Origin of the sequence: Ponticaulis profundi (assembly GCF_042659465.1) — a bacterium.
GTDB lineage: Bacteria > Pseudomonadota > Alphaproteobacteria > Caulobacterales > Hyphomonadaceae > Ponticaulis > Ponticaulis profundi.
This window is the reverse complement of the sequence record NZ_JBHSSW010000005.1, coordinates 229466-287136: the sequence shown is the minus strand read 5'-3', so window position 1 is coordinate 287136 and position 57671 is coordinate 229466. Positions and strand designations below refer to the sequence as shown.

At 55.2% G+C, this 57671-nt stretch carries 44 protein-coding genes (2 of these 44 running past the window's edge); 22 read left to right on the top strand and 22 right to left on the bottom strand.

The annotated features are described in order from the left end of the window. On the top strand, positions 1-582 hold the 3' portion of the coding sequence (locus ACFQDM_RS06405) for an IclR family transcriptional regulator (protein WP_377376977.1). Its footprint begins 279 nt before the window's first position; only the last 582 of its 861 coding nucleotides appear in the window; the start codon falls outside the window, past its left edge; the stop codon is at positions 580-582. A gap of 51 nt (positions 583-633) precedes the next feature. On the opposite strand, the gene ACFQDM_RS06400 is transcribed toward ACFQDM_RS06405, so the two are convergent. From ACFQDM_RS06400 to leuC, 5 genes are all read right to left on the bottom strand, one after another. After that, a complete protein-coding gene (locus ACFQDM_RS06400) occupies positions 634-2040 on the bottom strand; it encodes a sodium/proline symporter (protein ID WP_377376975.1) in 1407 nt (468 codons plus the stop codon). Positions 2041-2061: 21 nt separating this feature from the next. After that, positions 2062-3015 (bottom strand): hydroxymethylglutaryl-CoA lyase, encoded by a 954-nt coding sequence (locus tag ACFQDM_RS06395; RefSeq protein ID WP_377376973.1) that lies wholly within the window; start codon positions 3013-3015, stop codon positions 2062-2064. Positions 3016-3240: 225 nt separating this feature from the next. Continuing rightward, positions 3241-4605: an FAD-dependent oxidoreductase gene (locus ACFQDM_RS06390; protein WP_377376971.1), complete on the bottom strand. Its 1365-nt coding sequence runs from the start codon at positions 4603-4605 to the stop codon at positions 3241-3243. A gap of 1 nt (position 4606) precedes the next feature. Next, positions 4607-5212, bottom strand: a complete 606-nt coding sequence (gene leuD, locus ACFQDM_RS06385) for a 3-isopropylmalate dehydratase small subunit (RefSeq protein WP_377376968.1) — start codon at positions 5210-5212, stop codon at positions 4607-4609. After that, the gene (leuC, locus tag ACFQDM_RS06380; protein ID WP_377376966.1) at positions 5209-6627 is read right to left on the bottom strand and encodes a 3-isopropylmalate dehydratase large subunit; all 1419 of its coding nucleotides are present in this window, start codon (positions 6625-6627) and stop codon (positions 5209-5211) included. Before leuC ends, leuD begins: the two co-directional genes overlap by 4 nt. Positions 6628-6929: 302 nt before the next feature. On the opposite strand from leuC, the gene ACFQDM_RS06375 reads away from it, so the two are divergent. Further along, complete coding sequence (locus ACFQDM_RS06375; RefSeq protein WP_377377125.1) at positions 6930-8066, top strand: CaiB/BaiF CoA transferase family protein; 1137 nt, start codon at positions 6930-6932, stop codon at positions 8064-8066. An 80-nt stretch (positions 8067-8146) separates the two neighbouring features. Here the strand turns inward: ACFQDM_RS06375 and ACFQDM_RS06370 are convergent, their stop codons facing one another. Next, entirely contained in the window at positions 8147-9655 is a 1509-nt protein-coding gene (locus tag ACFQDM_RS06370; protein ID WP_377376964.1) for an aldehyde dehydrogenase family protein, read from the bottom strand. A gap of 226 nt (positions 9656-9881) precedes the next feature. Here ACFQDM_RS06370 and ACFQDM_RS06365 point away from each other — a divergent pair, with 226 nt between their 5' ends. From ACFQDM_RS06365 to ACFQDM_RS06350, 4 genes are all read left to right on the top strand, one after another. After that, entirely contained in the window at positions 9882-10628 is a 747-nt protein-coding gene (locus ACFQDM_RS06365; protein ID WP_377376961.1) for a maleate cis-trans isomerase family protein, read from the top strand. Between the two features lie 2 nt (positions 10629-10630). Continuing rightward, complete coding sequence (locus tag ACFQDM_RS06360; RefSeq protein WP_377376959.1) at positions 10631-11548, top strand: polysaccharide deacetylase; 918 nt, start codon at positions 10631-10633, stop codon at positions 11546-11548. 60 nt (positions 11549-11608) lie between these two features. Beyond that, a complete protein-coding gene (locus ACFQDM_RS06355; protein WP_377376957.1) occupies positions 11609-12250 on the top strand; it encodes an isochorismatase family protein in 642 nt (213 codons plus the stop codon). 285 nt (positions 12251-12535) lie between these two features. Further along, complete coding sequence (locus ACFQDM_RS06350; RefSeq protein WP_377376955.1) at positions 12536-13933, top strand: MFS transporter; 1398 nt, start codon at positions 12536-12538, stop codon at positions 13931-13933. Between the two features lie 158 nt (positions 13934-14091). Here the strand turns inward: ACFQDM_RS06350 and ACFQDM_RS06345 are convergent, their stop codons facing one another. The 7 genes from ACFQDM_RS06345 to ACFQDM_RS06315 form a co-directional block, all read right to left on the bottom strand. After that, positions 14092-15288, bottom strand: coding sequence for an FAD-dependent oxidoreductase (locus ACFQDM_RS06345; protein ID WP_377376953.1), 1197 nt, complete (start codon positions 15286-15288; stop codon positions 14092-14094). A gap of 44 nt (positions 15289-15332) precedes the next feature. Then, positions 15333-15620: a DUF1330 domain-containing protein gene (locus tag ACFQDM_RS06340; RefSeq protein ID WP_377376951.1), complete on the bottom strand. Its 288-nt coding sequence runs from the start codon at positions 15618-15620 to the stop codon at positions 15333-15335. 103 nt (positions 15621-15723) lie between these two features. Next, positions 15724-16908 (bottom strand): MFS transporter, encoded by a 1185-nt coding sequence (locus ACFQDM_RS06335; protein WP_377376949.1) that lies wholly within the window; start codon positions 16906-16908, stop codon positions 15724-15726. A 97-nt stretch (positions 16909-17005) separates the two neighbouring features. Then, the gene (locus ACFQDM_RS06330; RefSeq protein ID WP_377376946.1) at positions 17006-17293 is read right to left on the bottom strand and encodes a hypothetical protein; all 288 of its coding nucleotides are present in this window, start codon (positions 17291-17293) and stop codon (positions 17006-17008) included. Beyond that, the gene (locus ACFQDM_RS06325) at positions 17290-18345 is read right to left on the bottom strand and encodes a class I SAM-dependent methyltransferase (RefSeq protein ID WP_377376943.1); all 1056 of its coding nucleotides are present in this window, start codon (positions 18343-18345) and stop codon (positions 17290-17292) included. Before ACFQDM_RS06325 ends, ACFQDM_RS06330 begins: the two co-directional genes overlap by 4 nt. Further along, a complete protein-coding gene (locus ACFQDM_RS06320; protein WP_377376940.1) occupies positions 18342-19712 on the bottom strand; it encodes an MFS transporter in 1371 nt (456 codons plus the stop codon). Before ACFQDM_RS06320 ends, ACFQDM_RS06325 begins: the two co-directional genes overlap by 4 nt. Further along, the gene (locus ACFQDM_RS06315) at positions 19709-20647 is read right to left on the bottom strand and encodes an alpha/beta hydrolase family protein (protein ID WP_377376937.1); all 939 of its coding nucleotides are present in this window, start codon (positions 20645-20647) and stop codon (positions 19709-19711) included. The genes ACFQDM_RS06320 and ACFQDM_RS06315 overlap by 4 nt, the downstream gene beginning before the upstream one ends. Positions 20648-20871: 224 nt before the next feature. On the opposite strand from ACFQDM_RS06315, the gene ACFQDM_RS06310 reads away from it, so the two are divergent. Next, positions 20872-22068 carry a serine hydrolase domain-containing protein gene (locus ACFQDM_RS06310; RefSeq protein WP_377376934.1) on the top strand — a complete coding sequence of 399 codons (1197 nt, stop codon included), beginning with the start codon at positions 20872-20874 and terminating at the stop codon, positions 22066-22068. Between the two features lie 134 nt (positions 22069-22202). Here ACFQDM_RS06310 and ACFQDM_RS06305 read toward each other — a convergent pair whose 3' ends face one another. The 3 genes from ACFQDM_RS06305 to ACFQDM_RS06295 all read right to left on the bottom strand — a co-directional run bounded on the left by ACFQDM_RS06305 (position 22203) and on the right by ACFQDM_RS06295 (position 28081). Further along, complete coding sequence (locus ACFQDM_RS06305; protein WP_377376931.1) at positions 22203-24518, bottom strand: TonB-dependent receptor; 2316 nt, start codon at positions 24516-24518, stop codon at positions 22203-22205. A gap of 261 nt (positions 24519-24779) precedes the next feature. Beyond that, positions 24780-27116 carry a protein kinase domain-containing protein gene (locus tag ACFQDM_RS06300; protein WP_377376928.1) on the bottom strand — a complete coding sequence of 779 codons (2337 nt, stop codon included), beginning with the start codon at positions 27114-27116 and terminating at the stop codon, positions 24780-24782. A gap of 101 nt (positions 27117-27217) precedes the next feature. After that, positions 27218-28081: a response regulator gene (locus ACFQDM_RS06295; RefSeq protein WP_377376926.1), complete on the bottom strand. Its 864-nt coding sequence runs from the start codon at positions 28079-28081 to the stop codon at positions 27218-27220. A 274-nt stretch (positions 28082-28355) separates the two neighbouring features. Between ACFQDM_RS06295 and ACFQDM_RS06290 the strand changes: the two genes are divergently transcribed. The 3 genes from ACFQDM_RS06290 to ACFQDM_RS06280 are packed head-to-tail and all read left to right on the top strand — an operon-like array spanning position 28356 to position 33088. Beyond that, entirely contained in the window at positions 28356-31802 is a 3447-nt protein-coding gene (locus tag ACFQDM_RS06290) for a PAS domain S-box protein (protein ID WP_377376924.1), read from the top strand. Between the two features lie 2 nt (positions 31803-31804). Beyond that, positions 31805-32224 carry a response regulator gene (locus tag ACFQDM_RS06285; RefSeq protein ID WP_377376922.1) on the top strand — a complete coding sequence of 140 codons (420 nt, stop codon included), beginning with the start codon at positions 31805-31807 and terminating at the stop codon, positions 32222-32224. 27 nt (positions 32225-32251) lie between these two features. Next, a complete protein-coding gene (locus ACFQDM_RS06280) occupies positions 32252-33088 on the top strand; it encodes a response regulator (protein WP_377376919.1) in 837 nt (278 codons plus the stop codon). Here ACFQDM_RS06280 and ACFQDM_RS06275 read toward each other — a convergent pair. Continuing rightward, positions 33076-34710: an FAD-dependent oxidoreductase gene (locus ACFQDM_RS06275; protein WP_377376916.1), complete on the bottom strand. Its 1635-nt coding sequence runs from the start codon at positions 34708-34710 to the stop codon at positions 33076-33078. The two genes, ACFQDM_RS06280 and ACFQDM_RS06275, sit on opposite strands and share 13 nt — an antisense overlap. Positions 34711-34806: 96 nt before the next feature. Between ACFQDM_RS06275 and ACFQDM_RS06270 the strand changes: the two genes are divergently transcribed. Both ACFQDM_RS06270 and ACFQDM_RS06265 read left to right on the top strand, forming a co-directional pair. Beyond that, on the top strand, positions 34807-36192 hold the full coding sequence (locus ACFQDM_RS06270; RefSeq protein WP_377376913.1) for an MFS transporter: 1386 nt from the start codon (positions 34807-34809) through the stop codon (positions 36190-36192). Positions 36193-36198: 6 nt separating this feature from the next. Further along, positions 36199-36582, top strand: a complete 384-nt coding sequence (locus tag ACFQDM_RS06265) for a Rid family hydrolase (RefSeq protein ID WP_377376911.1) — start codon at positions 36199-36201, stop codon at positions 36580-36582. Between the two features lie 2 nt (positions 36583-36584). Here ACFQDM_RS06265 and ACFQDM_RS06260 read toward each other — a convergent pair whose 3' ends face one another. Continuing rightward, positions 36585-37283: a TetR/AcrR family transcriptional regulator gene (locus tag ACFQDM_RS06260; protein ID WP_377376909.1), complete on the bottom strand. Its 699-nt coding sequence runs from the start codon at positions 37281-37283 to the stop codon at positions 36585-36587. 31 nt (positions 37284-37314) lie between these two features. Then, on the bottom strand, positions 37315-38862 hold the full coding sequence (locus ACFQDM_RS06255) for a N,N-dimethylformamidase beta subunit family domain-containing protein (protein WP_377376907.1): 1548 nt from the start codon (positions 38860-38862) through the stop codon (positions 37315-37317). Between the two features lie 179 nt (positions 38863-39041). Between ACFQDM_RS06255 and ACFQDM_RS06250 the strand changes: the two genes are divergently transcribed. Then, complete coding sequence (locus ACFQDM_RS06250; protein ID WP_377376904.1) at positions 39042-41315, top strand: TonB-dependent receptor; 2274 nt, start codon at positions 39042-39044, stop codon at positions 41313-41315. Between the two features lie 87 nt (positions 41316-41402). Here the strand turns inward: ACFQDM_RS06250 and ACFQDM_RS06245 are convergent, their stop codons facing one another. Together ACFQDM_RS06245 and ACFQDM_RS06240 are read right to left on the bottom strand one after the other, a co-directional pair. Then, positions 41403-42041 carry a class II aldolase/adducin family protein gene (locus ACFQDM_RS06245; protein WP_377376902.1) on the bottom strand — a complete coding sequence of 213 codons (639 nt, stop codon included), beginning with the start codon at positions 42039-42041 and terminating at the stop codon, positions 41403-41405. Next, positions 42038-42958: a carbohydrate kinase family protein gene (locus ACFQDM_RS06240; protein ID WP_377376900.1), complete on the bottom strand. Its 921-nt coding sequence runs from the start codon at positions 42956-42958 to the stop codon at positions 42038-42040. Before ACFQDM_RS06240 ends, ACFQDM_RS06245 begins: the two co-directional genes overlap by 4 nt. Before the next feature lie 77 nt (positions 42959-43035). Here ACFQDM_RS06240 and ACFQDM_RS06235 point away from each other — a divergent pair, with 77 nt between their 5' ends. Together ACFQDM_RS06235 and ald are read left to right on the top strand one after the other, a co-directional pair. Further along, positions 43036-44268 (top strand): aminotransferase class III-fold pyridoxal phosphate-dependent enzyme, encoded by a 1233-nt coding sequence (locus ACFQDM_RS06235; RefSeq protein ID WP_377376898.1) that lies wholly within the window; start codon positions 43036-43038, stop codon positions 44266-44268. Positions 44269-44288: 20 nt separating this feature from the next. Beyond that, complete coding sequence (gene ald / locus ACFQDM_RS06230; RefSeq protein ID WP_377376895.1) at positions 44289-45407, top strand: alanine dehydrogenase; 1119 nt, start codon at positions 44289-44291, stop codon at positions 45405-45407. A gap of 124 nt (positions 45408-45531) precedes the next feature. On the opposite strand, the gene ACFQDM_RS06225 is transcribed toward ald, so the two are convergent. Next, positions 45532-47913: a protein kinase domain-containing protein gene (locus ACFQDM_RS06225; RefSeq protein ID WP_377376892.1), complete on the bottom strand. Its 2382-nt coding sequence runs from the start codon at positions 47911-47913 to the stop codon at positions 45532-45534. 117 nt (positions 47914-48030) lie between these two features. On the opposite strand from ACFQDM_RS06225, the gene ACFQDM_RS06220 reads away from it, so the two are divergent. The 7 genes from ACFQDM_RS06220 to ACFQDM_RS06190 form a co-directional block, all read left to right on the top strand. Next, on the top strand, positions 48031-48606 hold the full coding sequence (locus ACFQDM_RS06220) for an ECF-type sigma factor (protein ID WP_377376891.1): 576 nt from the start codon (positions 48031-48033) through the stop codon (positions 48604-48606). Between the two features lie 144 nt (positions 48607-48750). Next, positions 48751-52656, top strand: a complete 3906-nt coding sequence (locus tag ACFQDM_RS06215) for an autotransporter domain-containing protein (RefSeq protein WP_377376887.1) — start codon at positions 48751-48753, stop codon at positions 52654-52656. A gap of 157 nt (positions 52657-52813) precedes the next feature. Further along, positions 52814-53371, top strand: a complete 558-nt coding sequence (locus ACFQDM_RS06210) for a LemA family protein (protein ID WP_377377122.1) — start codon at positions 52814-52816, stop codon at positions 53369-53371. After that, positions 53368-55080: a DUF2207 domain-containing protein gene (locus ACFQDM_RS06205; protein ID WP_377376884.1), complete on the top strand. Its 1713-nt coding sequence runs from the start codon at positions 53368-53370 to the stop codon at positions 55078-55080. Before ACFQDM_RS06210 ends, ACFQDM_RS06205 begins: the two co-directional genes overlap by 4 nt. Before the next feature lie 132 nt (positions 55081-55212). Then, positions 55213-56127: an SMP-30/gluconolactonase/LRE family protein gene (locus ACFQDM_RS06200; RefSeq protein WP_377376881.1), complete on the top strand. Its 915-nt coding sequence runs from the start codon at positions 55213-55215 to the stop codon at positions 56125-56127. 8 nt (positions 56128-56135) lie between these two features. After that, a complete protein-coding gene (locus tag ACFQDM_RS06195) occupies positions 56136-56996 on the top strand; it encodes an enoyl-CoA hydratase-related protein (RefSeq protein WP_377376879.1) in 861 nt (286 codons plus the stop codon). Between the two features lie 218 nt (positions 56997-57214). Then, positions 57215-57671 carry the 5' end (the start) of an NAD-dependent succinate-semialdehyde dehydrogenase gene (locus ACFQDM_RS06190; protein ID WP_377376876.1) on the top strand. The gene runs 908 nt beyond the window's last position, so only the first 457 of its 1365 coding nucleotides appear in the window; the start codon lies at positions 57215-57217; its stop codon lies beyond the right edge, outside the window.

Genomic DNA, 57671 nt, shown 5'->3' with positions numbered 1-57671 from the left:
TATCAGGATGACAATGAACTGGTTCGCATTGCTCGTCCGCACATCGAAGCTCTGACGCGTGAAATCGGCTGGCCGGTTTCGATTGTGACCCGCGTTGGAAACCAGATGGTTCTGCAGGACAGCACCCACGCAATGACGACGCGGACATTTGCGCAGTACTATCCAGGTTACAGCCTGCCGATCGCCTATTGCGCAGATGGCAAAGCCTATCTGTCTGCACTCCCGAAAGATGAACTCGACTTCCTGAAGCAGCATCTTGGTCCGCGCATGCCAATTCCGGGTGATCCGAATTGTGTGCTGGACCCGCTGGATGATCTGGATTCGATCCGTGAGCAGGGCTATGCGATTGTTGAGCGTGTGCCGCACACCATCACGCCGGGCCGCACCTCCTGTATTTCCGTGCCGCTGACAAAGAATGGCCGAGTGGTCGCTGCTTTGACGATTGCCTTCTTCGCGACGACGATGAACCAGAACAAGGCACGTGAAGATCTGTTGTCTCCATTGCGTCGGACACAGGGCTTCATCAACAACGCTCTGTCCAATCATCATTCGAACGAGCGTCTTTACGAATTCGTTGCTTAAGTTCGGACCTGTTCGGACTGACCCATCTCAATCCTTCAAGCTGCTCGCCATTTATCTGGCGAGCAGTTTGTCTATGAGCAGCACGGCAAACGCGCCGACCCATGGTGCAATGGTTGACCAGATGCTTCCAGGACCGCCTGCGAGGAAAAAGGTCAGGCCCATGCAGAGGAAAAACCCTGTCAGCATGGTTGCCAGAATACCCCAGCCGGATGGCTTCCATCCAAGCGCGCGCACGACAACAACCGGGCCGAACGTGCCGCCCAGCGCAACCCAGGCAAACAGCACACGCTCAAAAATCGAAGATGGCATTAACAGCGTCACGCCAATGGCGGCGACGCAGACAAGGCCAATCGCCAGACGCGAGATAAGGAGCTTGTGCTTTGGAGCAAGCCGCACCAGTCCGAGATCGTGACTAAGCGCTGCGCCCGTCACCAGCAACTGGCTATCGACCGTGGACATGATGGCGGAAAGAGTCGTTGCTGCGATAACGCCTGCGAGAATACCGGGAAGCAAGCGTTCGGCTGAGCCAAAGAAAACGCCCTCGCTTATGCCTGTGTCACCGAAGATAACACGGGCGGAAAGACCGAGAACGCCCATTCCCAGATAGACAACAAAACCCCAGCCAACGGCGATCGCGCCGCCCTGAACGCGGGCTTTCTTGTCACGCGCGGCCATGATCCAGGCGAGGAGGTGTGGCTGTCCAAGCGCGCCAAAACCCGTTGCCGTCAGGCCCAGTACAAACCCTATGGCAACCATGCCGACGCGCCCGCCCATGATATCGCTGTAATCTGCAGGTGCTTCGGCCAGCATGTCTGACAGACCTGAAACCCCGCCAACATGCAGGAAAGCGACCAGTGGCAGAATGATTGCGACAACGCCGATCAATATGCCCTGCAGCGTGTCGACGAGCGATACGGCCACAAAGCCACCCAGAAAGGTATAAAGCAGGATCAGGGCAGCGCCGATAATGACGCCTATGGCGATACCACTGCCGAACAGATCGTCGAAGGCCTGGCCAGCGCCTTGCAGCTGAGCGGCAATATACCAGGAGAAGCTGAAAGCGATCATCAGCGATGCAACGATCCGGATGATCCGCGCGGCTTTCGGGCTCGCCTCCTGAACGATGAAGTCGGTCAGAGTGAGGTGATCATGCTTTTTGGATTCGGTCTGCAGGACATGCCCTGCCCAGAACCAGACAACGGCGTATCCGGCAAGAATGCCGGGCACCATCCAGAAGGCAGACAGGCCGACCGAATACACAAAGCCCGAAAAGCCGAGCAATACCCAGGCAGAAGAGGTCGAGGCCGCGTAAGCAAGGCCTGCGACGACTGACCCAAGGCCTCTATCTGCGAGAATGAAGTCGTCTTCGGACTTCATCTTTGCAGACGCCCAATACCCAATGCCGACCAGAATGGCCGAATAAATGATGAGGGTGATAAGTGCGTCTAGATTGGCCATGTCTTTTGCCTGGGTCTGAGGTTAGTTGACGAGTTCGTCTGGTTTCGGGACAGGCTGTCCCTTGAAGCCGAGCGGCAAGCCAGCATTCGCGGTAAACCCGTACAGCTCTTCACCGGGAAGGGCTTCGCTCAGAATGGCGCGGATTGCGAGCAGTTTTTCAAGATCGATATTGGTATCAATGCCCATCGACTCGAACATGAACACAATGTCCTCAGTGACGATGTTTCCGCTGGCACCAGGGGAGGTTGGGCAACCGCCCAGACCTGCCAGTGACGCGTCAAATGTTGTGATGCCTTCTTCGTAAGCCGCGAGCGCATTCGCGAGGCCCAGCCCGCGCGTATTGTGCAGGTGAACACCCGTGAGGTTCTCGTTACCAACGGTCGCGCGGACCGCCCTGATAAGCTGGCGAATGGATTTCGGGTCGCCATAGCCTGTCGTATCAGACAGACCGACTTCATCGCATCCGGCCGCCATCAGGCGTTCAGAGAGTTTGAGAATCTGAGCTTCCGGAATTGGCCCCTCAATCGTGCAGCCAAATGCCGTTGATAGAGATCCTTCAAAGTGTGGACGTTTGCCTTCTGGCAGCGTGGCGATCAGGTCCGCAATAGCCTTGGCTTCGTCAATCACCTGATCATGTGTGCGGCGAATGTTGCGGATAGAGTGTGTCTCGCTGACGGAGAGCGGAATGGTCAGCTTGTCGGCGCCAGCATCCAGCGCCATTTGAGCGCCTTTCAGATTCGGCACAAGCACGGCCACTTCAAGACCCGGAATGGTTTTGGCGAAACGCACCACGTCTCCGGTATCAGCCATTTGCGGCAGGAGTTTCGGTGAGACGAAACTCCCGACCTCGATTTCTTCCACGCCAGCGTCGACAGCGGCCTGAATCCAGCGCTTCTTGTCTTCCAGCGGCATGATCTGTTTGCAGTTCTGAAGTCCGTCGCGTGGGCCAACTTCGCTGATGAGAACTTTGCTCATATTATTATCTCCCGCAGCATATACTTTCGGGACGTACAGGCCGGAGCCTGAGCGTCATCCTTGCTCCATTGTAGCTGTAGTGGTGGCTGCCAAAGCTGTCGTGCAGAGGTCGCTGAATAACCGTTCTACGAAAATGCGGGCCAGCCTATCAAATATTCGAAAATGTAAAGCGCCGCGAAAAAACTATGCTTCGCGGCGCTCTGGAATGCGATTTGGGCGGCAGGTCTAGAGCTGTCCTGCGGCTGCGCGGCCTGCCAGTTTTCCGAGTGATGTTGCGGTCAGAAGTCCGTTGCCAGCCATGTAGCCATCTGCGCCATCACCTGAAATGCCGCGTGCTGCGCCGCCCGCTGCGAACAGGTTCGGGAATGGCGTGCCGTCCTGTGCCATCACGCGCGCATCGCCATCGACAGCGAGACCGCCTTGGGTATGGAACAGAGCGCCGACGACTTTGGCAACATAGAATGGTCCTTTCAGCGGCGGCTTGCCGGTGAAGTCGCGGCCAAATTCATCATGCCGGGTGCCAATGACCATCTCTTCAACATCTGCCAGGGTTTGCTTGAGCGCATCGGCTGGCAGGTTGGCCTTTTCTGCCAATTCCTCAATTGTGTCAGCCGATTGTACCGCACCTGCCTTGAGTGCGTCCTGATAATCGTCAAAGGCCAGCATCAGGTCGTGAAGACGCTGATCGAAGATGGACCAGGCGGCATGACCCGGTTGTGCATTCACCTTGGCGGCCTGCTCTGAATAGCCGGACGCCTCGTTGGAGAACCGCTCACCATTGCGGTTTACCTGAAAGCCGCCTTCCATGATCAGTGGCCAGAGGATTGGAATTCCGTGGCCGGCGGCAAGTCCGCCATGTCCCTGATAGGCGCTCATGTCTTCGAGTTTCGCCCCCAGCTCTTCGCCCCAGCGAATGGCATCGCCCTTATTGCCGGGATGACCGTGATAAGTTGCAGCAGCCATTTCCGGAATCCACTGCGCAACCATGTCCGCGTCGCCGCCAAAGCCGCAACACGCGAGAATGACCGCATCACAGGTGGCGGTTTCAACTGAGCCATCCGGGCGGGAGAATTCAACACCGGTAATCGTTTTGTCATCATGCAGAAGTCGGGTCACCGTCGCTTCCGTCAGGATAATGACGTCACTGGCTTCGCATGCTTCCTGAAGGGAGCCCATGAGCTCACCGCCTGTGCGGTGCGGTGTGCCATACATGCGCATGGCCGTGTGTCCCGGATAGAGGAACCCACCGATCAGAGAGAGCGGGATGTTGTGTTTATCGCGCAGCCAGGAAATCGTTTCTGCCGATTCCTGCCCGAGTTTGAGGGCGATGGATTCATCTGCCTTGCCTTTGGTCTTCGCCATGACATCGCTGGCGAAGCGTTCCGGGCTGTCATCAATCCCCTGTTCGGCCTGTTCAGGCGTTCCCGCTGCCGGGATGAGCCCTGTCGACATGGCCGTCGATCCCATCGGGACGGCGTCGCGTTCCAGAACAAGCACATCAGCGCCAAGGTCTCGCGCGGCTAGCGCTGCGCACAGCCCCGCGCCACCTGCACCAACAACAATCACCGGGAAATGGAATTCATCACTCATTTTACGACACACTCAGATTGTAGATCCAGGGCCGTGCCAGACGGTCCTTTTCACGAAAGTCAGCGATTTCACCCGCGCGCTTCAGGGTCAGATCAATCGGGTCCAGCCCTTCCAGGAGCATTGTGCGCGCTTCATCTTCAAGGTCAAAGGACCACGCCGTGCCATTCTTCGCCGTAACGGTCTTGGCTTCCAGATCAACCGTGATCGGCCCTTTGGCTTCAGCGATCGGTTGCGGGTCCAGTCGGATCGGCAAAATGCCGTTGCGGACGCAATTGCCATAGAAGATCGGATTGAAACTCGGAGCAATAATGACGCGAATACCATACTCAGCCAGCGCCCAGGCTGCGTGTTCGCGACTCGAACCGCACCCCATATTCTCGCCGGTCAGCAGGATTTCCGCGCCCTGGTATTTCTCTTTGTTCAGGACAAAGTCCGGGTTCGGATCGCGCCCGCCGATTTCCTGATAACGCCAGCCTGCAAAAAGGCCGCCCGAGAGACCTGTCTTTGAAACGGACTTCATCTCCCGGGAAGGAATGATGAGGTCAGTGTCGATATTGTTCACAATCAGCGGGATTGCGACGGAGGTGACTTGTCGGATCGGTGTCATGCCGGGTCTCCATTCGCAAAGAGGCGCGGGTCGGTAATGCGGCCCATAATGGCTGAGGCGGCGACGGTTTCAGGGGAGGCCAGATGCGAGCGGGTCTTTGGTCCCTGACGGCTTTCAAAATTGCGGTTGGTCGAGGTGACCACGCGCTCTTCTGCGCCGAAACTCTCACCGCCCGCAAAGAAGCACATGGAGCAACCGGATTCGCGCCATTCAAAGCCAGCATCGCGGAAGACCTGATCAAGGCCTTCAGCTTCAGCCTGTGCTTTCACCGTAGTCGATCCGGGGACACAAATCGCCTTCACATGATCGGCAACCTTGCGGCCCTTCAGGATTTTCGCTGCGCGTCGCAGGTCTGACAGACGACTATTGGTGCATGAGCCGATAAAGGCCGCATCAATCGTCAGCGTGTTCAGAGGCTTACCTGCTTTCAGGTCCATATAGCTCAGGGCGCGGCTATAGATTTCCTTGGAATCGCGATGCGATACGGCCTTGAATTGCGGAACAGGTGCATTGATTGGAGCCGTCTGTTGCGGACTGACGCCCCAGCTGATCATTGGTGTGATGTCTTCTGCCGCCAGCGCAATATCGATGTCATATTCAGCGTCTTCATCAGAGGCGAGCGTTTGCCAGGAAGCAATGGCCTTGTCCCAGTCCTCGCCCTTCGGCGCGTAAGGGCGGTCTTTCAGATATTCGAACACCTTTTCATCAGGTGCGATGATGGCGGAGAAGGCTGCGAGTTCGGTCGCCATATTGCAAAGCGTCAGTCGCCCTTCGACTTCAAGGTCACGGACGGCAGAACCGGCGTACTCGACAATATGTCCGCGTGCACCGGAAGAGCCGATTTCGGAAATAATATACAGCGCCAGGTCTTTTGCCGTGACGCCCGGTGCCAGTTCACCATCGACGCTGATGCGCATGGTTTTCGGTTTGCTGACACGTAAGGTGGAGGTCGCAACCGCATGTTCTGCTTCCGATGAACCAATGCCCCATGCGAGCCCACCCAGCGCGCCTTGCGAGCAGGTGTGACTATCCGGGCAGACCAGCGTTGCACCCGGCAAAATGATGCCAAGCTCGGGTGAAATGACGTGCACAATACCCTGACGGGCGTCATTCAGGTCGAAGAGTGTGATGCCAGCTGCTTTTGCAGCTTCACGCGTCGTGACGATGAAATCACGGCCTGTTGGCATCAGCGTGTTGTCATTTCGTCCCGGCAAGGTGTCCACGATATGGTCCATTGTTGCGAAGATCTGCGAAGGATCATTCGGAGCCCGTCCGCTCGCCTCGAGACTCTTCAGCGCAACGCCACCGGTGCGCTCGTGCAACAAGATGCGATCGATCAGGACGAGGTCTGTACCGCCGCCGATTTCAGCGACGCGGTGCATGTCCCAGATCTTCTCGAAAATGGTTTTGCCCATATTATTGTGTCTCTCTTTCAGGCAAATGTGAATTTGTTTGGCACGATCAGATGCTACAAATCCTGATTGCCATTGCGCGGGGCTTCTCGCCGGTATTCGGCCTACGATTATGAAAATGCGAGACATTTGCGAGTTTTGGTTCTCGCTAGTCGAACAGCCCAAATTACAGCCAAGCAAAACCAAAGGTGACGAGAGAACCTATCCTCAGCTGGCTTCAGCAGTGATGAGTATAGTTGAGGAGAGACGGGGACGTGCAGTCGAACGGGCCACTGACAGGTTTGAAAGTCGTTGAATTCGCACACATGGTCATGGGACCAACAGTTGGGCTTGTGCTCGCTGATCTGGGTGCTGACGTTATCAAGGTCGAGCCGATTGGCGGCGACAAAACGCGCCGACTGAAAGGATCCGGCTCTGGCTATTTTGCGATGTATAATCGCAACAAGAAAAGCATCTGTCTCGATCTCAAATCCGAGCGCGGCAAGGAAGTCGCGAAAAAGCTGATCGCTGACGCGGACGTCTTCGTCGAGAATTTTCGCCCGGGTGCTCTGGACAAGCTTGGCTTCGGTTATGCCGACCTCAGCGCTGACAATGAAAAGCTTATCTATTGTTCCGAAAAGGGCTTTCTTGCAGGCCCATATGAGAAGCGTACGGCGCTCGATGAAGTCGCTCAGATGATGGGTGGCCTCGCCTATATGACAGGTCCGCCAGGACGCCCTCTACGTGCTGGCGCGTCGGTGATTGATGTCACAGGCGGAATGTTTGGCGCGATTGCGGTGCTTGCGGCGTTGCGTGAACGCGACGTGACGGGCAAGGGTCAGCAGGTTCAGGCGTCGCTCTATGAGACCACCGCCTTTCTGGTGGGTCAGCACATGGCGCAGTATGGCGTGACCGGGACACCGGCCGCGCCAATGCCAGCACGTATTTCAGCCTGGGCGGTTTATGATGTTTTCGATGCCAAAGACGGAGAGAAAGTCTTTGTTGGCGTTGTGACAGACGGCCAGTGGACAAAGTTCTGCGAAGCGTTCGGTCTGGATGACTGGGCGAAGGATGAGAGCCTCGCCATCAACAATGAGCGGGTTGCACGCCGTGATGAGGTCATTCCACGCCTTCGCGAGCTTTTCCTGACTTATGACAAGTCGACCCTGATGGAGAAGCTGGAAACCATCGGTCTGCCATTTGCTCCGATCGCAAAGCCGGAGGATTTGTTCGAGGACCCTCACCTCAACGCCAAGGGTGGTTTGCTGGAAATGGAATTGCCGGAAGGCAATCGGATCAAACTGCCTGCGCTGCCTGTTCAAATGGGCTCGGGGCGTCCAGGTCTGCGCAATAGTCCGCCGAAACCGGGCGCAAACACAGCCGATATCATGCGTGAGCTCGGCTATAGCGAGCAGGATATCCAGGACGCGATGGCCACTGGCTATGCGGGCAGCGACGAGTAGTCAGCCAGCTTATTGATATCGAAAAGAAAAGGCGCTTCGGTTGGAAGCGCCTTTTTTGCTATGCGAAGAGGGGCGCGCGATCAGACGACCGCACAAATCGTCTTCCACTCCAGATAATTGTCGAGCGCCGTGACGCCGCTGTCGCGGCCATAACCGGACTGACGCACGCCGCCAATTGGCAGAGATGCATCGAACATGGAGTGCGCATTCAGCCAGACCGTGCCAGCCTGCAGAACGCGCGAAATGCGATGCGCGGAGGAAAAGTCCGTCGTCCAGACGCTGGCAGCCAGACCGAAGTCTGTATCGTTCGCCATATCAATTGCGTCTGCTGTATCCTCAAACGGTGTGGCCACGATCACCGGACCAAACACTTCGTCCCGATTGATCGGCGAAGACTGGCCGACATCCGTCACAACAGCCGGTTTGATGAATGTGCCGTTATCGCCGAACTGACCGCCACCAAGTGCGCTGCCGCCCGCTTTGCACGCGTCATCAATATAGGACTGGATCTTGTCAGCCTGAACGCGCGAAACCACCGGTCCCATGACCGTATCCGGGTTGAGGCCGTGTCCCATCTGCATTTTGGAGCCGTATTCGGCGATGCCTTCGATCACTTTGTCATAGATGTCTTTGTGGATGTAGGCGCGGGAATTGGCGACGCAGACCTGACCGGCGTTGAAGAAAATGCCATTGGCGAGCCCTGGGATCACAAGGTCCAGATCAGCATCCTTCAGAACAACGGCTGGCGACTTACCGCCCAGCTCGAGGGACACGCGTTTCAGGTTCGATTTGCTGGCATCCACAATGGCACGGCCGGTGGCTGTCGAGCCGGTAAAGGCGATCTTGTCGACATCCATATGGCTGGCAAGCGCAGAGCCGGCCTCATGGCCATAGCCGGTGACGACATTCAGAGCACCTGGTGGCAGGCCCGCTTCAAGCGCGAGCTCGCCGAGCCGCAAGGCTGTGAGTGACGTTGCTTCTGCCGGTTTCAGGACGACTGTGCATCCGGCGGCAAGCGCAGGTGCCACTTTCATGGCGGTCAGAACCAGCGGTGAGTTCCACGGTACGATAGCGCCAATAACGCCCATGGGTTCGCGCAAGGTCCAGGCGTGAACATCACGGCCTTCAGGCTGGTACTCGACAGATGGAGAGATCGTCTTGCCTTCAATGGCCTGACAAAGTCCGGCAAAGAAACGGAATTGCTTCGCGGCACTTGGGATCTCGGCCCAGCGCGACACGCTGTAAGGCTTGCCCTGATCCAGCGTTTCCAGTTCAGACAGCTCTTCGACGTTTTCGTCGATCAGGTCGCCCAGGCGGTGCAGGACAAGCGCACGCTTGCGCGGTGTGAGCTTGCCCCATCCAGGAAGGGCTTTGCGCGCAGCGGCCACAGCGGCATCGACCTCATAGGCCGCGCCGCGCCCGATTTGCGCAATTTCTTTTCCCGATGCCGGGTCCTGCACGGGAATGGTTTCGCCCGTCTGAGCGCTGACCCACTCGCCATTGATAAGCATAGGAAGCGCTTTGGCGCCTGCCAGCATGTCAGCGGCGCGCTTTGTTTTAGGCGGACTAAAAGGAAGGATATCAGTCATTCAGACCTCATTGGAGACGTTTCTGTTGCTGCAATCGCAGCCTTCAGTGAATTCTGGAATGATATGTTTTGGCACAGGAGTTCGCGTGTGCTTGCGCGAGGATTTGGCATATCCGGCTGGCGGATAATTTCAGCTTCGAGGGACACATCACTGCTCTGGGATTCGATATTCGACACGATGGCGATGGCTTTGCAACGCCCGATTGATCACAGCAGGACGACTCATAATGACAGATTCTCTCGGCTGGCGCATGAAGTTCGCGGTCATAGCACCGTCCACGAACACAAGCGTCCAACCAGAATATGACGATATGCGCCCCTGGGGTGTGACCAACCATTTCGAGCGCATCCATATTCCGGACACCAAGGTCGTCGACGACGACTCTTTCATGGTGATGCTGAACAATATCCGCAATGCGACACTGGACAGCGTCGACACAGCCATGACGATGGACCCGGGTTGCCTTGTAATGGGCATGTCCGCGGAAACCTTCTGGGATGGCGCAGACGGCGCTGAAAAGCTCCAGAAGAAAATGGAAGCCAAGACAAACGGTGTTCCGGTTGTCATGGGCTCGCACGCAGTTGATGCCGCGATCAAGGCTTATGGTGGCATCAAAAAGCTTGGCATTATCACGCCTTATGCGCCCGTAGGTGATGCCAATGTGAAGCGTTATTTTGAAGACATTGGCTATGAGGTGGTCAATCTCAAAGGCCTCGCCTCGCCATCGCCCATGCAGATTGCACATGAGCCGCCTCAAAAGCTGAAACATGCCGCGATTGAGGTCTCTGAAGGCGTGGATGCCATCATTCAGTGCGGCACCAACCTCGCGTTTGCGAAGGTGGCAGCCATGGCTGAATTCTGGCTCGAAAAACCGGTGATCGCCATCAACACGGCGACCTATTGGCACGCACTGCGCAGCATGGGCATCACTGATCGCGTTACCGGCTTCGGCCGACTATTGGAAGAGTACTGAAAATGATGGAATACGATTACGTTCCGCTACCGAAACGAGGCAAACTGGAATGGCCAGAGGGCAAGCGCGTTGCTCTGATCATGACGTTCAACCTCGAAACCTGGGACCTCATCAAAGATACCGATGAGCCATACTATGCGGGCGGTCCTCCAAACCTTCCAGCAGTTCTGCCGGGCAACAAGCCTGACTTCCCGAACTACACCTGGCGTGAATATGGCCAGCGTGTCGGTATCTGGCGTCTGTTCAAACTGTTCGACGAAATGGGCGTTCCGGCATCCTGCACGACCAACGCGGTCACGTTTGAGCGTCGCAAGGACATGGTGGATGCCTGCCTTGAACGCGGCTGGGAACTGCTGGCGCACAACTGGGAACAGGGCGAGCTGCTTACCGATTTTGCTCACGACGTCGAGAAAGAAAAAGACGTCATTGATCGTTCGATTGAGATGTATGAGAAGAATGTTGGCCGCAAGCCTGTTGGCTGGCTGTCGTCCTCACTGCGCGGTACGCTCAACACCTGCGCCATTCTCAAGAGCCACGGCTTCAAATTCTATTGCGACATCATGAATGACGATCAGCCATTCCTGATCCGCACGGAAAACGGCCCGATTGTGTCGATCCCTTACTCAAATGAGATCAATGACTTCACGCTGCTGACTCGCCGTAACTTCACGACGAATGAGTATCGTGATTGCCTCATCGAAGAACTGAACGCGCTTTATGCTGAGTCAGAAGAAACCGGTCTCATCATGAATCTGGGTCTGCACCCGCACGTCTCTGGCCGTGCGAACCGGATCCGTGCGCTGCGCGAGTTTATTGCTCATGCCAAGTCGCTGCCGGGTGTCTGGTTTGCAACGCGTGAGCAGCTCGCTGATCACTATATGACCGTGCATGAAACGCACATTCCAGGTCAGCTGAAATAACGACATGTATCAGGACCGGCGCAGCACACTGCGCCGGTTTTCGAATCTGCGGAGGATTGTGTGACCGAGATTAATGACGACTACAAGAAGGCCGGATTCAGTGGCCAGTTAGAGTTCGGCTCTAGTCCGGCCCTGGTGATTGTAGATGTCTGCCGCGCCTATGTTGATGAAGAATGTCCGCTTTATGCCGGGCCAACAGCGAAAACAGCGCTGGAGAACAACGTAAAGCTTCGGGACGCCGCTCATGAGCTCGGCATTCCGGTGATTTTCACAGCCGTTGAATACCATCCAAGCGGCGTGGATGGCGGCCTGTTCTTCAAGAAAGTTCCGGCATTGCGCCATTTCGTCAAAGGTCACCCAATGGCGGAGTTTCTGCCTGAGCTGACGCCTGTCGACAGCGATATCCTGGTCACCAAACAATATCCGTCAGCCTTCGCGGGAACGTCGCTTGCTGCCATGCTGACGGCACTTGGCGTCGATACGGTTATGATCACCGGTTATTCGACGTCCGGCTGTGTCCGGGCCAGTACGCTGGATGCGCTTCAGACCGGTTTTGTGCCGTTTGTCATTGAAGATGCCTGTGCGGACCGGGCCGAGGGGCCTCACAAGTCCAATATTTTCGATTTGCAGGCAAAGTATGCTGAGATTGTCGACACTGACGAGGCGATCTCGCTGATGAAGCGAGCAATTCAGGGAAAATAAGTCTCAAGCATGGGCGTTCGGCAATGGCTTTCTGCTGTTCGCCTGCCGACAACTTTTCTACCGGAGATTCCGGACTAAGAATACCTGAGCAATATAGTAGACATCCTTAGAGAGAGCTGCGTTGGAAAACCTCCGCCAACCTAGCAAGGATGAAGTTAAAAGACGGAAAGTGGTGTCCGAGTTACAGTCTCGCCCCCAACGAGATCTTCGCCCGCTTTCCGTCTGGATTTCCATCCGGCCACCGCAGGTCTGCGGCCACGGTAGAAACTAGAGTAACGAGTAGATATGTCCTCAATTGAACTGTCTGATGCACCCGCTAAGGCCTATAAGGATAAAGGTGAACACAGTCACCTTGTCCCAAAATCCGTAAAAGTTTCCTGGGGTGCTGGCGCACTTGGCGTGGCGCTCCTCATGAATGCGATCGGGTCTCTGGCCCTGTTCTACATGGTTGGCGTTCTCAAGATTGACCCGGTCCTGGCCGGCTCTCTGATCTTTGTCACCAAACTCTTTGATGTTGCGACCGACCCGATTGTTGGTAGCTGGTCGGACCGTGTGAAGTCTGAAACCAGTCGCCGCCGACCATTCCTGTTTGCGGGCGCAATTGTCTCGGCTTTGTCCTTTGCGATGATTTTCACCACGCCGGTTTTCGGAAATCAGCTGTTCACAGCGGCTTATGTGCTGGTCGCGATGATGATCTATGCGTTCGGTTATACGCTGTTCAACGTGCCGTACATGTCCATGCCGTCAGAGATGACGCCGGACTATCACGAGCGTTCGTCCATCCACTCCTATCGCATGGTGTTTGTCTCGCTCGGCGGCTTGCTCGCAGGCGCAGTTGCACCCTTCATGCTTGAAAAAATGGGTCGGACAGAATGGTCGTCTTACGCGACGATCGGCGTTCTGGGCGGCGGCACCATTCTCCTCTTCATGATGATTGCCTGGGCCGGTACGGCGAAAGCGCGTTTCACCGTTGCTCAGAAAGAAACGCCGAAAGTGCTTGCGGAAGTTGGACATGTGTTCACGAACCGCCACTTCATTCGTCTGATCTGCGTGAAGCTGACGCAGCTTCTCGGCGTGGCGTCGTCACAGGCGGCCATGATCTTCTTCATTCTGAATGCGCTACAGCGTGACCTCACTGTGATGACCTATTACGGCATCACCCTGTCCCTGACGGCGATTATTGCGTCTCCGATCTGTGTGCGTATTTCCCGCAAGATCGGTAAGAAGTTCGCTTACACGATTGGCTCTTCTTTCTTCATCCTGACCTGCCTCAGCTGGATGCTGGCTGGTCCGGGTGAGCCAACTTGGGCGATCATGCTGCGTGCTGCAGGCACGGCGATTGCCATGTCCTTCAACGTGATCATGGCGATGTCCATGCTGACGGACATCATCAATTATGACGCTGAGAAGAACGGGATCCGCCGGGAAGGTGTTTTCACGTCCTTCTATAGCTTCGCGGAGAAGTTCACTTACGCTTTCGGTCCGCTCATTGTGGGTGTTGCTCTGTCGATTGCTGGCTTCGATAAGGACCTTCCTGCGGAGGCCATGCAGAGCCCGGCCATTCGCCATGCTGTTCTGCTGGGCGTTTCCTATCTGCCGGGCTTTATGGGGCTCGTCTCTCTCATCATCCTTCTGGGCTATAAGCTCGACAAGGAAGTGCAGGCTGAAGCGCCGAAAAGTTAACCACGCAAAGGCAAGTCACGGACAGAAATCAGAAAAAGGGCAGGCGATCGTCTGCCCTTTTTTGTGATCTGAAAACCGGGTGCAAGTCTGAAACATGCCCATAAAAAAACCAGCCCCGAAGGGCTGGCTTTCATGGATCATATCGCTGAAGGGGCAGATCAGTCGATAGATGCCTGCAGCTCGAGGCTGTTGAACATAGCCTGACCTTTGAGATAATCGCGGCGACGTTCGTCGTCTGCCAGGATGGCGGTCAGGTTTTCCTGATGCTTCTTCTGGGCATCCGCGTCGCCGGACTCCAGGGTCTGTTTGTTCTTGATTGTCTGTGCCTGAACGAAAGCGCGCATGACGCCCTGACGTTTACGCTCATACTGTTTCAGCGGTTCGATGTGATCGCCGCCATCTTTCAGGACCGGGATCAGATTGTCGGTCAGCGTCCAGACATCGTGAATGCCGGAGTTCATGCCAAAGCCGCCCAGCGGATTGTTGAGGTGCGCTGAATCGCCGGCAAGAATCACACGGTTCTCGAAATAGGAATCAGCGACGCGCTGGTGCACGCGATAGATGGTGCGGTGCTCGGTTTTGACGTCCGGATCGCCGATCAGATGCTGGAACACCTGAGACTTTTTCTCGTCGGAAACGATGAAATCATCGAGGCCTTCATGTGCTGGTACGAGAACGCGCCAGACAGACGGCACGCGCAGCAGAACCATCCACTCATTCGGATCTGCCACATAGTTTACATAGGCGAGGTCGTCGAAATGCTTCTCGAGTGGCACCTTCGTGCTGAAGGTGACGAATTTTTCCGGGTAGGTGAAACCTTCAAAGCCGGTGCCGAGCCATTTGCGCGTCGTGGAGTTGGCACCATCACAGGCGATGACGAAGTCAGCCTTATAGGTTTCGATCTCCATCGGAGACTCGACCTGAACCGTGACACCCTTGTCGTCTTGCTCGACCGTCAACAGGCGGCGAGAGAAGAGCACTTCAGCGTGCGGGTGATCAGCCAGTTTCGAGGTCAGAAGGCGCGCCAGTTTGTACTGCTCGCACTGCAGGCGGTAGGGATAGTCGGTCATGTCCGACAGTTCGCTCAGGTCGAAGGAAAACACCTCACCGGACTGACGATTGCGGTACTGGTAAACGGGGGCTTCCAGACCAATTTCACGCAGATCGTCGACAATGCCGAATTCTGACAGCATTTCCAGAGATGGTGGGTGGAAGGTCGAAGCGCGCAGGTCTTCCGGGCAATTCGGATGAGCTTCCAGCAGAATGACATCAATGCCGTTCTGAGCCAGACGATAGGCGGCCGTACTACCGACAGGTCCGGCGCCGACAACGATCACTTTAGCGCGTTTGGTCACGATAGAGTTCCTTCTTTATATTTTCCATGTTCCGCTCTGGCTGTTCAGTCGACAACGATACGCATGTCGACTTTGGCAGCGCCGGCACGTTTTGCTTTTCCTGCCTGATAGCGGGGGTCGTTGAGATAGGATTTGATGGCGTCAGCAGTTGGAAACTTGATGATGACAACACGCTGCCCGACGGCCACGTCACCTTCCATCACGTCGGTGACTTCGCTTTTAACGATGGCTTCTCCGCCATAGCTGGCAGACAGCCCGTCAATCGCTTGCACATACTGACGAAATCCATCCGGATTGTTGATATCTACCGTCGCAACAATAAAGGCTGCCATCAGACGAAAAGTCCTTTCCCTGCTATTGTGCATATGTCTGCCTGATATCCCGACTTAAAACGCGGGCATTCAGCGAACTGTTCGGAGAGCGACCAAGCTTCCTTCAGGCGAGACGGGCACGCAGGACAGCGAAGGAACTGACGAGCGTGAGCGCGAGGACGACGCCCGCGAGCATGAAAGGCGCAGAAGGTCCTGCGAAGTCATAGATCAGCCCGGCAAGCGCGGGCCCGGCAACGCGTCCGAAACTGGCGGCAGACTGCATCACGCCAAGCGCGGAGCCCTGCTCATCAGCAGAGGCTGCAAGTGACGTCAGTCCTGACAGGGCCGGGTTCACGGTCGAGAAGCCTGAAGCAATGATGCACATACCGAGAATGGCCTGAGGCAGGGCCGTGGACGAGCCCACAACGAACATGCCGACGGTCAGAAAGCAAAGCGCCAGCATGAGCATGCCGCGTTCTCCGAGCTTCTTTGCCAGGAGGCCAGCGCCAGCAAACTGGACGATAGCGCCAATGGTGCCCATCACGGCAAAGATAAGTCCGATTCGTGATGGCGGAAGATGCAGAACGTCATCGGCAAAGATGGCGAAGGTCGATTCCATTTTCGACAGCGCAAGCGAGGTGATCAGGGAAAGGATAATCGGAAAGGCAAGGGCCGGGTCCCGTAAGAGCGTAAGATTGCTGCGGACGGCGACAGGGGTCGCGTCTGCAGACGGCTCATGGCGTTTGCGCGTTTCTGGCAGGATGAAGAGCGTCAGAATACCGCCAAAGCCCATCATCGCGGCTCCGGCAATACAGACGCGCGCGAAGGCGTCGACACCCGGATCATTGCCGGCTGCAAATCCGCCGATTGCGGGCCCAAGAATGAAGCCGAGCGAAAAACCAGCGCCAACCATGCCCATCACACGGGTGCGGTTTTCAGCATTGGAGATGTCAGCGGCGACAGCAAATGCGACGGAGAAACTGCCCGAGGCGAGTCCGCAGATGAAGCGGGCAAAGATCAGGAGCCACGGTGTAACCGCGAACACATTCAATGCGGTCAGAACAGCGCCGACGAGCAGACTGATGACGAGAACATTGCGTCGGCCATAGCGGTCGGAAATCTTGCCCCAGAGGGGGCTGGCGATGAGTTGTCCGAGAGAAAAGGAGGCGATGGAAAGGGCGATTTCAGTCGCGTTGGCGTCGATCGCCTTGCCGTAAATCGCAAACACCGGAAACATGAAGCCGAAACCGGCGATCGTCACGAAGTTGATGACGATGATGGCGATTAACGCTCGTGTATTGGCATTCATGAAAGTTCCCCGCACCCCAGTTTTCGTTGGTTTAAACCAACGTACTGACCGCCATCGATGCGAGAAAAATGGCGGTCAGTATTGGTGGCAATTTCAATTAGTCGTCAGACGATATTCCAGCCATAGCATTGAGAATCCGGGCCGAAACAACGCGGCCTTTCTCATTCAGTTCTTTCTGAAATTCTTCGTCTGGCTCGTAACGATCAATCTCTTCAGAGATGTCGATGCCGCGCTCTGCGAGGATTTTTTCCATGATGAACTGACGGTCAGCAACAACCCAAAGCTCTTGTGTCAGCGTAATCAGTGCTTCAGCGAGAGCCGCTGTGTCCGACTCAAGCAGCGTGGTTCGAGTCGGGTGGTTGTATGACTTCGGATCGGCAATCATTCCGGTTTACGTCCTTTTACGATGTATGGGTAACTGTTTGGTGGGAGGCCTTCGGCGGTCACATCGACAAAGCCGGCTTCGCGAGCGACTTCAGCCAGGTCGAGGCTGGCTGACTCACGCCAGTACGGTTCGCCGCCAAGGCGGGCACCGAAGTCCGCTTTCCAGACACCGAGTTTGTCCATGTCTGCGTAACGTGTCACGTCACTCATGATCATGTCGCCACCTGGTTTCAGAACGCGGAAAGCTTCCTTGAAAGTCTGCTTGATGGTCTCAGCAGGAATTTCGTGCAGCAGGATGTAAGACGCAGCCAGATCGAAGGTCTCGTCTTCAAAGCCTGTGTCTTCTGCAGGGCGCTGGTAGAGATGCCATGTCCAGCCGCTTGCATTGGCGAGGCGACGAGCCTGTTCCAGTGTGCGGATAGACAGATCGACGCCGTGGATTTCTGCATCAGGATAAACCGTTTGCAGAGCACGCGTGAAGTGACCAGTTGAGCAGCCCATGTCGAGGATCTTGTCGTAGTGATCCTTTGGCGCCATGCCGGCAACCATTTCGCGCTGCTTCCAGATGCCGCCCGGGAAGAAATTCTTCACGAGGCGAGAGTGTACCAGGTCAGCGTGGATAAAGCCCTGATATTCATGGTCTTCCCAGCCGCCTGCCGTGCGGTGGAAATTCACACCTTCATAATAACCTGGCGCGCCTTCCTTGGAATTGTCTTCCAGCGTGCTTGGGCCATCATCATACTTTTTGAGGATCGGTTCGATTTCGTCGCGGATTTCCTCGAATGCTTCGCGGGCAACAAGACCGTGATAGGTCGCATGCCATTCGCCGACCGCTTGCTGAACGCGGTATGGGCGGAAGCCGAGCATGCTTTGCTCGATGCGGGCGCTACGCTGGTCCAGATCATCTGGCAGTGCCGCAGGGTCTGGAACGACGCGGTGGAGTTCCTGTTCAACCGTGTCACGAACCTTTGCGGCGCCGAACCCGAAATTGCTGAGGAAGTCGACAGACGCTCGGCCGCGCTGTTTCAGTTTGGAGGTGAGTTCAGTGCTCATTTTTGCAGATCCTCTTCTTTTAATTTGTAGCCGGACAACAGGAAGATGGAGAGTAGTCCCATCGCGGCCGGAATATAGGCAATCCCGAGCAGGAGCGCCTGGCGAATTTCGGGCGATGTCATTTCTTCTGGCGGCAGATTCTGGTCGAAACCTGCAAGGCCAAGGGCAACACCCACAATGAGCGGGCCGAAAGCAAAGGTGAACTTCTCGGTGAAGCTGTAGAACGCCGTGTAGACACCTTCGCGACGGACGCCGGTCTTCTTGGCATCGTGGTTGATAATATCGGTCAGCATGGACATAGCCATGATGATGTTACCACTTGCCGAGAAAGAGAGACAGGCCGAACGCAGAATGTAGGACCAGAGCGGCTCTCCGGCCTGACCGAGCGTCCAGCTTGCGACCACAACCACATAGACCAATGCGGCGAGGATATAGGTTTTACTTTTCCCGATGCGCTTCGAAATCCGTACGACCAGCGGAACGAAGAGCAGGGAGACAATCCCGACGACAATGCCGCTATAGACCATGAACGTCATGTCGCGCTGAAGGACATTCAGCAGGAAGAAAATACCGGCAGCCTGGGCGGATGCGATACCGATCAGCTGACAGGCCTTTACGCCGAGCAGGCGGATGAAGTGCCGGTTGGAAAACACATGGCCGAGCTCCTGGAAAATGCGAGGAACGTCTTCAGCCGCGTGAGTGAACTTGGCTTTGCCGGTTGATTTCCATGCCACCAGCATGCTGGCCGTGATGATGATGCCGCCGCCAATGCCGACATAGAAATAGGACATCCACTCGAGCCGACCCATCTGATCGAGAATGAAAGGGGCCAATGCGCCTGCAACCAGATTGGCAATTGAAATATACACCATGCGATAGCCGTGGATGGATGAGCGCTCGTGATAATTGTCGGTCATCTCGGCTGGCATAGCCATGTAGGGCACGTTGAAGATTGTATAGCCAAGCGTATAAATCATCATTGCGACGAATACGTATGCCGCCCGCATCCACTGGCTCTCAAACATGGGCGTTGTGAAAATCAGGATGAAAGACAGGCCCGACAAGACGGCTCCGACGAGGAGAAATGGACGGCGGCGGCTTTTGTCGGAGCGAATACTATCGCTCCAGCGCCCGACGACCGGGTCCGAAATTACGTCAAAGATCTTGGTCACAAAGATCAATGTGCCGGCAAGCATCGGATTAATTTTCAGGACGCTGACCATGTAGAACAGGGCGAGCATGCCGATTGAGTTCATCAGGATGGCAACGCCCAGCGCGCCGGTTGCCCAGCCAATCTTGATCTTCTTTGAAACTTCGGGCTCGGAGATCAGCGGCGGGACCGCATTTTCGTCTACTACGACTGTCATTTGGCGATCGCCTCCATGTCCGATGAGCTGAGGGCACGCCAGTCGGAATCCGTGGGCGCACGTCCTGCCTTGATGGCAGAGATGAATGTTTCAATGCTGGAATTCAGCTCATCGACTGCAGGCTGCGCGGTGGCGCCTTCAGGTGCGATCCGGCAATATGCGCCGTTGAAGTTGTGATCCATGCCATCGAAAACGAGACCGTAGGCAAGGGCCGGGTCGGCCGCATCATAAGCGGCCAGATGCGCCTGCCATTCATCGATGAAGCCGGGAAGAATGTCCGTTGTCCCGGTGACGATCAGAGCTGGAACATCAAGCTCGGAATAGCCCTCGAGACTGATCAGGCCATCCATGGCACCTGGCGGAGAGATGCCGAGCACAGCTTTTGGCTTGAGCGTGCCTTCCGGCAAGGTCCAGTCCGGATTTTCCGGAACCACACCGCCAGCAATCAGGGCGATCAGAGCGCCATAGGAATGGCCCGCAGCAATCTGGACGTCAGAGAAGGTCAGATTTTCAAACGTGAAACCATCTGCGGCAAACATGTCTGACAGAAGCTGGTAGTCTTCAACGCGAAAGACGCGGCTGTCATCCTGATCGAAGGTATCGCGCTTTGGATGAAGTTCTGAATCGATGTGAAGCGGCGCGACGACCACATACCCTTTTTCAGCCCAGTCCTTGAGCAGGACATCATACCGGTCATAGGTTGCATTCGCGCCATGTGAGAAAATGATCAGCGAGCAGGGCGAGCAATCCGTTTCCGGCAGAAATGCGCGAACAGAAATGTCGCGTCTATCGGGGGAGGTAAGACTGAAGTCTTTTTCGTTTGAGCCAGCTTCCGACAGCGTCTCATAGGACTCTGCTGTTGCGGGTTGCTCCGTCACAGAAGCGCAGGACATGACGGCGAACGTCAACGCCAGTATAGATGGGCGAATGAGCATGCTGTCTGCGTCTCCCGTGTGCAATCAGGCTTGGATTTGCCTGACTTTCCCGAACGCAGCTTGGCAGATGAATACCCAGTTCGAACGCGGTTTTTCCAACTATTCGCCTGTCGAATTCTAATGTTCATCTGGAAGAATAACTGATCTGGAGAGTCTATTATTTCCTTGAACAAATTTAGAAGCGGGGTGCGGAAATGTTCAAAAAAATCTTCACTGCAGGATGTTTGGTAACGGCTGCCTGTACAGCGACGACGGCAACAACAGATGCGCCGTCAGAAATGACCGCAGCAGAAGGCGAAGCGCTGTACATGAAACGCTTCAATGCTCTGCGCGACAAGACCGGTGCAACGGGTCTGCCTGCTTATGACAATCTGAAACCTGTCGCGGGCGCCGAAGACTGGAAACCCCTGCCGAAATCAGAAGATCCTTATGCGGTGGTTTCGAAAGACGCACTTGATGCTGCCATCGACTACGCTTCGAAAAACAACACCTTTTCGCTGATGGTCTGGAAAGACGGCGAGATGATCTCTGAAACCTATTTCGGGGAGACCACCGAGACCACGCCGCTTGTTTCGAAATCGCTGGCCAAGCCGCTCGGCGTGGTGGCGGTCGGGCGGGCTATCAAGCTCGGTTATATCGACTCTCTCGATCAATCCATGTCGGATTTCATCACGGAATGGAAAGGTACGCCGAAAGAGGCGATCCGTATTCGCGATGTACTCGGCATGCATTCGGGACTTCTGCCGCAGGCGGCAGCGTTTGAGCCGGACAATGTGCTCAACCGTGCCTATCTTCACCCCTTCCATGATCGTGTGATCATCGAAGATTATCCGATGGTGACAGAGCCTGGCGAAACCTATGCTTATTCAAACGCGAACGGGGATCTCGTGGCACCTCTGATCGAACGTGCGACCGGTATGCGTTATGGCGAATGGCTGACGACAGCAATCTTTGAGCCATTGGGCGCTCAGGGCGGTGAAATCTGGATGAACCGTGATGGCGGCGTGCCGCATGCGGGTTGCTGCATTCTTCTGCCAGCGGACACGTTCATGCGGCTCGCAATCGTCCTCGTTCAGGACGGCGAATGGAAAGACGAGGCATTCCTCTCGGAGGCCTTTGTCGAAGAGATCAAAAAGCCGGGTCCTGATTATGCCAATGCCGGAATGGGTGTTTATCTCGGTACGCCATATAAGGAACGCCTCAGCCCGACGGGCGCGAAGGACGCTTTTTCCGGAACATTGCAAACTGAGCCGTATCTCGCCGATGACCTGTTCAGTTTTGACGGTAACTCCAATCAGATCGCCTATATGGTCCCGTCTGAAAATCTTGTGATTTTTCGCATGGGAACATGGCCACCAAAAGAACCGGAATGGGATAATTCCTATCTGGCGAACGTTATCCTGAAAGACTTGCAGGACTGATCTGTTCGAATAATTGAGCGGACTTAGAGCCCGGTGATCTTTGGATCGCCGGGCTTTTCTTTTGAGCGCAGTTAGAAAAGAAAAAGCCCGCAACCAGATGGCTGCGGGCTTTTCTGTGTCAGCAAAAGTGCTGCCTAGAATGTGTACTTCGCTGTCACACCGAAGGAGCGGCGTGGACCGTAGAAGGTCTGATATGTGTTCCCGAACGGGATCAGGACGACATACGCGTTGGAGACATATTCTTCGTCGGTCAGGTTTTTGACCCAGACGCTGAGGTCGAGGTTCTCCCATTGCAGAGCGGCACGTGCGCCGAGCAATGTCCGGGCTGGAATGGTCGCGAGGTTGGCTGATGTTGCGTAGAACTCACTCTGCCATGTCACGTCACCGCGAACATAATAAGACGCGCCCCAGGCCTGGAGATCGTTTTCCCACTGAACACCGAGCGACGCTTGTGTTTGCGGTGTACGCTCAATCTCATTGCCACCGACGTCGCCAGAAGAGTCACAGATAATGTCATCGCATGGCGCTGGTGTGCGACGGAAGCGAGCGTCGATTGTGCCGTCGCTATATGTGCCATCTGCGTGAGAGAATGTCCCATCGAAGCTCAGATTCTCAGTAGCATAGAACGCTGCATCAGCTTCCACACCGATAACCGTCGCATCGCCGAGGTTCAGCGTGATGGTGACTGCGTCCGGATCCGGAGAGCTTGGATCTGGCGAGTTAAGTTGCAGATTTGTCCAGTCTGTATAGAAGAATGCGCCGTTCAGAACGAGGCGTCCGTCCATGAAAACGTTTTTCGCACCGAGCTCGTAAGTCCAGTTAAACTCTTCATCAAAGACGCGGTATTCTTCGGCCACTGCGGTCGGGTTGAAGCCGCCGGCTTTAGCGCCGCGTGCGGCGGACGCGTAGATCAGCGTGTCGCCTGTCAGGTCGTGCTCCAGAGTGAAGCGCGGCGTGATGACGTCAAAGGTCTCGTTCAATACAAGGCCAGACGTGTTATTGGTGGCAGTCAGATCCGTTTCTGAATACCGGACCTCTGCGCCAATACGTGTTAGACCGTTCGGAAGAGAGTATTGTGCTTCAGCAAAGATGGAGCTGACTTCCGTTTCAGTCGTTGCATCAGAAAGCGTAAAACCAGATGTTTCCGGTGCATCTGGAAGGCTATACTGATAGTCATCCGACAGATCAGGGACGCCGACATTGTCGAAGAGGTAGTCGTCAGTACCTTCGCTGTAAAACAGACCGAAGGCTGCGCGGAACGAGTCACCGGAGTAATCGAGTTTAACTTCGTGAGAGTCGTATTTGATGCCGCCGATTGGCGCATTCTGGAAGGTACATGTCCCGCCGCAGTCGGTTGGGTCCGGCATCGTCATGTTGGCGATATCAACTTCGCCTTCAATGTGGCCGAACATATAGCTAATCTCGATATCATCCGTTAGATCATAACCCGCGCGGAAGCGATAAATGTCTGTATTGGACTGAACTGAATAGGCACGAGGATCGACAGCCACATCTCCCGGAGGTGAAGGCAGTTCGCCGCAGAGCAGGCTTTCAGCGTAATAACGCGTTGCGCCGCAATTCATCTGATATGCCGTTTCCGCATACTGGGTGTTGGCGCCCATTTCACGGCTGATGTCGAAGTTGAAATAACCAGCATCAATGGTCAGGCCGTCGATTGGCTCAGCCGCAAGCGTGAAGGATGCAGATTCATTGTCCCAACCACCAAGGTTGCCACTGGTGCCGGGATTAAGGTCAAGGTCTGCGTAAGGGTGAGCATTTTCCCAGGATCCATCATAATCAGAGTGAACCAGGGAGGCTCCAATTGCGACGCGATCAGAGAGCGGCATGGCTGCTGAGAAGCCCATATCGAAGCGCTCGTCCGATCCGATCGTTGTGAAGATCGAGCCGCTTGGTCCATCCATGCCAAGCTCTGCCTTGCGTGGAATGTAGTTGATGGCGCCGGCGAACGCGTTGCGGCCATAACGCGCCGATTGCGGGCCTTTGACCACTTCGATCCGGGACATCGCAGATGTGCCGACATCGATCGCCCATGAACGCGGAATATAAATGCCGTCAAAGAAGGTGGACACGTTTGATTCAAGCGCTGTGACGCGGGTCTGCGATTGACCCCGGATCACAGGTGTACCGAAACCGCCTGAGAAATTCTCGAAACTGAAACCACTCGTAAAGCGTGCAATGTCCTCGAGGCTCGCAATGCTTTTGGAATCCAGCGCTTCTTCGTCGAGCGCTGTAATGGCGAGCGGAACATCCTGAATGCTTTCGGCCCGGTTACGCGTGGTAACCGTAACGGTCTGCATTTTTCTTGTTTCGTCCTGCTCTGCAGATGCGTCCTGCGCAAATGCCGTCGAAGCCAGCCCGGTGAGACTTCCCAGCGATACTGCAGAGAGCAGCAGCGCTTTCAAGTATGGAATATGAGTCTGTTGTCTCATCATTTTCCGCCTTTGCCATGTTAAACACACCCAGGGCCGTCCCCCTGGAAAATGACGATCTTTCGATCTGGCAAAAAGACTGACAGAAACGTGATATTCGCTTTTCTGCGTGTTGAATTTGTTCGGCGTGCGAACAGACTCCTTTGGTCAGACATTCCTATGAGAGAATTTCCGGCAAGTTCCATCCGAAATTCCGATATTTCTGAACAAAAATGTATCAGCAGTTTTAGAGAGCGTCCTCTCGTCTGCCCAGTTGCGCAGTCAGTTCTTAGAGGTAATGGCCGCGATTTCGGTTCGCAGGGTCTCGATTTTCGCGAGATGTCGGCCCGCAGCTGGCCCTGCATCTTTCAGAATGGCTTCTGCGCGGTCCAGATTGGCTCGCGCGGCTTTCGGGTCACCTGCCAGAAGGAAGGCTTCGCCACGGCTGAGATTCAGAAGGCCACCATATATACCAGCCCGCAGTCCAGGGTCTGTCATGAGAGCGTCTGTGTCTGCGGCCAGTTTCAGGGCGGCGGCTATTGCGCCGTGCTTGGCCAGCGCTTCGATCTTGCCAAAGCGGGCAGCAAGCGCAGGCGGGCTGTCCGCACCACTGAACTCTTCTGCCATCGGGATGGCCTGATCAAACAGCTCAATCGCGCCGGTAAAATTTTCCTGCAGGATGCGCAGCTTCGCATAGTTGGACAACAGGACGGCAAGCGCCGCCGACGGCCCATAGAGCGACTGGCGCGTTTCCATGGTTTCAGCATAGGCGCGCTCGGCTTCGTCCAGGCGACCTGTGATGTGATAAAGTGTCGCCAGATTGTTCAGCGTGTTCAGACCATCTGGCGATTCCAGCCGGTCTACAGCTTTAAAGGCGTCCCGTCCGTTCTCGGAGGCTTCAATCGCACCCTCCAGATCACCGATCCGCATGCGGGCCACGCCGATATTCGTATACAGAATGGCCGTGTCCATAGACGTTTCGCCTGAATAGGCGATCCGTGCGGGCAGGGCTTGTGTTAACCGGGCTTCTGCTTCTGCAACCTGGCCTTCCTGAGCCAGCAATTGCGATTCAACGAGCACACTGTCGAGAAGCACTTCCTGATGATCGAGTGGGTTTGCCTGCCAGTATGCTTTGGCGGCATCGAGCCGGCGACGCGCTTCGCCGACATCACCGGTGCGCATCAGAACATTGGCGAGATCATGGGATGCCAAAGCAATCAGATCTGCTGTTTCCTGTGTCTCCTGCATATCTGCGACCGCTGTGAGCAGCGGTTCTGCCGCAGAATACGCATTCATCAGATAAAACAGTTCGCCATACATATGTAGCACGGGCGCAGCGCCTGCCGGATCATCATCGAATTCTTCGAGCATGCGGTTTGCAGATTTGGTGACCAGATCTCTGGCGTCGAGTTCGCCGCCGGCATCGCCAGCTTCCGAAAACATGACAAACGTCGCCTGTTGCATGGCCCGGAGCCGTTCACGTTCCTGAATGGCTGCGTCGCGTTCGCGCTGCGCCTTCTCTGCCTGCCAGATCGTTCCGGCAAGGCCCAGAGACAGAGCAGCAATGACGGCAATCGCAGCGGTTGAGGCAAGCCAGTTGCGCCGGAGGAAAAGACCAGCCTCGTAACGAAATCCGCCTGGACGCGCGCTGATGGGTTCATGAGTCAGGAAGTGACGTATGTCGCCAGCCAGCGCTTCGACGGAAGCGTAGCGCGCCTCGGGCGTTTCTGCCAGTGCGTGATCGAGGATCGCGCACAGGTCATATGGCAGTTTTTTCAGCTGGTTCGTCCGCAATTCTGCCGGCTTGGGTGGTTCGCCCAGAAGCAGCATGACGAGCGTTGCGCCGAGGCCAAAAACATCCGTGGCAGCCGATACAGGCCCTTGAGAGATTTGCTCAGGCGCAGCAAACGCCATGGTCATTGGCGACTTTTCGGCAATGTCGGCTTCGTCGATGAGGCCTGCGACACCGAAATCGATGAGTTTCACCTCGCCGTTCCTGGTGACAAGGATGTTTGAAGGCTTCAGGTCGCGATGAAGGATTAACTGGCCATGGGCATGGGTGACAGCCGCACAGGCCTTCAGAAACAGACGCAGTGTTTCCGGCAGGGTTAGCGCGTTCTCGGCGACATAGGTGTCGATGGGAATACCCTCGATGCGTTCCATGACGAGATAGGGGATGTCGTCAGTTCCGACGCCACCATCAATCAGCCGCGCAATATTGGGGTGTTCGAGCTTTGCAAGCACCTGGCGCTCACGCTGAAAGCGCGCAAGACCATCCTGGTCAGCCAGTGGGATGCGTTTCAGCGCAGCCAGTTGTTCATAGTGACCATCGGCCCGTTCGACTTCATAGACCTCGCCCATGCCGCCAGTGCCGAGCACGGATCGAACGCGCCAGTTTCCAATCTCAGTGCCGGTTGGCAGCACCACATCCTGATCGCTTACAGCGCCGCCCGTCTCGAAAAAGCCGGTCTCCTGCGATGGTGACATCAGTTTATCAAGAAGCGCCCGTTCGTCCGGGTTGAGCTGCAGGCGTTCGATCTCTGCCGGCCGGGCTTCCGGCTCGAGATCCATAATTTGCGAATACAGTTCAGCAATACGCGCCCAGTCGCGATCCTGCATGTCTTCACCCCCCGATGAATCACAGATGACAGGTATTCACTTGTAAGAAGAGCCTGACAACATCCGAATGTGCTGTCAGGCTCCAAAATTATCGGATTGCCTTAGCGGTACGCGAGAGCGTGCGGGCTTGGCTTTGGCTGTGCGAAATACTTCTTCTCGACAATATTCAGCACGGTTTCGAGAACCGTTTGCGGCATGACAGGCTTTTTCAGCAGCTTGCTTGCACCGGCTCGCATCGCCATCGACACCATTTCCGGTGTGTTGACCGACGTGTAGAGAATGACCGGCGTTTCCGCGTCCAGCGTCGTATGACCTTTGCGAATGTTCTTGAGCAGATCCAGACCATTGACCGGAGACATGATCCAGTCGGTGATCACCATGGTCGGCTTGTGATTGCGGATCGTCGCCAGAACTTCTGCGCCGGACGCTGCCAGGCGAACATTCTCAATGCCGTGAAATTCAAAGGTCGAGCGCATCAGTTCGCGGATATAAGCATCGTCATCTGCAAAGAGAATGACTTCCTTGCTCAGCATACGCCGCGTTGCTTCCTGCTGAGCATCTTCACGAACCGTCGTTACCTCGCCAACTTTCATGTCATCGATCGCATTCGCGCGTTGCATCAGTTTGGAGTTATCTGGTGTGATGGTCGGGGCGAGTTCCTTGATCGCCGTGATCTGTTCAGACACGCGTGACAGGGCCGCCTCGTAATTGCGTGGTTTTCTGGCCAGTAACTGACCGAGTTCTTTCTCGACGGCTTTGAACTTGCGACCGACGCTGCGAAATCCCATGCATTGGGCGGCCCCGCCCATGCGGTGGACTTCGCTGTAGAGTTGCTCTGTAAAGCCTTTCAGGTCGTCGGCACGCGACGGATCTTCTGAAAATTCGATCAGGGAAGACAATTGCAAGTCAAAGTCTTCGCAATAGCGATATATGACTTTGGAAATGCTTGGTGTAAATTCAGTCATAGTTCCCTCCAGTAGACGCGGTTCAAATAAAATTGACAATTCAAGTAGCCCGCTCTGGCGCTTACCGGATCACTTCTTGATCTATACTTCTCGCGACAACCTCGCGATAAGGGCGACTTCATGAAGGTTTATAATAAGCCCAATTTCGTTAACGCATTGAATGTTGACGCGACTGAAATTGATGCTTCGCTTATAAAATTATTAACTTCCGCACATCTGTAATTAACTTTTATCGCGCAACCTTGGGCAGAATTGACCAACCCCGGGGACGCTTTTGCCATTTCATCAGACAGTCCAGACGACTCTGAGAGCAAAGATTATCCTGCTCACCTGCGCTTTCGCTGTGATTGCGTCTGTGTCGGTCGTTTGGCTGAACGGATCGAAAGCTCGCGAAGTTGTGGGGGCAAATGTTGCGGTCAGTACGCTCAGCAATGAAAGTCAGAAGGTCGCCATTCGTCTCGAAGAAGACTTTGTGGACATGGTCCAGGATGCGCGCATAGTTTCACTGACCCCGCCTATAACCGGCATGATCCGAAGCCGTGAAACCGGGACTGACCCGGTGGATGGGTCGACCTATGATCTCTGGCGATCAAGGCTTGCGACGATATTCACCTCGGTCATGGAAGAACGGCCGAGCTATACGCAGATGCGTTATATCGCTCTGGATGACAGTGGGTCTGAACTTGTGCGCGTCAACCGGGAGGCAAACGGAACGCTTGCGGTTGTCGATGAAAGCCAGCTTCAGACAAAAGCGGGTGAACCCTATTTTCATGCAGCGCTTTCCCTCGAAAAGGGAGAGAGCATGTTTTCAGAAGTCAGCTTCAATCGTGAACATGGCGAGGTCACGCAGGCGTATGTGCCGACCATCCGGTCTGTTGTTCCCGTCTATTCAGCCGAGGGTGATGCGTATGGTCTGATTGTGATCAATGCCGATTATGAAGCACTTCTACAGGAGTCGCTCTCGCGCATTGCACCGAATTTTGACCTTTTCATTTTTCACACGGGCGGCGATGTCTTCGAGTACAATGCCGCGACCGGGAATACGCGTTACATCCCCAACGGAGCCGCGTCAGGCCAGCTGCGTGATTATCAGTCTCTGTTTGAAGATCAGGAAGAGGGCCCGCTTTATCAGTTCGGTGATGACATTCTCTTCAGCACCTGGATTGAAGACTTTTCAGATGCACGCGGCCTTCATCTGGATGTGGTGTTGCGTGCCTCACGGGCCGCCGTTCTGTTTGCGAGCCGGGAATCCTTTGTGCAGGTTGCAGGGCTGGCGATTGCCCTGATCCTTGGCAGCCTGATCTGTGCTGCCCTGATCGCAGACCGGATGACCAATCCGCTGCGCCGCATGACGCGCCGGATCAAACAATACACAGACTGGTCCCAGACAGGTGACCTTTATCTCCCCGTCGATCATAATGACGAAATTGGAGACTTGTCGCGCGCATTTTCCGACCTCGTCTCTCAATTGCAGGACAGCCAGGCGCGGTCTGCCAACATCATCCTGAATGCCGTGGATGGCGTAATCGTGGTCGATCAAAAGGGTGTCATTGAGACCTTCAATCCGGCTTGCGAACGCATTTTTGGTTACAAGGCGGATGATGTTGTCGGGCAGAATATTTCTCATCTTCTGACGGAAGACGCTGTCGCGACCATTAAGGCATTCGCTACGCGTCTTGCCACCACCGCGGGGGCGCCGGGCGTTCAGCTACGGGCACGTCATCGAAATGGCAGCGAGTTTCCGATGGAAGTCTCGCTGAGTGAAATGCGTCAGAAAGGGCAGGTCTATTTCTGCGGCATTATACGTGATCTGACCCAGGTTGTTGCGGACCGCGAAGCTTTCGAAAAGCAGGCAGAAACCCTGGAACTGGCGCTGCAGGCCGGTGAGCTGGGTTTGTGGGACTGGAATCTCACAACGGGAAAAATCACGTTTTCGAAACGGTGTGCGGAAATTGGTGGCTATACGCTGGATGAGTTCCCAGTGAGTGCCAAGGAATGGGAAGCCTATCTCCATGAGGACGATATGGAGGTGCGTGAAGCGTTTCTGCGCGAATTCATTGCCGGCAAGCGCGAGAGCTATGAGCTTGAATATCGCTTCCGTCATCGAAACGGACACTGGGTCTGGCTGCAGACCAAGGGTCGCATTTTCGAGCGAGACGAGGATGGAAAGCCGGTGCGTGTCGTCGGTGTGCATCTCGATGTGTCGTCTCGCAAGCAATATGAACTCGATATCATCGAGCAGAATCGCCGCCTGGAACTCGCTGAGAATGTTGCCGACATGGGACATTGGAGCGTGGATGTCGAAACGGGTGACTGGGAATGGTCTGATGCTGTTTGCCAGCTCCATGGTGTCGACAAGGAGCGCTTTTCCGCCACTCTGGCGTCTGTCATGCGTTGCTATCATCCGGATGATGCCACCCGGTTTACGGCCTGCCTCGTAAAAGCGTTTGGTCAGAATGATCCGTTCGAGCTTCCGCTGCGCGTTCTACGGCCGGACGGAGAGGTGCGTCAGTTGCTTTGTCGGGGTGAAGTCATGACCGACGCCAGCAATGCCGGACGCAAGAGCGTATTCGGTATTTTTCAGGACATCACAGAGAAGAAGCGCAAGGATCAGCGCCTGCGCGAAAGCGAAGAGAAAAACCGCATGTTGCTTGCCAACATGGTCGATGGTGTCCTGACCGTCGATGCGAGCGGTCGCATTGATAGCTACAACCGGGCATGTGCCGAGATATTCGGATATGACACCCAGGAACTGCTCGGACGTGACGTGTCATTGCTGATGCCGGAGGCGGCAGGTGAAGCGCGCCGCGCAGGATCTGTCTATTTTCTGGAATTGTCGGCTGAAGATGTCCAGAGGACCGAGCGGCCTCTGGAGCTCACAGGCCACCGCAAAGATGGCGAACTGTTTACGCTCGAGCTGGCGTTCAGCGTATTTGAGGTTGCCGGACGGCGCCTGTTTACCTGCGTTCTGCGCGATATCACTGAGCGCAAGCAGATGGAAACCATGAAGAATGAGTTCGTTTCGACGGTGAACCATGAGCTCAGAACGCCGCTGACCTCGATTTATGGCGCGCTCGACCTTCTGAAGTCTGCCGCGAAGGATCAGCTGGATGCGCGCTGTAACCGGCTGGTCACGCTGGCTCACGATGGCTGCGGACGGCTCACCCATCTGGTGAATGATATTCTCGATCTTGAGAAAATCGAAGCCGGAAAAATGGAGTACCGGCTGGAGCCTGTCAGGCTCACCAGTGTCGTAGATGATATCGTCCGGCGTCATGAAGTGCTGGAGGATCGTTTCAACGTCCACTTCGTGATTGATCATGAGATTGGCGATGCGCAAGTTCGGCTCGATCAGAACCGGTTCAATCAGGCTCTGGTCAATCTGATGTCAAATGCCGCAAAATTCTCTCCAGCAGGCGCGCCTGTGACCATTCGCACACGCTGGATCGGAGAAGACCGCCTCCGTGTGTCTGTCGCGGACGAAGGTGCGGGCATTCCGAAAGCGTTTCAGGAAAGAATCTTCGAGCGCTTCGCGCAGGCAGACAGTTCCTCCACCCGGTCAGCAGCCGGTACGGGGCTCGGGCTTAATATCACGAAATCCATCATTGAAGCCTTTGGTGGCTCGGTGAGTTTTGAAACGGAAAAAGGGCAGGGGACTGTTTTCCATTTCGACTTGCCGGTCTGTCAGGCCGATGAACAAGTCTACCAGGAGGCATCCTGATCATGAGCCAGGAACTACGCCGCGTTTTGTATCTCGAGGACGATCCGAGCATTGCTGAGATCGCCGTGATGGCGATGCAGGAATTTTCAAATCTGGAGGTTCTGCACTGCGATCGGGGCCAGCTGGCCGTGGAGGCCTTCTCAGAGTTTGATCCGGAAATTCTGCTGTTTGATGTCATGTTGCCGGGGATGGATGGCGTGCAAACGCTGGACGCTGTCCGCAAGCTGCCTGGTGGTGCGGATGTCCCGGTGATCTTCATGACGGCAAAGGCGCAAACGCATGAGCAGCAGCAATACATGGATCTTGGCGCGCTCAGCGTAATCGTGAAACCGTTCGACGCCTTCATGCTAGGTGATCAACTCAAGACGCTCTGGCAGACGAGACAGAAAATTCCAGCAACCACTGACAATACGAACGCCTGATAGAAGGCGCAGCCCGGAGGGAGGACCATGCAGCATGGAAAGAAAGATCCGGAAGTCATCATAAGAAAATACTGTGAGGCACTTCCAAATGACGTCGCCAGGATCGCGACTCTGCTCGAAGAATCTCTGCAGGGCATTCGACCGCCCGGCCAGGTGCTTGGAGATCTCTTTGAGGAATTTCACCGTATGTCCGGTACCGCCCTTTGCATGGGATTTCCCTTCCTCGGCAAGGAGCTTGGTAAGATAGAGCTGGAAATCGAACAGGCTCTGCACAGTCCAGATGCGAACTGGCAAACGCTCTTCCGAGAAGTCGCCCGAAAAATCGAGTCGATTGCCCGGCTGCTCAATTATGTTTCCCCGGAAAATTCCATTCTATTGCGTCATGCGGAGATGAAATACGCCACGTTGCACAACAGTCGTTCGCTGCGAAGCGAGCGGTTTCGTAAAATCATGGGCGAACAGCGTGTGATTTTTGCAGATGATGATCTGTCTGTCCGACGCCTGATGCGGGATATGCTCGCCTCTATCGGGGTGGGTGCAACAGAGTTTGCTGAAAATGGCGAAGCCTTGCTGGATATCGCTCCGGGATTTGCGCCGAGCATGATCATCACGGACTGGTATATGCAGCCCATGAATGGTCTGGAGTTTCTGAAGCGCGTACGCGGTGGAGAGACCGAAATTGAGCAGGGATGCCCGATCATCTTTCTGTCGTCTCAGAAGACCATCGATCAGGTTCAGCAGGTTGTTGGCGAAGGTGCCGACCACTTTCTGGTCAAGCCCTTCACGCTCAATCTTGTCGAGAAGGCGATCTATCAGGTCGCCACACGCCCTCGTGCCCGTCAGTCGGTCTACTACGCCTGGTAGGGCTCGCTTTTGCTCAAGGTGAGGCCGCATATATAACCCCAGGTCATCGCTGGACCAATGGTAGTGCCTGTTCCCACGGCTCTTGTGCCGAACGGGTTGGCCATCGCATTGCCGGCCGCGAAAAGGCCGGGAATGAAGCTTCCATCCGGTCTCAGAACGCGTCCGCAAGCATCCGTCATCGGCCCACCTTTGGTGCCCATAAGCGAGATATTGAAAGGCGCTGCGTAGTAGGGCGGACGCTCAATCGGCGCCATTGTGCCGCGTTTGCCTGACACGAGCTTGTCAAATCCTGATTTTCCACGCCCGAAGTCTTCGTCAGCGCCTTGTCGTGCAAAGGTGTTGAAGCGTTCAATTGTCCAGTCGAGCGCCTCGGCAGACAGGTCGAGCTTTTCGGCCAGCTCCGAGAGCGTGGTCGATTTAATCAGCCAGTTTTTCTGATTTCGGGCATAGATTGGAATTATGGGTGTGTTGCGGATCCAGTTGGCATCGCCAATCACCCAGGCCGGAAGATGCGGATACGAGCCGGTATCGGCGTCTTTCCTGAGCAGTAACTCCCCAAAATTGAAATCGAATTCATTGCCAAACCGGTGCCCTGTCTGGTCCACAACGATGACGTGCCGGTCGGCTTGAAACCGTAATGGCATGCCGTGAACATGACCTTCATATTTGGTTGGCAGGGCGCCTGCGATGTTTGCCTCTCCCATATATGCAAGTTCAGCACCGACCGCGCGGGCGAGTTTCTGCCCATCGCCCGTGTTCGTTCTGGGGCTGCAAATCAGATCAGTGGGTTTGGGAAAATGTGCTCCGAACAGGTCTGCGTCCCATTCAAAGCCGCCTGTGGCGATGACGACGCCATGCCGGGTCGCGACGGTCCTGGTTTGATCGTTCTGACGATAAGTGACTGCCCGGATTTGTCCGGTTTCATTCTTGATTAAATCTGTCGCTGCTGCGCTCGAAATCAGCTCGCAACCATGGTCGAGACATCCCTTCAACAGTCCTGCAATCAGAGCAGATCCCTGCGTTTCAAACCCCAAGAGCTTACGCTTCAGGATTTTCGTTGCATGCTTCAGGTGCCCGATAATGGGTTTATGGATGAAGTTTGCCCAGATCATTTCCTCATAGGTGAGGTCATGCGGTTGCGTTGAGGGACGAAGCTTTCTCGCGAAATCGCCGATCTGAGCTTTCAGTTTCATGGGAGCTGGGGACAACATTCGACCGTATTTGACGGCGCCCGGGGCTTCCAGAACCGGATCGGGTTCCGACAGGACTTCCCATTCGATCGGCGTCAGATCATCCACCATCTTCAACATGTCTGGGGCGTGCGTGGTGAATGCCTGCCAGCGATCACTTTCCCGGCTTCCCCACGCTTCGGGCATAACAGCCTTTATATACTGAAGGGCGTTCTCAGGGCTGTCTGCGAGTCCTTTAGACAGCATGATATGGTTCGCGGGTACCCAGGTGCCTGCACCGGACATGGCGCTCGTTCCGCCGATTTTATCAGACTTTTCAAGGATAAGCGTTCGCATGCCTGCCTGGCTTGTCGTCAGAGCAGCTGTCAGACCAGCCGCTCCAGAGCCCAGAATGACAACATCGAATTCAGCGTGTGCGCTATTTTCAGTCATCGCAGGTTTTTCCCCATTCCCGTCACAGATGGGCTTGCATAGCACAAAAAGATAGTAATAACTATTCATAGTTTTTACTATTAAAAGGGCTGATCGATGTCGATTTCTACTGAAACGGTGAGCGCGACGCGCCTTCCGCCTTTGTCCAGAAGTGCGCGGAGCTGGGCCTGGTTTCAGGGTGGGCGAGACACCTACGTCATCGTAGCCGGCACGTATATTTTCATTCCATATTTCGCGACGACCGTCGTTGGTGATCCGGTTCAGGGCCAGAGCCTGATGGCGCTTTACCATCTTATTGCAGGGTTAATTGTCGCTGTAACAGCGCCTTTTCTGGGGGCCGCAGTCGATCAGATGGGGGCAAGGAAGCCATGGATGGTGGGGTTGTCGCTGCTGACCGTGCCTCTGGTTGCGCTACTCTGGTTTGCCGCGCCGGGCGGCGCTTTGCTGCCGGTCACCGTAATCATTGCTATGCTCATCGCATTGAATGTCTTCGTGTCGTATGGGGAGGTCGTTTATGGCGCGATGTTGCCAGATGCTGCGAGCTTGCAGGAACAGTCGCGTGCGTCTGGTTTGGCATTGTCGCTTGGAAATCTTGTCTCGATCTTTGTCATGTTGGCCTTGCTCGCACTCCTCATACCTGAGGTTTCATCAGCTGTTGGCTTGTCCGCTATTCCAAATGGCGTCGACAGAATTTCAGTTGTTCTTGTCGCGCTTTGTATGGGGCTTGGTGTCCTGCCTCTGCTGCGTCATTCAAAGGATACGCCTGCCACCGGTTTGTCTTTGTGGGCTGGCCTCACCAGAGGGGCAGCTCAGCTCTGGCATCTGTTGCGTCATGCAGAATTGCCGGGAAATGCGATGCTCTATCTCCTGGCCCGTATGCTCTACATCAACGGTAAGATGGCATTACTCATATTTGGCGGCGTCTATGCAGCCGGCGTGATGCAGTGGAGTGCAACACAATTGTTGGTTCTCGGTCTGATCGTCACAATGTCGGGGGTGCTTGGCGGCGTATTTGGTGGCTGGCTCGATACACTTTTCGGGCCAAAACGTGCCTTTGAGATCGAAATCGCTGTGACTTTGTTGTGCGCTGTCGCGCAACTTAGCGTCACACCGGATACAATCTTCTTTATCTGGCATGACATGAGCGGAATCCCTGTCCTGCCGCTTCCTATTTTCAACACCGCACCGGAAATCGTCTACATCCTGATTGCCCTGATCCTGAACGTTTTCGGGACGGCATCCTGGGCGTCAAGCCGGACACTGATGGCACAGCTTGCACCACATGATCAGTTGGGGACGTTTTTTGGTTTCTATGCTCTGTCGGGCGTCGCCACTGTTTGGGTCGTTCCACTCTGCATCGAATTCGTGACACGGGCTTTTGAGAGCCAACGGGCAGGACTCGCTCCGGCGAGTGCCTTCATGCTGGTGGGGCTGATTGTCCTGTTGTTTGTCAAACCTGGCCGGTCAGCGGCAGCGGAGTAGATTGATATGAGAGAACGAATTTCGAGCGGATCTCCGCTGGAAGATATCGCGGCTTACTCACGTGCTATTGTAGATGACGACTGGTTGTTTATGTCGGGCACGATGGGCATCGACCCGGCGACAGGTAAAATCGCCGAGTCATTTCCAGACCAGGCATTCCACGCTTTTCGCATCATTGATGAGACATTGGCAAAGGCCGGATTTAGCTACGCCGATGTCGTCCATGTTCGGCTCTTCGTTGCTGATCGTATCCACTTGCGCGACATCGTATTGAAGCTTCGGGAGAAATTTTCAGACGTAAAGCCGGCCCAGACGATGATCATCGCCCAGATGCCGGCTGAAGAAGCGCTTCTCGAGGTGGAGATCACCGCCAAACGCCGGACTGAATAGCTTCAGTCAGTGCGTCGCAGACGCTCGAAATAACTGGCAACCAGAAAGCAGACCTCATCCAGGATCGCTTTTTCGCGTTCTGGCTGTTCAATGGCGATTTCCGTCGCCGTGTACATGGTTTCGGTGGTCAGCATCGTTGCTGTTCTGAGGCGACTTTCCTCAATATGCGGATAGGTTTCTCGCAGGGCAAAGAAGACCTCCTGAGCGACCATGTCACCTGACTCTCTGCGTACGTCACGCAAGATCGGTATGACGTGCATAACGCGCAGAACCCAGGCGCCCCCTGGGAATTCCTTTGTTACGCCGATCACTTTTCCGATCATGTCGCGGTTGCGGGCAACAATTTCATCGAAGGTCGAAGCGGCGAGTCCGCCATTCTTGATCCAGTCCAGAACGATATCATCCTGAGCTTTCATGAGACGGTCGCCAAGTGCGTGAAGAATGGCGTATTTGTTCGGAAAATAGCGATAAAGCGCCGGCGGCGTGATGCCGGCGCGCTTGCAGATGAGGTTGGTAGACAGTCGCTCAAAACCGACCTCCACAAGGAGTTCACCTGTAATCGTCAGAATATTTTCAAAAGTGGTTTTTGCGCGATCCTGGGATGGTTCTGTTTTCGTTTCGAGCTCGAAATCATCTTTCACGGCGGCACCTTGTCTGACGCGCCGTTTTGGCGCGGACGGCGCGCGTTTGCTTTCTGGCATGATAGTGTCCCTTTTGGATCTGATCCAGAGATCAGACCGCTCTCCCCGTTTTGCCTGTGAATCGGTTTAGGACATTTTTCGTGATCCGATCAATAAACGGATCGCCTGCTGCAAGTCCATGGGCCCATTCGGTCGTGCCTGTATTGAAGACCTCGCCTTTACCGCGCTTGAATGACGCCAGAATCGCATGACCTCGCAGAACTTTTTTCTGAGCTGCAGGGCTATCATCGCCGTAGATCACGTTCGCAATGACATCAAGCTGCTCGGGGGGGATAATCGGCGCATAGCCACTGTCCGGGTCTTCGCCAAAGGCGCACGGAGCAATGCCGATAATTTCGAGATTTTCCGGCACACCGACCATCGGGATCGGAACAGGAAGCTCGTCTTCATCAAAGTGGAAGCGACAACCGTCACTTTCATAGCCGATCAGTGGGACCTCTCCGCCGAGAACGTCACCATAGAACAGATCGGTGCCTTCCAGGGTCCAGTGATTGTCCCGATAGATGGTATATCCGGCAGCACCACGCGATACACACATGCCCAGACGGTGATACCCGGCAAATACGAACGACAAACCGGTCAGTTCAGCTTCCGGGCGGCCGACGCTTTCATGTGACCACAAATGTGTGGCGTCATCCTTGGACGCCTCCGGTTCTGCTGTGTGACCGCGCCATTTGTGATTGACCATTGTCTTGCCGTCGTTTTCCCAACGGACTTTCCAGAAGCAGGTATTACCGGAGAGGATGGCGATATTTCCACCAGCATCGACGTACTTCTCGACCTGATCGCGCTCTTTGCCGGACCAGTATTCACTGTGTCCGACGAACAGCGCGCATTTATAGGCCTGTAGAATGTCATCTTTGGCATCAAGATCGTAGTCGGTATAATAATCGAGCTCGATCCCATTTTTCTCGGCCCATTCAGCGAACCGGTGTTCCCATTTGTTCACAAAGCCGGCTGAACCATCGTAGGGCGAGGCGTGATGCTTGATCATCCAGTTCATATCGGAAGCCCAGGGCTGTTCCTTGAAGCCGCGCTTCCGGTCATTGATCAGGCGTGGTGCGTCATCGGGAGCGGCAATAATCAGGTCAGGGAATGGACGTTCCGCTGACAGCGTTCCAATCGCCTGGGCCATTGCGTCTTCAAAGCTTGCCTGACCCTTCATCAGCTTTGTCACATGAGAATATGCATTCGCGCCGCCCCAGTAATTGTAAGCGTGGTAGGTGTTGGTTGCGAGAATGATGGCGATTTCATTCTTCCCTGGCTTTTCGGGCAGGACACAGACAAAGTGGGTCGTCGACTTTTTGTCCGCATTCGTCATGCGAATTCGATAATAACCGCTTTTCCAGTCCTTCCCGATGATGAAATCTCCGGCAGCGGGCCATCCGCAACCATTCATATCGGCGTCTGAAGGCGTCGGGTGATCGGCTACGGTTATGTCGAACTGATGAACCAGTTCAATTTCGGCACCAATCCGTTCCACTTCAACGCTACATTCTCCCGCCAGATCATTCGTGGCGTGTAAATCGACGCGCTCACCAGGACGGGCGCTGAGGCGATTTGTGTAGCAAGCAATCATTTTCGGCTCCGATGCATAATTCTTGGGCAAGAAGGATAGTATATACTACTAAAATAGTCCGAAACTCGCCATTCTAAAATAATAGCTTTAATTATCTTATTAGTTTCGGCAGCGTTGACAAGCCGTCATGCACGAGCCTGCGACGGAATGCGCGAAGTGAGATAAAAGAGGGGAAAAGCATGAAGAACTTGAAGTATGGAGTCGCCGTTTTGCCGATTCTGCTTTGCGGTCTCTCCTATGCACAGGATGTCGTAGAAGCATCGTCGGACACGGTTGCCGAAGATCAGGTCGCGACGATGGATGCCGTTATCGTGACGGCTCAGTTCCGGTCTCAGAGCCTGCAGGATATTCCGATTGCGGTTACCGCTCTTTCCGACGAGCAGCTCCAGAATCAACGCATCACAAATGCGCTTGATCTAAGCAACCTCGCGCCGGGGCTTCGCATCGCGAGCGGGGATGCTGCGGCAAATCCGAAAATTTTCATTCGTGGTGTTGGTCTGGCTGACTTTAACCCGAGTTCTTCTGCAGGCGTCAGTATGTATGTCGATCACGTTCTATACGGATCGCCTCTGTCGCAAATGTCAGGCTTTTTCGATCTGGAACGTATTGAGGTTCTGCGTGGCCCGCAGGGGACTCTTTACGGCCGCAACACAACAGGCGGCGCACTGAACATCGTATCGAAAGACCCGACTGATGAATTCACGATGGATGCATCGGTAGATTACGGCAGCTATAATCGTCTGAACGCAAATGTCGGCTTTGGTGGTCCGATCATCGAAGACAAATTGTCTTATCGCTTTGCCGCAATGGCGCTGACCGATGAGGGCTATACAGAGAATCGTGCGACCGGAAATGATGTGAATGAGTCCGATCGCTGGGCGGTCCGCGGCAAACTTCTCTTCACGCCGACGGCGGACCTGGAAATCAAGGGCATGGTCAGTTTCTTCCAGAACCGCGGCAGCGCGCGCCAGATCAAACATCGCGCGCTCTTTCCCGGTACCGCAGAGGCGACCGATCCGACCACAGGGTATTGCGCGCCGGGATACTTTAACAGTGGCTTGTGTACGGATGTATTGGGATATGCTGATACATCGTCAGACCCGTATTCGATTGAATCGAATCTGGAGGGCGAAGACCAGGTCGATGTCGTCACATCGAGTCTCGAAGTCGTTTACCACATGGATTCGATGGATTTCATCTCCATCACCGCCTATCAGGCGTCAGATCGTGATGACATCGAAAATACAGACGCCAATCCACTTCAAATGATTGAAGCGCGTTATCGGGCACAACAAAGCCAGTTTACACAGGAGTTTCGGCTCCAGTCTTCGGATGACAAGGCGCTCAGCTGGGTTCTTGGCGGTTATTATCTGAATGACGATCTTCAGGATAACAGTTCATACGATATCCTCCGCATTCTGCGCCCAATGTATATGTCGCCTGAAAATCCACTCGGGATCAGTCCGGCTGACAGTGTTGGCCTGTTTGGCTGGCCATACACCCAGAAAACAGAATCCTGGGCCGTGTTTGGACAGGCGGACTATGACGTCACGGACAAGCTGACTGCGACGGTGGGACTACGCTGGTCGAGCGACAAAAAGGAAATGGACTATGTCAGCCAGGTTGAGGATGGCCTCATTACCTTGCTGACCTTCCGGGATGACGAAACTTTCAGCGATTGGTCAGGTCGTCTCGGCCTGAGCTATCAGTACACCCCCAACACAAACTTCTACGCGATGTACAATCGCGGCTATAAGTCTGGCGGCTACTTTGGTGGCCAGGCGACGTCCGCAGATCAGCTTGAGCCATATGACAACGAAACCCTCAACGCTTTCGAGGTCGGTAGCAAAAACGATTTGTTTGGGTGGGCGCGTCTGAATCTGGCGGCGTTCTACTACGATTACCAGGATCAGCAGGTTTTTGCTCAGGTTCTGCGCAATGGGGTCACGACACAGGTTCTGGATAATGCTGCGAGTTCAACCATTTACGGTCTCGAAGCCGAGTTTTCGGCACAGCTGACCGAAGGACTGAATGTCGGTCTGAACGGATCCTGGCTGGAATCGGAAATCGAGGAATTCGAGTCCGAAGGAGAAGACTATTCCGGAAATCCGTTGCAGCACGCGCCGGAATTTTCGCTCAGCGGCACGGTGAATTATGAGTTCAACCTCGCGAATGGAAGTCAGCTCTTTACCGACTGGGATGCGAATTACCGTTCGAAAGTCTATTTCAACAACACCAAAACCGAACGCTTGTCCGAAGAGGGTAAGACGATCGTCAATGGTCAGATCGGCTGGCGGTCTGCTGATGGTATTCTGGAAACAGGCCTGTTCGTGAAGAATGTGTTTGATGAAGAGTATCTGGTCGGCATTTCCAACATTGAAAGTCTGGGCGTTGATTTGCTCAGCTATGCCGAACCGCAAATGTATGGCGCCTTTTTAAGACTGTCATATTGATCGGTTAAACTGGAAACACGCGAGCGCCGGTTCCCCAATTCCGGCGCAAGCATCGAAGTCTCCGGGGGAGAGCGGCGGGCAGTGCTTTCAGCGCTGCCCGTAGCTTTTGAATTGCGTGATGACGCCCGCAAGATCTTCCTGGGTCAGAAGCTCTGGACCGCCAATACAGAGCGTGCCGTAATAGTAACCGGCCTGTGTCTCGATTTCTTCGGCAATGGACAGCGCTCTTGTGAGGGATGTCGAAACCGCAATCTGCCCATGATTGGCCATCAGACAGCCAAAGCGTCCGTCGAGTGTTTGCACGATCTCATCTGCCAGTGCCTGAGTCCCGAAGGTTGCATAGGGTGCCACCGGGATTTCGGCGCCCCCGCTGACGGCAGTCATGTAATGCAGAAACGGTATGGGCTTACGGGCGCAGGCGAGCGTTGTGGCAAAGCGCGAATGACAATGGACCACGGCCTGCATGTCTGGCCGCTTTTCCAGAATGCCGGTGTGCATGCGCCATTCGCTCGACGGCTTTACATCGCCTGAATAGTCGCCGTTGAGATGCATAAAGACGACCTGTTCAGGCCGGAGGAGGCTGGCAGGAATACCGCTTGGCGATATCAGTACCCCATCTTCGAAACGGACCGATACATTTCCGGCCGTACCATGGTTAAGCCCCGCATCATCCATGCGTTGCATGATATCAACGAGTTCAGATCGTAGGTCGATTTCTGTGCTCATAACGTGCGCAATCCTTCAATCTGCTCATAGGTTTCGAGCTTGCCGAGCGTGCCGGTGCCCTGCGCGACGAGGGAGGCCGTCAGCGTCGCGGTTTGCATGGCCGTTTCAAAATCCTGCCCCTTACAACGACCGGCTATGAAACCGGCGCAATAGGAATCGCCGCAGCTCGTTGTATCGACCACGTCGATTTTTCTGGCCGGGCAATGGATGATGTTTCCGTCCGCATACCCAACACTGCCTTCGCCGCCGACTTTCACAATACAGGCCCCCGCGCCGAGTTCGACAAAAGTTCTTGCTGCGCTTTCGGGGTCTTGCGTCCCCAGTAATGCCTCAGCTTCTGCAAGGCTTGGCATGAAGACATCCACAAGCGGGAGTAGTTTTTTCAGGAAATCGAGGGTTTCAGGCTGCGGCGAGATCAGATCGCATGTGATGCGGGTTCCGCTTTCGCGTATATCAGTCAAGGCATTCAGCGTTTTCGTGGTTGTCAGATTTGGAAAGCCGACTCCGCCAAAATGCAGGTAGCTCGCTGTTTTTGCGCAGTCGATGGAGTCTGGCGTGAAGTCACTCAGCACGCTCGCACCGAGCATATGAAGATTGGGGCGCTCGCCGTCTTGCTGGATCAACAGAATGGTCGTCGAGGTCGGCAGATCGCTGGTTGTTTTCAGGTGCTCAACGCCAACCCCTTCCTCTTCAAAAAGCTGTCTCAGCACGCGACCGATCCGGTCTTCGCCGGTCAGTGAGGCGAGTTGCGTTTTCAGGCCAAGTCTGGAAGCAACCACCGCGCAGCCGCCAGCCGTTCCGGCAGGTGCCAGCGCGATCTCATCAATCCATGCAGTTGCCCCACCTTTAGGCAGTTCTCTGACTGGTCTGCCCAGAATATCGAGCGTGGTCAGCCCGATGCACACAAGATCCGTCATTTCACGTTGAACTCCCCTTGTTCTGATTTCAAGAGAAGTATAGTAGTAATTACTATCATTTGAAAAGGGGATAACTCATGACGCTCGAAAATGACAAGCAGTTGCGACATCGCGCTGAGAAAGTCATTCCTAACGGTATGTACGGTCACCAGAGCGTCTTGCTGCTGCCGCCGGAAACACCGCAATTCTTCTCGAAGGCAAAAGGGGCCTATCTGTGGGATCCGGATGGCAATCGCTATATTGATTATTTGTGCGGCTATGGACCTCAGCTCCTCGGGTATGGGCATGAAGAGGTGGATGAAGCCTATATCCGTCAGTTGAAGCAGATCGATGTGGCGACGGGGCCGACGCCCCTGATGGTGGATCTCGCTGAGGCCTGGGTGGGGCTGGTTGATCACGCCGACTGGGCGATGTTCTGTAAGAACGGGACGGATGCCACCACAATCGCGCTCATGACGGCGCGCGCTTATCGCGGACGAAAGAAAGTTCTGATCGCGCAGGGCGCTTACCACGGCGCCGCGAACTGGTGCACACCGTTTCCAGATGGCACGGTGCCTGACGATCGGGCTCACCTCATTTCATACACCTATAATGATGTCGCCAGCCTGGAGGCGGCGGTTGAAGAAGCCGGTGATGATCTGGCGGCCATATTCGCCTCGCCATTCAAGCATGATGTTCTGACCGAGCAGCAATTGCCCGATCCTGCCTATGCCAAACGGGCGCGCGCGTTGTGCGATGAAAAAGATGCGCTGCTGATTGTGGATGAAATCCGCGCGGGATTGCGAATCGCACGTGATGCCAGCTGGTCACTGATCGGGGTGAAGCCGGATCTGACGAGTTGGGGGAAATCGCTCGCGAATGGTCATCCGATTTCCGCCTTGCTTGGGAATGACAAAGCGAAAGAAGCCGCTGGGAAGATCTATGTAACCGGCTCATTCTGGTTTGCCGGTGCCGCGATGGCCGCATCCATGGTGACGTTGAAGCTGATCCGGGAGAGCAACTATCTTGAACACATGATTGCCATGGGAGACCGTTTGAGAGCGGGTCTCAACGAGATTGCTGAACGCCGTGGCATCGAGATTAGTCAGACGGGCCCCTCTCAAATGCCACTCATCATGTTCCCGGATGGCGCAGGCGGTTTCAATATGGAGATCGGCTATGAGTTTACGACCGGCCTGATGAGGCGCGGTGTCTATTTTCATCCCTGGCACAACATGTTCATCAGTGCTGCCATGACAGCTGATGACATTGATCTGACGCTGACCGCCGCAGATGAGGCCATCACGTCACTCTCCCACATCGCAGTCTAGTTCTGATCCGGAGATCGCAAATGAAAATTGGCGTACCCAAGGAAATCAAAAATCACGAATACCGGGTCGGTCTGACACCTGAAAGTGTCAGTGAATTCACCGCCAGGGGGCATTCGGTTGCCGTCGAAACCGGTGCCGGTCTGGGGATCGGTGCAGACGATGAAGCTTATGTCGCGGCTGGCGCCCGAATTCTTGCCGGGGCTGATGAGGTGTTTGCGAGTGCGGACATGATTATCAAAGTCAAAGAGCCGCTGGCGCAGGAGCGAGCGAAACTGCGCCCCGGGCAGATTCTCTACACCTATCTGCATCTCGCGCCCGATCCGGCTCAGACCGATGACCTTTTGAAATCCGGAGCGATCTGCATTGCCTATGAGACTGTGACAGGAGTGGGTGGTCGGGGATTGCCGCTACTCAAGCCCATGAGCCAGGTCGCTGGGCGCCTGTCTATTCAGGCGGGCGCTTCAGCATTGGAGAAATCCAAGGGTGGGCGCGGTGTCTTGCTCGGCGGTGTTCCGGGCGTGCGCGCAGGCAAGGTTGTTGTCATTGGTGGCGGCGTGGTTGGCTTCAATGCGGCGCAGATGGCGGTCGGCCTGCATGCGGATGTTACGATACTGGATCGTGATCCCGAAGTGCTTGAGCGGCTTTCTACGCATTTTGAGGCGAGCGCCAATATTGTCTTTTCGACCAGAGCCGCCCTCGAAGCAGAGCTATCGCAGGCTGATCTGGTAATCGGTGCCGTTCTTGTCCCGGGCGCGGCAGCCCCGAAACTGGTAACGCGAGAGATGCTTTCACTTATGCAGCCTGGCAGCGTTATGGTCGATGTCGCGATTGATCAGGGAGGCTGTTTCGAAACCTCTCACGCCACTACGCATGCTGACCCGACGTATGTGGTTGATGGTATTGTTCACTATTGTGTTGCGAACATGCCGGGCGCCGTTTCGAGAACATCGACCTATGCGCTGAACAATGTGACGCTCCCTCATGCTCTGAACATAGCAGACAAAGGCTGGAAGGATGCGCTATCGGCCAATCCCGGCCTCGCCGACGGGCTGAATGTCTGTGACGGTAAGCTGACCAATCAAGCTGTTGCAAGCAGTCTAGGGCGAACTTGTCACGCGCTCTCGGACGTTTTGGGCTGATCATGACCCATTTCCCCGTATTCTCCCGCCTTTGAAAGCAGAGGCGTTGTGCGCGGGGACGTAAGCACGCGGATGGCCCGGCGGTCAGATTGGGAACTCTGGCTGTCGGGCCGTTTTCTTTTGATTAGAGCTCGGCGAGGCCGCACGCCTGAAATTCCGGGTTCATGGTGCGCAGGGCCTGAAGGTCACCTTCTGCAAGTGAACCTCCTTCAAGCATGATGGACACGTAGTGTCCGATCTCCGCCAGAGCGCGACAGGCTTTGGTGTCGTCGCCCGATTGCTTGTAAAGCTCGTAAAGCTGGCTGTAAGCGACCAGCATATTGCGCTGATAACGCGGTACGCCGGGATTGGCCGTCATCTCACTGCGTTGTCGCTCCAGGCTTTTCAGGCCGATTGCCTCGGCTTCTGAGAACATCTCCAGACCGATCAATGGCAGAATGATTTCGCCTTCAAATGTGCCTTGCAACGCTTTGGCATTCTCATTTGCAGGGTCGTCGGCAATCATGTCTTCGGCGAGCGCAATCGCGCGTTCATACTGCGTCAGAGAGGCTTCGAATCTCTGCAGATTGTAGAGCGCAAACCCATAACGCCAGTGTGCGATGGCAAGGCCGCGAATGGATTTCGTATTTTCCGGTTCCAGAGCAAGCAGTGTTTCAGCCTGTGTCACAGCTTCGGACAAAACTTCTGCCGCTTCCTCATAGGCATTCGAACGTGTCAGCACCTCAGCGAGGTTGCGCAAAAGAGAGCCGAGCGTACGCTGAAGATCCACGTTTTCCGGTGTTTCCGCCAGCATTGCGCGTGCTTCGCCGATCAGTGCACGGAAGCTTTCAATGGCTTGCTCTGTCTCTCCCTGCCAGCCGGTGACGGTAGCCTTCAGGGCCTTGGAGCTTAACAGCGCCGCGCGACGTTTCGGTGGAATGTTGTCCGTCTCGGTGGAGACTGACAAAACGTCGATCGACTGATCCAGCAATGACTGCGCACGTTCAAGATCCTGATATGGATTGTTCGCAATATGCGCCTGTTCGAAATAGACTTTCCCGAGTTCCAGGCGCGCGGCTTCATCTTTCGGATTGCGTTCGAGCAAGGCGGTGAGGATGATTTCGGCTTCCTGCAGGCTGTTGATCGCGGCCTCCGGTTCGCCGAGCGAGGCAAGCGATGGGCCGCCCTGAATCATGCCGAGACGCTTGTATCCGGATGCCGTATCCAGCTTCAGGTCCGGCGATGCACGCCGGTCATCTGACAGAGAATCGAGATAGGTCTGGGCGGCATCCGCAAGTTTGTGCTTGGCGGTTGTCGAACCGGGAATGTTGTCGATCTCGTCATAGATGTCGAACATCATGGTATTGGCGAGCTGTCGAAGTTCATTGAAGCGCAAATCGGCTTCGCGCCGTGCCTGGTCCGCCATCGTATAGAGCGATGTCATCACGATAAGACCGAAGGCGAGCCCGAGTGCGGCAAGAATTCCAGCCGAGAACCCGACGGGGTGACGCTTCATATAATAGATGGTTTGTCCGGTAGAGCTGAGTGATCGGGCTGAGACAGGGTAACCGCCCAGAAAGGCTTCAATATCCTCGCGCATGGCATCGACCGATGGATACCGGGCTTTGGGATCTTCCTCGCAGGCGCACAAAATGATCGCGCGTAAATCCGGAGTGATCGTCCTGTCAGCCAGGATGGCGTCCAGGAGGCGACCCAGCGAAAAGATATCGGACAGAATATTCGGGGGTGCGCCACGTTCCCGCTCCGGGGCTGCGAAGCCTGGCGTAAAGCTCAGGCTTGCCAGCGACGGGGTGCCAGCATCTTCTTCCCGGCCCGTGTCAGACTGCGCCTTGGCGATGCCGAAATCGATGAGCTTCACAATCCCGTCCGATGTTACCAGCACATTCGACGGTGTGATATCGCGGTGGATGATCAGGTTCTGATGGGCATATCCGATGGCCGCAAGGACCTGATCAAAAAGCTTCAGGATGTCGTCTCGGGCGAGCGTCTGGTCCGAAATCCAGCGGGTAATCGGGACACCTTCGACATACTCCATGATGATGAAGGGGGAGCCGTCTTCGAGCTCGCCGCCATCGAAGAGCTGCGCAATGCCCTGATGTGACAGGCTGGCCAGAATGTTCCGTTCATTGGCGAAGCGCTCATAGAGCTTGTCGGACAGAAGGCCGGGGCGAATGACCTTGATCGCGACGCGATGTTCGAAATCGCCCCGGTCGCGCTGGCCTTCATAGACGATACCCATCCCGCCTTCACCGATGGTGCGCGTGATCCGATAAGCACCAATGCGTTCCGGCGGCGGGGCGTGCTGCACCGTACTGGCCGCAGCTCCGGTGCGGATCATAGTCTCGCTTTCTTCATCCTGGTGAAGCAGGCGAAGTACAGCATCCCGGATTTCGGGGTCATCTTCTGTCGCCTTCTCAACAAAGGCACGCCTGTCGGCAGAGGGTTGATCAAGCGCGGTCTCGAACAGATCGAGTATTTTGCGCTCAATTTCTGGTGATCTGGCCAATCTGTCCCCCAAAGGCTGAAGATTCTACTGGAGCGTTACCCAATCAGGCGTAAAATCAAGATGTTTTGGGCCAGACCATCATTGTCCATCTGCACAATTTGAGATTTCTGACGTTTCATGACTGACACTTCCGGAGACATGACCCAGCTCCTGCACAAATGGCAGGAGGGCGACTCGGACGCCAAGAATGAACTGTTCTCGCGCATGTATCTCGAACTCAAGCGGATTTCGTCGAGCCTGATTGTCCGGGAAGGGCGTATCTCGATCGTCGCAGATGACCTTCTGAACGAAGGGGTGATCCGTCTGATCCGTCTGAACCGGATGGACTGGCAGAACCGCGCGCACTTTCTGGCTATGGCTGCGCGGGTCATGCGCCGGGTTCTGGTGGATCATGCGCGGGCGCAGGCGTCCGCCAAGCGGGGACACATCGCCGTCACTCTGGTGACCGGGATTGGTGACGCGCCGCAGGAGCAACTCGATATCGACCGGCTGGAGAAAGCGCTTGTGCGTCTGACGCAGATCGATCCGCAGCGTGCCGCGATTGTGGAGCTGCGCTATTTTGGCGGTCTGTCACTTGAGGAAACCGCTGAAGTCGTCGGTATTTCACCGTCCAGCGTGAAACGCAGCTGGCGTGCCTCCCGCGCCTGGCTGCATGCAGCGATGGAAGAATCGCGCGACTGGTCTGAAGACTGAAACGCGTATCCATTCGCACCCGCAGATTGCAAAATCTGAACGCAGTCAAAAAAATCTGACCCACTCCATCGAAATCCCCCGCCTTCCTGAATGAGCCCCTCATTGGGGAGGGAAACTCACGCTCAAGTTCAGGGGGAGCGGATCATGACCAAAGCTGTCTATCAGTCCAAAAGCGAATACAGCCGAAAGGCGATCACACTGTCTGTCAGTATTATTGCGCTGGCGACCGCCTCATCATTCACCACAGTTCACGCGCAGCAGGCTCAGCCCGGGGACGCCAATTGTCCGATCGTCGACGGCGAAGCCATTTGTAGTGGCGATCTGTCCGATGGTGTTACCGCGCCGCCGGATTCCGGCATTAATACGCTGACCATTCAGGATGTGACCGGCGATATTGCGCCTCCGGGTTATTTCGGTGTTGGCGCCACGCGGACAGATGGCGATCTGACCATCAATGTCGAAGAGGGTGTTGTCATACGTACTTATGACGATCCGAATATCGCCAATCCGGCACAAGGCATTATCGGCATTACGCAAAATGGCTATGATCTGACGATCAATTCCGGCGCCGACATTTTTGTCGACGGAAACGGTCAGCCAGCCGTTGGTATTGAAGGCGCAATGTTTGATGGCTCATCCGTGCTCAGCATCAGCAATACCGGCGATGTCGATATCACAACATCGGCAGACTTCATGCATGCCATACTCGGACGTGCGTTAAACAGTACGGGCGATGTCTTTATCGCGAACAGTGGTGCATTGAACGTCACTTCGACCTATCAGGGCGAACGGGGATCCAGCCTGACCGGCATTTTTGCCTCATCAGAACTTGGCGGCGGTGAGATCTGGATTTCGAACTCTGGCGACATTGATGTCACCACCGATCCGGGTAGCTTCGATACGGACTTTCAGGGGCTGGCTGCGGCCATTGCGACAAATGTATTCGGCGAAGCATCAACGACTGAAATCATCAATGCCGGTGCGCTGAGCATCAATGGTGACAACGCTTATGGCATTGTCGGCTTTACAAACAATACGTCGACCGATGCCACTTCAATCGTGACCATCAACAATGTGGGTGCCGTATCCGTCGATGGCGATTATGCCAATGCCATTCTGGCGCAATCAACCGGGACGGCTGTCGATCTGGAGGTCACCAACACAGGCGCACTCACCCTCGGAACCAAAGCTGAGTCAAATGGCATCTATATCTGGAATCAGGCTGCTGAAGGCCTGCTCAGTGTGTCGAACAGCGGTACGATCGCGAACTCAGACGGCGGCGATACGACGGGTATCGGGCTGTATGGCATTGGGCTGACAACCGGTGGTGCGCCGGAAACCGGGACCTATGTGATGGAGGCCGAGAACAGTGGTAACATCATTCTGGATGCAGAAGGCGCTTATGGTATCTGGGCTTTTGCAACAACGGATGACACGGTCGACGCACGGATTTCAAATAGTGCAAATATCGCCCTGTCATCTGTTTCGGATCCGCAGTCGGCCGGCATTTTCCTCAATTTCTGGGGCAATCCGCCAGAGGGCGCCGTGGATGGTGTCAGTTCGGCTGACATTACAAACTCGGGCCATATTCAGATGGGGGCAGGCTATGCGATCCAGGTCTTTGCGGACAATTTGAGCCTGACCAATAGCGGCATTCTTGAAACCAGGGGCGATGCCGCAAACGCCGTCGAATTTATCGGATTGTCGGATGGAGATTTTGCCTTCCAGAATTCCGGCGATGTCGTCAACAATGCGGCCAATGGCAAGGCACTGTTCCTGTCCAATGAAGGCGCCAGTGTGATTGATAACGAAGCCGGTGCGTCGTTTCGTGCAGACAATGGCTGGGCGATCATTCTGGGTGCGCAGTCCGCAAATTCAGCCGGTCAGGTCACGATCGATAATGCCGGTGTGATCATGGGAGGCACCTCTGGCGTCTACCGGATGGAGAATGCCGGTGGCACGCTCACATTGACCAATTCGGGTTTCCTCACGGCGCCGGACGGCGTCGCGATTGATCTCGATGAGAACAGCGTGTCTGACGACGTGATCATCAATCAGGATGAGGGCCTCATTGAGGGCGATGTTGATCTTGGCGCAGGCAATGATGTGTTCACGGGCGAACTCGGCAGCGATCTTCGAGGCGATATCTATGCTGGAGATGGCGATGATGTTCTCACCTTTGCGCATAGCACGCTGAACGGAGCCATTTACCTTGGCAGTGGTGACGACGTGCTGAATCTGAGCGGTCTGAATGCTTTTGATGGCATTTATGGCGGCGATGGCTTTGACACTGCGAACTACACCTTTGGTGACGGCCAGGAGGTCAGTGTCGATATAACGGGTGTGCCGATCATCGATCTCGAACGCTTCACCATGAGCGGCGATGGCCTCCTGCAGGTGACCGGCGAGAATGACACAACCGCTGAATTTGCGTTGCTTGCCGGGCGGGCTGAGCTCGATGTCATGATGGAGAATGCAAGCTTCACAACAGAGGCCGGCTCTGAAATCTACATCACGGGCAGCGTCGGGGCGCTGAGTGTGGGCGGCGATCTTTATACACTGGGTGACCCGACCGCTTCTGCGAACGTTGTCGGTGATCTCACCTTTCTGGATGGATCGACATACAATGCACGCTTTCTGCCAACGGGCGAAAGCGACATCATCAATGTGGGCGGCCTGATTGATATTCAGGGTGGCCAGGTCAACGCCATGTCGGCATCGGGTGACTATATTGCTGGCGACAGCTTTGTCATTCTGGACGGTGAAGGCGGTGTGCAAGGCCAGTTCGACGGTCTGACAGAAGCATCTACAGCTTTTCTGGACCTTTCACTCGTCTATGAAGGCAATCAGGTGCTTGTTCAGCTGGCGCAGACCGATCCGGGCGATGGCGGTGGTGACGGCGGCGATGGTGGCGGAGACGGTGGTGGTGAAACACCTCCGCCTCCTGTGAATATCGGACAGTTCGCGGATACGACCAATCAGGGCAATGTCGCGATCATTCTCAACGGATTTGATACGACAGAAGGCACGGATACGCGTGAAGTGTTCTCACACATCATGTTTCTGATGGAAGACGAAGTGGCGGACGCTCTTGATCAGATGACGGGTGAATTCCACTCAGGGATTGTCGGTTCTTCGATCGCGCGTGGTCGCAGCCTGCCTGCTGGATTCTCTTCGCGTGCGATGGCTGCCAATCTCGCCAATGTCGAGAGCACGCAATGGGGCATCCGCTATTGGGGCGGCGTTGAAACATCTTCTGGCTCTTCAGATGCGTCTGGCGGCGCTGAGGTTGAATATGATCAGACGGGTGGAAAGCTGGGCGTTGATTGGACAGCGCCTGCGGGCAAATACAGCTTCGGATTGGGCGGCGGTTATTCCGACGGGGAAACAAGCTCTGATGGACTTGGTTCAACGGCGGATGTCTCTGGCTGGCATCTGGGCGCTTATGGGGCAAATGGTCTGGGCGGATCTGGTTTCTCGATCTCCGGTGCGCTCGCCTATGCATCAGAAGATGCTGACGTGACCCGCAATATTGCGTTTGGCGGGCTCGCCCGTCAGGCAAAGAGCGACTACGCGATCAAGACGACGACTGCTGAAACCGAAGGTCGATATGGCTTCCCTGTGACAGCAGACACGGCCTGGGCATTCGGTCCGGCAGCACGTGCCAGCTATGTGAAAGTCGAACGCGATGGCTTTTCAGAAGACGGTGCTGGATCACTTAATCTGACCAGTTCGTCTCTCAGTGAAACGTCGACTTCTATTGGCCTTGGCGGGTTCGCCAATTACCGCTCCGGTAAGTTTGTCTTTGATGCATCGGCGCTCTGGACTGAGGCAGAAGCTGTGGGTGCGTCGGGGCAGTATAGTCTGCAAGGCGCTCCATCTGATCGGTTCAATATCAACTCGGTCAAAACAGGTGGGTCTGGAGCCGATCTGCGTGCGAGTTTCGGCGTCGATATCGCACCGAGGATCAATCTCAGCCTTGGTTACAAGGGCTGGGTTGGCGAGAATGACGACAATCACGCCGCCTTGTTGAGCCTGTCGATCAAATAAGAAGAAGAGAAATCCCCGAACTGGACTGCCCCGGCTTCGGTCGGGGCTTTTTTTATGTCCAACCGCATTTGGCGCGTGCCTTGTGATGGAGAAAGCTTCCTGCTTAAACATTCAGAGCGCAGGGGTAGGGCTGCGCAAGGGGACAAACGCAATGGAAATGTACATTCTTCTGGGTGTGGGCGCGCTTCTGATTGTCGCGGTCATTCTGGTATACAATCACTTGGTTTCGAAAAAGCAGATGGTCGACAATGGCTGGTCGGATATCGACGTGCAGCTCAAGCGCCGCGCAGACCTGATTCCGTCTCTGGTCAATGTTGTTCGGGGCTATTCCGAGCACGAGAAAACCTTGCTGACGGATGTGGTGACGAAACGAGGTGAGGCGCTGGCGGTCAAGGACAGTCCGCGACTGAGATCTGAAAAGGAAACACAGATCAGTCAGCAACTGACCCGCGTGCTGGCGCTTGCTGAAGCATATCCGGACCTCAAAGCGAATGAGCAGTTTCTGAAGCTGCAGGACGAGCTGGTGAACACAGAAGATGAGATCTCGTATGCGCGACGGTTTTTCAACGGGGCGGTCCGTGAATACAACACGGCGATACAGACATTCCCGTCAAATCTCGTCGCCATGATATTCAGCTTCCGCGAGGCAGAGTTTTTCGAAATCGAGCAGATTGACCGTCAGTTGCCATCTCTGAATCTGGGGGCGAGCGCATGAGGTTACCGGTTCTTCTAACGCTTCTGTTTGCTCTGTTATTTGCCGGACAGGCACAGGCCAGTGAGCGCATTCATCAGTTTGATGCCGAGATTCAGGTGCGGACCGATGGTGATGTGATTGTCACAGAAACCATCACACTGACCGCTGAACACTATCAGGTTTCGCGCGGCATTTTTCGTGATTTGCCGCGATATTACCTAGCGGAGACCGGAGAAAAATTCCGGTATGGCTATGATGTTCTCAATGTGACCCGGAATGGGGAGCAGGAGCCTTACAAGACATTGTCTGATGGAAATGCCTTTCAGATCCGGATTGGAGATGCGGATAAATTGTTGCCGAAAGGCCAGCAGCAAACCTATAAAATCCGGTATCGCGTCAAAAATCAGGTTCGGTATTTTGACGACCATGATGAGTTGATGTGGAACGTCACCGGTGACTATTGGGGCTTTCCAATTGATGCGTCGCAGGCCACGATCATTCTGCCGCAAGGTGTGCAACCGACCTTTTTGAAAGGATATACAGGCGCATATGGCGAGTCTGGTTCGGACTACACAGCCTCTCATAATGGAAATGTCGCTCTGTTTTCCCTGACAAAGGGGCTGAAACTTCGAGAAGGCTTCACCATTGCTGTTGGTCTTCCAAAAGGTGCGATTGATCCGCCATCGGCTGCCGATAAAGGCGCTATCCTCTGGCAGCGCTATGCAGGGCTTGGCTTGTTACTTCTGTCAGTGCTTGGTGTTTTCGGCTTCTATTTCTTTTCCTGGCAGAAGGTTGGAAAGGACGCCGCGAGACTGCCTGTCTATCCGCGATATCATCCACCCAAGAAGCTTTCTCCGATCGCGGCGCACTATGTGTTCTTCCGGACTTTGAAGAACAATGATGGTCTGATCGGAACCTTGATGGATCTGGCGGTAAAAGGCTTTCTTTCACTCAAAGTGGAAAAGAAAAAGGTCACGCTGACCAAGACCGATCCGCCGCGCAATACGCAGCTGCCGGGGCATGAGCGTAAGTTTTACAACGCCATTCTGAAGAACAGCAATCGGTCGCGAACCCTCGGCGAAGGCTATGATGCCGACTTCGCTTCAGCGCTCTCCACCATGAATACCAGCATTCAGAAGACTTATGGAGATGACTATTTCCGCTGGAATACGGGTTATATGGCCATCGCAATTTTTGCGAGCGTCAGCTTCTTCATCATTGCCGCGTTTCTGACGCTGAACTGGACGGTCTGGCATTTCGTCATCACCGGGGTGCTGGTGGTGATCAATCTTGCCTTTTTCTATTTCCTGCCGGCGCAAACGGCCAAGGGTGAAAAACTGCGTTCCGAAATTGCAGGGTTCCGGCTTTACCTTGAGACGGCTGAGAAGGATGTGCTCAACGCAGCAGAGGTGCATGGCGATAAGCCACCGCCTATGTCGAAAGACCGCTATGAGGCGCTCTTGCCGTTCGCGATGGCTCTGGGTGTTGAAAAGCCATGGAGCAAATATTTCGAAAAAGTGCTCCCCGAAGAAGCCAGAGATTATGATCCGAGCTGGAATCGCGGGGGACGACTGGCTGGTGCCACGCTGGCAAGCTTCAGCCATTCTGTCTCGTCCGGCATCAGTTCCGGTGTTTCCACGGCGGCTGTGCGACCATCCAGCGGCTCGAGCTCCTCGGGCGGCGGGTTTTCCGGCGGCGGTGGCGGCGGCGGAGGTGGCGGAGGCTGGTAGCCTCACGCCACCTTGGTAGCTTAAAACCGACATTGACTGACCTTGCGGCAGTCAGTCTCCATCTTCCTTCTGGGTTGAGAAACCCGATCGGCATAACGGGCACGCGAAAGATGCCCGGCAGAGGAGGAAAAGATGGAGCTGGAGCTCGTTACAGAAGGCCTGGAGTTTCCTGAAGGTCCGATCGCCATGTCGGATGGGTCGGTTATTCTGGTAGAAATCAAACGCAAGACCTTAACGCGGGTCTTTCCCGACGGGCGGCAGGAGATCATCGCGGAGCTCGGTGGAGGGCCCAACGGCGCGGCCATTGGTCCGGATGGCGCTGTGTATGTTTGCAATAATGGCGGGTTTGTCTGGGTGCAGACGCCCGACGGACTGACCGCGCCGCATGGTACGCCTGAAGATTATGAGACAGGTTCCATTCAGCGTGTTGATCTGACGGACGGATCTGTCACCACGCTTTATACCGAATGCGATGGTCAGCCACTGCGCGGCCCGAATGACATTGTTTTCGATACGAAAGGTGGCTTCTGGTTCACTGATCTTGGCAAGTCCAACGATATCTGGATGCACCATGGCGCGCTCTATTATGCCAAGCCGGATGGCTCCAGCATAAAACGGGCGCGTAGTGGTATGCTGACGCCGAACGGTGTGGGCCTATCACCTGACGGGCAAATGGTACACGTCTCTGAAACACAGACGAGCCGTGTGTGGAACATTCCGCTGAAAGGTGCAGGGGAGCCGGACCCGGAAAAAGATCCGATGCTGACAGGATCTGTGATGGGGCCGCTGCCGGGCGTTCAGTTCCTTGATAGTCTCGCGGTGGAAGCGAACGGTAAGGTCTGTGTCGCGACCATTCTGAATGGTGGTATTTCCGTCTTTGATCCGAAAGGCGGGGTCGAACAGGTCGCTATCCCGGATCGCATCGTCACCAATATCTGTTTTGGTGGCGAGGACATGCGGGATGCCTGGATCACGGCGTCGGGGACGGGAAAGCTCTATAAGTGCCGCTGGCCGCGTCCGGGTCTCAAGCTCAATTTTAATGCGTGAGGCCGGTCATGACGTATGAAGATATTCTCTATGAGGTTGATGGACCGGCTGCGATCATCACGCTGAACCGTCCTGACAAGATGAACGCCTATACCGCCCGCATGGGCGTTGAAATTGCTCAGGCCATCAAGACTGCCAATGAGGATGATAGCGTGCGTGCCATCATCCTAACCGGCGCCGGCAAAGGGTTTTGCGGCGGCGCTGATATTTCCGCAGGCGCTGGCGCATTCGATACCAGTGAGGGTGGTGCGGGCGCGAAGAATTTCGGTGATCGCAAGGATGATGCTCCCGAAGAGGGGGCCGGCTTTGTCGGCGCGCTCTATAACTCCAAAAAGCCGACCATTGCCGCCTTTAATGGTGCAGCTGTGGGGGTTGGTATCACCATGGCATTGCCAACCGATATCAAGATTGCTTCGGCGAAAGCGAAATTCGGCTTTATATTCACGCGCCGCGGTCTCAGCCCGGAAGCAGCAAGCGGTTGGTTCCTGCCGCAACTCGTGGGGCTCTCTCAGGCCCTGCGCTGGGTGCTGACCGGTCGTATTTTCGATGCGGAGGAAGCCCTGAAAGGTGGCCTGATCAGCGAAATCACTGAGCCGGGAACGGAAGTCACACGGGCAAAAGAGATCGTTGCCGAGATCGCCGAGAATACAGCTCCTGTCGGGACAGCGCTCGCCCGGCAAATGCTCTGGCGGTTCGGTTCGGCTGACCATCCTTTCGATCTTCTGAAGATTGATGGCCCGTTTGCTCTCGCGCTCGGCTCATCTCCGGATGTGCGTGAAGGCGTGGCAAGTTTTCTGGAAAAGCGACCGCCAGATTTTCCGGGGACTGTCACCAAAGATATGCCCAAAGGCTATCCCTGGTGGGAATAAGTGGTCACGTAGCGATGTTTGGGAAATGAATTTTATGAACGCCCGGACCGCTGCTTGAATCCTCGCGCTTGAAGCGCCAATTTGTAAGAACGCAAAGAATGACCAGATGTGGAAACGCGTCTGGTCAATTCTGTTTCGAACTACGGATTGGCACAAACGTTGTCTTTTTCGGACACAGACACCGGAGAGACGACATGCCCTATGATACGAGGCCTCACATGATCATCAGTCAAAATCCCGCCACTGAGGAAGAGATTGAACGCTTTGACGGGATGTCGGAGCAGGATGTGGAAGAGGCGCTGGTCAAGGCGCATGCGCTGTTTCCAACGTTTTCATCCCGCAAGAAATTGTCTGAACGGACAGAGCGCCTGACCGCACTTGGCGAACTGCTGCGTCAGAACAAGGATGAACTTGCAAAGCTGATGACGCTGGAAATGGGTAAGCCCATCACGCAGGCCAAAGCCGAAGTCGAAAAGTCCGCAACCTGTTGTGATTACTACGCAAAGAATGCCGAAGCGATTCTGAAAGACCGTGTCATCGAGTCCGATAACAAGTCCTCTTACGTGCGCTGGTTGCCGATCGGGCCGGTTCTGGCCGTCATGCCCTGGAACTTTCCGCTCTGGCAGGTGATCCGGTTCGCTGCGCCAGCTCTGGCCGCAGGGAATGTCTGCCTGC

Coding starts and splice junctions, on each gene's coding strand:
- ACFQDM_RS06400 (WP_377376975.1), bottom strand. CDS start 2,040: ATGGCCAATCTAGACGCACTTATCACCCTCATCATTTATTCGGCCATT.
- ACFQDM_RS06395 (WP_377376973.1), bottom strand. CDS start 3,015: ATGAGCAAAGTTCTCATCAGCGAAGTTGGCCCACGCGACGGACTTCAG.
- ACFQDM_RS06390 (WP_377376971.1), bottom strand. CDS start 4,605: ATGAGTGATGAATTCCATTTCCCGGTGATTGTTGTTGGTGCAGGTGGC.
- leuD (WP_377376968.1), bottom strand. CDS start 5,212: ATGACACCGATCCGACAAGTCACCTCCGTCGCAATCCCGCTGATTGTG.
- leuC (WP_377376966.1), bottom strand. CDS start 6,627: ATGGGCAAAACCATTTTCGAGAAGATCTGGGACATGCACCGCGTCGCT.
- ACFQDM_RS06375 (WP_377377125.1), top strand. CDS start 6,930: ATGGTCATGGGACCAACAGTTGGGCTTGTGCTCGCTGATCTGGGTGCT.
- ACFQDM_RS06370 (WP_377376964.1), bottom strand. CDS start 9,655: ATGACTGATATCCTTCCTTTTAGTCCGCCTAAAACAAAGCGCGCCGCT.
- ACFQDM_RS06365 (WP_377376961.1), top strand. CDS start 9,882: ATGACAGATTCTCTCGGCTGGCGCATGAAGTTCGCGGTCATAGCACCG.
- ACFQDM_RS06360 (WP_377376959.1), top strand. CDS start 10,631: ATGATGGAATACGATTACGTTCCGCTACCGAAACGAGGCAAACTGGAA.
- ACFQDM_RS06350 (WP_377376955.1), top strand. CDS start 12,536: ATGTCCTCAATTGAACTGTCTGATGCACCCGCTAAGGCCTATAAGGAT.
- ACFQDM_RS06340 (WP_377376951.1), bottom strand. CDS start 15,620: ATGGCAGCCTTTATTGTTGCGACGGTAGATATCAACAATCCGGATGGA.
- ACFQDM_RS06335 (WP_377376949.1), bottom strand. CDS start 16,908: ATGAATGCCAATACACGAGCGTTAATCGCCATCATCGTCATCAACTTC.
- ACFQDM_RS06330 (WP_377376946.1), bottom strand. CDS start 17,293: ATGATTGCCGATCCGAAGTCATACAACCACCCGACTCGAACCACGCTG.
- ACFQDM_RS06325 (WP_377376943.1), bottom strand. CDS start 18,345: ATGAGCACTGAACTCACCTCCAAACTGAAACAGCGCGGCCGAGCGTCT.
- ACFQDM_RS06320 (WP_377376940.1), bottom strand. CDS start 19,712: ATGACAGTCGTAGTAGACGAAAATGCGGTCCCGCCGCTGATCTCCGAG.
- ACFQDM_RS06315 (WP_377376937.1), bottom strand. CDS start 20,647: ATGCTCATTCGCCCATCTATACTGGCGTTGACGTTCGCCGTCATGTCC.
- ACFQDM_RS06305 (WP_377376931.1), bottom strand. CDS start 24,518: ATGAGACAACAGACTCATATTCCATACTTGAAAGCGCTGCTGCTCTCT.
- ACFQDM_RS06300 (WP_377376928.1), bottom strand. CDS start 27,116: ATGCAGGATCGCGACTGGGCGCGTATTGCTGAACTGTATTCGCAAATT.
- ACFQDM_RS06295 (WP_377376926.1), bottom strand. CDS start 28,081: ATGACTGAATTTACACCAAGCATTTCCAAAGTCATATATCGCTATTGC.
- ACFQDM_RS06285 (WP_377376922.1), top strand. CDS start 31,805: ATGAGCCAGGAACTACGCCGCGTTTTGTATCTCGAGGACGATCCGAGC.
- ACFQDM_RS06280 (WP_377376919.1), top strand. CDS start 32,252: ATGCAGCATGGAAAGAAAGATCCGGAAGTCATCATAAGAAAATACTGT.
- ACFQDM_RS06275 (WP_377376916.1), bottom strand. CDS start 34,710: ATGACTGAAAATAGCGCACACGCTGAATTCGATGTTGTCATTCTGGGC.
- ACFQDM_RS06270 (WP_377376913.1), top strand. CDS start 34,807: ATGTCGATTTCTACTGAAACGGTGAGCGCGACGCGCCTTCCGCCTTTG.
- ACFQDM_RS06265 (WP_377376911.1), top strand. CDS start 36,199: ATGAGAGAACGAATTTCGAGCGGATCTCCGCTGGAAGATATCGCGGCT.
- ACFQDM_RS06260 (WP_377376909.1), bottom strand. CDS start 37,283: ATGCCAGAAAGCAAACGCGCGCCGTCCGCGCCAAAACGGCGCGTCAGA.
- ACFQDM_RS06255 (WP_377376907.1), bottom strand. CDS start 38,862: ATGATTGCTTGCTACACAAATCGCCTCAGCGCCCGTCCTGGTGAGCGC.
- ACFQDM_RS06250 (WP_377376904.1), top strand. CDS start 39,042: ATGAAGAACTTGAAGTATGGAGTCGCCGTTTTGCCGATTCTGCTTTGC.
- ACFQDM_RS06245 (WP_377376902.1), bottom strand. CDS start 42,041: ATGAGCACAGAAATCGACCTACGATCTGAACTCGTTGATATCATGCAA.
- ACFQDM_RS06240 (WP_377376900.1), bottom strand. CDS start 42,958: ATGACGGATCTTGTGTGCATCGGGCTGACCACGCTCGATATTCTGGGC.
- ACFQDM_RS06235 (WP_377376898.1), top strand. CDS start 43,036: ATGACGCTCGAAAATGACAAGCAGTTGCGACATCGCGCTGAGAAAGTC.
- ald (WP_377376895.1), top strand. CDS start 44,289: ATGAAAATTGGCGTACCCAAGGAAATCAAAAATCACGAATACCGGGTC.
- ACFQDM_RS06220 (WP_377376891.1), top strand. CDS start 48,031: ATGACTGACACTTCCGGAGACATGACCCAGCTCCTGCACAAATGGCAG.
- ACFQDM_RS06215 (WP_377376887.1), top strand. CDS start 48,751: ATGACCAAAGCTGTCTATCAGTCCAAAAGCGAATACAGCCGAAAGGCG.
- ACFQDM_RS06210 (WP_377377122.1), top strand. CDS start 52,814: ATGTACATTCTTCTGGGTGTGGGCGCGCTTCTGATTGTCGCGGTCATT.
- ACFQDM_RS06205 (WP_377376884.1), top strand. CDS start 53,368: ATGAGGTTACCGGTTCTTCTAACGCTTCTGTTTGCTCTGTTATTTGCC.
- ACFQDM_RS06200 (WP_377376881.1), top strand. CDS start 55,213: ATGGAGCTGGAGCTCGTTACAGAAGGCCTGGAGTTTCCTGAAGGTCCG.
- ACFQDM_RS06195 (WP_377376879.1), top strand. CDS start 56,136: ATGACGTATGAAGATATTCTCTATGAGGTTGATGGACCGGCTGCGATC.